Here is a 55,219-nt window from a genome sequence, read left to right on the forward strand (position 1 = left end):
CCCGTCACGATGCCGCCGGCATCGCGATCGGGAGACGTGCCCTCGGACACCCGATCCGGCGTCGGACGACACCGCCCTCACACGACCGGAGTGATCGTGTGAGGCATCGGACCGTCCAGGCCGCACCGGGTGCCCCAGGGCGTGAGGGACCCCGCCCCCGCATTCCCGGACCACGGACACGATCCGTGCCGCCGGACGCGGAGAGAACGCGGGCGACCAGGACGCCCAAAACCGTTCGGGATGTCCGCAGTGCCAAGGTGTGGGTCCAAGACTCACTCCTGCTCACTGCATAGGTACGGTGTCCCCCACGTACGTACGGGGACTTCGAAAGGCGTGCACATGCCGGACCGGGCGGAACTCGACGGAACAGACCGGACCGACGGGCCCCACGCACCGCGGGTGACACCGCCCGCGGTGCGCGTCGAGGGGCTGTGGAAACGATTCGGCGAGCAGACCGCCGTCGCCGGGATCGATCTGGAACTGCCCGCAGGCAAGTTCATCGGCCTGGTCGGGCCCAACGGGGCGGGGAAGACCACCACGCTCTCCATGGTCACCGGGCTGCTCCGCCCGGACATGGGCAGGATCGAGATCGGCGGGCGGGACGTCTGGCGCGACCCGGTCGAGGTGAAGGCCAGGATCGGCGTACTGCCCGAGGGCCTGCGCCTCTTCGAGCGGCTGTCCGGACGCGAACTCCTCGCCTACACCGGGCGGTTGCGCGGGCTCCCGGGCCACGAGGTGGACAGCCGGTCCACCCAGCTGCTGGACGTGCTGGACCTGGCGGGCTCCCAGCACAAGCTGGTCATCGACTACTCGACGGGCATGCGGAAGAAGATCGGGCTCGCGGCAGCCCTGCTGCACAATCCCGAAGTCCTCTTCCTGGACGAGCCGTTCGAGGGCGTCGACCCGGTGTCCGCGCAGACCATCCGCCAGGTCCTTGAGCGCTACACCCGCTCGGGCGCGACCGTCGTCTTCTCCAGCCATGTGATGGAACTGGTCGAGTCGCTGTGCGACTGGGTGGCCGTCATGGCGGCCGGCACCATCCGGGCCCAGGGCACCCTGGCCGAGGTGCGCGGCGCGGCGCCCTCCCTGCAGAACGCCTTCCTGGAGCTCGTCGGCGCGGGCGACCGCGACACCGGCGAAACCCTCGACTGGCTGGGCGGCGACCGATGAGCGTGCTCGACGCCCCGGCCGGCACCGGCCCCCGCCCGGCCGCCGCGGACAGCGATACGGGCCTGATCCCCGTCTTCGCCCGGCTCAAGGTGACCCTGCTGCGCAACGGGCTGCGCCAGTCCGCCGGGCGCCGGGCCGCCTACATCGCCTCGGTCGTCGGCGCCGTGCTGATCGCCCTGGGCCAGCTGCTCGGGCTGCTCCTGCTGCGCGGCAACGCCCACGCGGACTCCGTGGGGGTGCTGCTCATCGCCATCGTGGCCGTGGGCTGGGCCGTGATGCCGCTGTTCTTCTCCGCCGGTGACGAGACCCTGGACCCGACCCGTCTCGTCATGCTGCCGCTACGGACCCGGCCGCTGATCATCGCGCTGCTCGTCTCCTCGCTGATCGGCATCGGGCCGCTGTTCACACTCTGCCTGGCGGCCGGCTCGGTCGCCGCCGTGGCCCACGGGGCGGGCGCGGTGGTCTTCGCCGTCCTCGCCGCCCCGCTGACCCTGCTGGTCTGCGTGGCCCTGGCCCGCGCCGTAGCCGCCGCCAACACCCGGCTCCTCACCTCCCGCAAGGGCCGCGACCTGGCGGTGCTCAGCGGGCTGGTCATCGCGGTGGGCATCCAGGTCGTCAACTTCGGCGTGCAGCGCCTCGGCCGGGCGGGCGGCCTCTCCGCGCTCGAACCGACGGCGGACGTGGTGCGCTGGCTGCCGCCCGCCTCGGCGATCGGGTCCGTGGACGCCGCCTCGCGGGGGGCGTACGGGCAGGCCGTCGTCCAGCTGCTGCTCGCCGCCGCCGCGCTCGTCGCGCTGCTGTGCATGTGGCAGCGCAGCCTGACGAGGCTGATGACCGCTCCGGACGGCTCGACGGCCGCCGCCGCGGACCCGGACCGCAAGAAGTCCGGCCGGGGCGGCGGCGGGCTGTGGGCGCTGCTCCCCGAGGGGCGCACCGGCACGGTGATGCAGCGGTCCCTGCGGTACGTGGCGCGCGACCCGAAGACCAAGGCCGCCTGGGTGACCGCGCTGGCGGTCGGACTGATCGTGCCGGTGCTCAACGCCCTCCAGGGCACGGGCTCGGTGTACTTCGCGTGCTTCTGCGCCGGGATGCTCGGCATCCAGATGTACAACCAGTTCGGGCAGGACACCTCCGCGTTCTGGATGGTGGCCCTGACGGTCTCGTCCGCCCGGGACGCGTACCTCGAACTGCGGGCGCGGGCGCTGGCGCTGCTGCTGATCACCCTCCCGTACACCGTCGTCGTGACGGTGGTGACGGCGGCGCTGCTCAAGGACTGGTCACGGCTGCCGGGTGTCATGGGCCTGTCGTTCGCGCTGCTGGGCGCGATGCTGGCGACGGGCTCGGTGGCCTCGGTGAACTTCCCGTACTCGGTCCCGCAGGACGGCGCGTTCAAGAACGTGGCGCCGGGGCAGGCCGGGCTCGCCTGGATCTCGATCTTCGGCGGCATGGTGTCGGCGGCGCTGCTGAGCTCCCCGGTGATCGCCCTGACGATCGCGCTGCACGTCACGGGGTCCGAGGACCTGCTGTGGCTCGTGCTGCCGGTGGGGGCCGGGTACGGGGCGCTGATCGCGTGGGGCGGGCTGCGGCTGGCCGCCCCGCGCATGGTCATGCGGCTGCCGGAGATCCTGGGGGCGGTCAGCAAGGGGTGAGGGCGCATCCGGGAGCCTTCAGGGCCTGTCCGGCCATGGTCCGCCGGACAGGCCCTACGGGGACACCGGCTCCCGGTCGTCCTGCGCGTCCTCGGCCAGCTGCTGCAGGAAGGGTTCGACCGCGGTGCGCCAGTCCTCGGGCCGGTCGAGGTGGATGAGGTGGCCGGCGTCGGCCACCTCCGCGTACTGTCCGCGCGGCAGGACCCGGACCATCTCCTGCGCCTCCGCCCGGCCCAGCTCGCCGTCCAGGCCGCGCAGCACCAGCGTCGGACACCTGACCTGGGCCAGCTCCTCCCAGTGCGCGTCGGACACCCAGGTGGCGCGGGACTCCAGCATCTGCCGGCGGGAGAAGACCGGCCGCCAGCCGTCCGCGTGCTCGGTCATCACCTGGGCGTAGAACTCGCCGCGCGACGGGTTGGGGCGCTCCACCCAGGGGTCATCCGCGCCGAACCACTGCCGTACGGCGTCGAGCGAGGCGAACGGCAGCGGCCAGGTGTCGAACCAGTCCGCCCACTCGCGCTGCGAGGCCGCGCCGAGCGCGGAGGCGCGCATGTCGCAGATGACCAGCGCGCGGACCAGGTCGGGGCGCTTGGCGGCGAGCTGCCAGGCGGTCAGCGCGCCCATGGAGTGGCCGACGAGGGTGACCGGGGCGAGCCCCAGCTGTTCGATCGCCGCCTCGGCGTCCGCCACGTACGCGTCCCGGGTGTACGGGCCGTCGACGGGCTTCCCGCTGTCGCCGTGGCCCCGCTGGTCGAGGCCGACCGGGCGGTGGCGCTCGGCGAGCCAGGGGGTGACGGACGCCCAGTGCGAGGCCCGGCCCATCAGGCCGTGCAGCAGTAAGACGCCGGGGGCCCGGCCGCCTGCCGCGCTCGCCTCGGGCCGGTCGGCGAACTCCCAGGCCGCGAGGCGTACGCCGTCGGTCCCGGTCACTTCGATGCGCCGCGCCATAGCTCCAGGCACCCCCTTCTCTCCCTCGGTCACCGGGTGGTCGTGTCGGCCAGACTATCGAACTTGCATTCGAAAACCGGGATCTGCCGACCAACACCGCTCGTTCGAGTGACTGCTTCCCAGGATTGACGGCGGCAGCTGCGGGGAGATCTCTTGCGGGAGGCGGGCCACTCGGGGATGAGGGCCCACGGGGCCGACCTCGAGAGCTCGGGGCTCCAGGTCGGACACAGGGGAGGACAGGCCCCGGCGCCTTGCGGCGCCGGGGCCATCCGTTTCCCGGCCCGACCGCTTCCGGGGGCTCCCCACCACAGGCCCGGCCTGCTCGTACGACGGGTGCATTCCGGCTCCCCTCCCCGGCGGCGGCCCGGCAGTCCACACGCTCAGCCACCCCTCCGCCACAGCCTGGCACGCGAGGCGCCGGCGCGCTGCGGTTCCGGACGTAAAAAGAAAAAACGGGCATCGGCGGCCGTGGCCGCCGATGCCCGGTCTCCCGGAACCCTGCCGGGTCCTCCCGCTCGCTACCGCTTGGCCACGAAGACGTGCGAGGCGATCTCGGAGTCCAGCTCCGCCGCCTCGCCGCTGCTGCCGACCAGCACCCCGCCGGGCGACTCGGTCACGCTGACCACCGAACCGGGCTGCACGCCCGCCCGCCGCAGCGTGTACATCAGCTGGGCGTCCGTCTGGATCGGCTCACCGATCCGGCGGACCACCACCGTCTTGCCCTCGCTCCCCGGGTCGAGGTCGGACAGGCTCACCATGCCCTCGTCCAGGAACGGGTCGGCCTCCGCCTTCTCACCCAGCTCCTCCAGGCCCGGGATCGGGTTCCCGTACGGCGACTCCGTCGGGTGGCGCAGCAGTTCCAGCACCCGCCGCTCCACCGCCTCGCTCATCACGTGCTCCCACCTGCACGCCTCGGCGTGGACCTGCTCCCACTCCAGGCCGATCACGTCGACCAGCAGGCACTCGGCCAGCCGGTGCTTGCGCATGACGCGGGTCGCCAGCCGGCGGCCCTCCTCCGTCAGCTCCAGGTGCCGGTCGCCCGCCACCTGCACCAGGCCGTCGCGCTCCATCCGCGCCACGGTCTGGCTGACGGTGGGACCGCTCTGGTCCAGCCGTTCCGCGATCCGGGCGCGCATGGGGACCACGCCTTCCTCTTCGAGTTCGAGGATGGTGCGGAGATACATCTCCGTTGTGTCGATCAGTCCGGACATTCGTGCCCCTCGATGCAGTCGTGCGCTGGCCCTGCACCAATTCTGACGCATCGCGCCGGTAACCGTGCCTCGCCGTCGCCACCGGCACCCTGCGGTATTGACATGTCACTGGTCCAGACCGCAACGTGATCGGCGGTACGGACGCCCCATGGACACCTCACCCCGCCGGAAAGGTCCTCCTCGATGAGCGAAAGCAAGCTCGCCGGTCAGTTCTTCGACGCAGCGATCGGCCTGCTGGGGAGGGTGCGCGACGAGGAGGCCGACAGCATCGCGGCCGCCGGCTCCGCCATCGCCGACACCGTCGCGGCGGGCGGCCGGCTCTTCGCCTTCGGCGCCGGGCACTCCTCGCTCGCCGCGCAGGACGTCGTCTACCGGGCGGGCGGGCTCGCCCTGATGAACCTGATGGCCGTGCCCGGCGCGCTCGGCGTCGACGTCATGCCCGCGACCCTGGGCTCCGCGCTGGAGCGCGTGGACGGCCTCGCGGGCGCGGTCCTCGACTCCAGCCCGGCGAAGGCCGGTGACGTCCTCGTGATCATCTCGCTGTCCGGGCGCAACGCCCTGCCCGTCGAGATGGCGATGAACGCCCGTGCGCTCGGCCTGAAGGTCATCGGCGTCACCTCGGTCGCGTACGCCACCGAGACCCGGTCCCGGCACAGCTCGGGCGGCTTCCTGCGGGACCACTGCGACATCGTCCTCGACAGCAAGATCGCGGTCGGGGACGCGGAGCTGGAGGTGGACGGCATCGAGGCGCCGTTCGCACCGGCGTCCACCGTGGTCACCAGCGCGATCATGCAGGGCATGATGGCCGCCGCGGCGGAGCGGTTGCTGGAGCGGGGGATCGAGCCGCCGTTGCTGCGGTCGGGGAACGTCGACGGCGGGCACGAGTGGAACGGGCGTGTGATGGCCCAGTACGCGGATCGGATCTTCTACCGCCACTGAGCGGGCCCGCGGCCCGGCCGTGGAACCGAGGGGTTGCCGTCCACCCCGGCGACGGTTCCGTCCTCAGACGCCGGACGGGCCGGGGTTGCCGGGCGGGCCGGGTTTCTCGCCGGGCGGGCCGGACAGCTGGTGGAGGTCCACCGAGGCCGCCACCCGGTCCGCCACGCTCTCCGCGTAGACCGCGTCCGGGCGTTCGAAGGCGGCCCGGTGGGTGGAGCGCAGGAAGGTGACCACGCCCAGGGTCCGGCCCCGGCTGCGCAGCACCGCGCACAGGGCGTGCACCGCGTCGGCGGGCCACTGCCGCTGCCTGGCCCACTCCCCGTCCGTACGCGCGGCCCCCGCCGACGCCCGCACCGAGCCCGTGCGGTCCACCGCCTGGAGGGCCGGGTGGCCCGGCGCGTACCGCAGGGGGAAGCCGCCACCGGCCACCGGCAGGCAGGGCCCCGGCGCGTCCGCCGGGGTGGCGGCGGCCCGTACCAGGCGCTCCCCCGCCACCAGGTCGATCAGCGCGTGGTCGGCGAACCCGGCCAGCGCGTAGTCGAGGGAGGACGTGGCCGCCTCCATCGGGTCCTCGCACTCGGCGGCCGACCGCGAGGCGCGGTGCAGCTGGTTGGAGCGGAAACGGACCCGGTCCGCCTCCTGGGCCGCGAGCTTGGCCGCCGTCACGTCCTGGAAGACCCAGCCGGCCCCCAGCGGCACCGGCTCCTCGGTGAGCGGTGAGGCCAGCCGCAGGAAACCGCTGCGCCAGCAGCGCCGGCGCACGCCCTCACCGCCCCGCAGCGTCACCCACAGCTCGGCGGGTGCGGGCGGCGCGCCCTCGGCCAGCACGTGCTGGAGCGCGCCCTCCAGCTCCTCCACGCCCTGGGTGATCAGCTCGCCGAGCGGGCGCCCGAGCAGCGTCGTGCGGCCGCCGCCCAGGGCGCGGGCGGCGTGGGCGTTGACGACGGTCGGGCGCAGGTCCACGTCCACCAGGACGACGCCCCAGGAGGCGTCCTCGAACAGTGCCTCGCTGAGCGCGATGGCCCGCTCCAGGTCGATCTGCGCGTGGACCTCGCTGAAGGCGCAGTACACCCCGGCCGGCCTGCCGTCCGCGCCCCGCACCCCGGCCGACTGGGTGCGGACGAGGACCCGGCCGCCGTCCTTGCGCAGCAGCGCGAACTCGTGCACCTGCCGGCCCGGCGCCCCCATGACGGCCATCAGCCGGCCCTGCACCTCGTCCGCGTCGGCCCGGCGCACGGCCCACCCGGCGAATCCGGGCCGTCCCACGGCCTCCACGGCGGACCAGCCGAGGATGCGCTCCGCCTCGCGGTTCCAGTGGGTGACGGTGCCCTCCGCGTCGAAGGCGCAGAGCGCCGCGTCCATCCCGTCGAGGAGGGCCGCCAGCAGCTCCGCCCCGGGGATCGGCTCGGGGCCGAGCGCGTCGTCGGTCGTCCCCCTGCTCGTGGAAGCACTCATCCCGGACCCCCTTGCAGGACGTGTCCGCCATTGCCGCACGTCAGACCATTGAACTCGAACGTGACCCAGCACACAGGGACTTCACCGAAAATCGATCCTTTCGATAATTCGGTTGTGCGGGCGAGAAGGCGGTCCTTAGGCTGGTACCAGCGAAGAAAGGAGGTGTTCCGGAAGTGATTTCTTCTCGGACTCGTGAGGTGACTGCGGGCTGACGCCCGTCGTCGCGCTCTTTGCAGTGCAGGCCGGTCATCGGCCAATCCCAAGCAGTCACCGACCCGCAGGCTCGCCGGTAAGTCCGGCCGGCTCCTCCGCAAGGAGGGACCAGAGCCTGCGGGTTTCTGCGTTACGGGGTCCGCGTCACGGGGCAGCGCTCACGGGCACAGCCGCTCGACGCGCCAGGTGCCGTCCCCGCCGCCCTCGCGGACGTAGCGCAGCCGGTCGTGGAGCCGGTTCTCGTGGCCCTGCCAGAACTCGATCGTCTCCGGGACGACCCGGAAGCCGCCCCAGTGCGGGGGCGCCGGGACCTTCTCGCCCTCGGGGTAGCGGGCGGACAGCTCCTCGTAGCGGTGCACCAGCTCCTCGCGGGTGGCGATCACCGTGGACTGGTCGCTCGCCCAGGCGCCCAGCTGGGAGCCGTGCGGGCGGGTGCGGAAGTAGGCGACGGTCTCCTCGCGGGCGACGCGGGAGGCGGTGCCGGTGACGATGACCTGGCGGGCCAGCGGGTGCCAGGGGAAGAGCAGCGAGACGTACGGGTTGGCGGCCAGCTCGCGGCCCTTGCGGGACCCGTAGTTGGTGAAGAAGACAAAGCCGCGCGCGTCGTACATCTTCAGCAGCACCGTGCGGGAGGACGGGCGGCCCTCGGGGGTCGCGGTGGAGACGACCATGGCGTTCGGCTCGTGGAGCATCCCGCCGGCGGCGACCTGCCGGAACCAGCGGGCGAACTGGTCCATCGGATCGGGGGCGAGGCCGTCCTCGGTGAAGCTCTCGGAACGGTACTGCTCGCGCATCGCGGCCGGATCGGTGGTGGAATCGGAGGAGGAGTCTGCGGTGGGCACGGAGCCATCCTGCCGCAGCGGACGGGCACGACGGAGGTCCGTCCGCCGTTGTGCGGGAAGGGGCGCACGACGGACGTCCGCCCGCCGTTGTGCGGGAAGGGGCGGCTGTGCCGGATGTCACGCTTCCCGGTCACGCCGCGACCCGCCAGTATCGGGGGTGGGCCTCCGGGCCCGCTCGCAACCGTCGATCCGAGGGAGCCGCCTGATGTCCGACTTCGTACCCGGACTCGAAGGAGTCGTCGCGTTCGAGACGGAAATCGCCGAACCCGACAAGGAAGGCGGTTCGCTCCGGTACCGGGGCGTCGACATCGAGGACCTCGTCGGCCACGTCTCCTTCGGCAACGTGTGGGGGCTGCTGGTCGACGGGGCGTTCAAGCCGGGTCTGCCGCCGGCCGAGCCGTTCCCGATCCCGGTGCACTCCGGTGACATCCGGGTCGACGTGCAGTCCGCGCTCGCGATGCTCGCCCCGGTGTGGGGGCTGAAGCCGCTGCTGGACATCGACGAGGAGACCGCCCGCGAGAACCTGGCGCGGGCCGCCGTCATGGCGCTGTCGTACGTGGCGCAGTCGGCGCGCGGACAGGGCCGGCCGATGGTCCCGCAGCGCGAGATCGACAAGGCCGGGTCCGTCGTGGAGCGGTTCATGATCCGCTGGCGCGGCGAGCCGGACCCCCGGCACGTCAAGGCCGTCGACGCGTACTGGACGTCCGCCGCCGAGCACGGGATGAACGCGTCCACGTTCACCGCCCGGGTGATCGCCTCGACCGGCGCCGACGTGGCCGCCGCGCTGTCCGGCGCGGTGGGCGCCATGTCGGGCCCGCTGCACGGCGGCGCCCCCTCCCGCGTCCTCGGCATGATCGAGGAGATCGAACGGACCGGGGACGCCACGGCGTACGTGAAGAAGGCCCTGGACAAGGGCGAGCGGCTGATGGGCTTCGGCCACCGCGTCTACCGGGCCGAGGACCCGCGCGCCCGGGTGCTGCGCCGGACCGCCGAGGAGCTGGGCGCGCCCAGGTTCGAGGTGGCGCGGGCGCTGGAGAAGGCGGCGCTGGAGGAGCTGCACGCCCGGCGCCCGGACCGGGTGCTCGCGACGAACGTGGAGTTCTGGGCGGCGATCATGCTGGACTTCGCCGAGGTCCCGGCGCACATGTTCACGTCGATGTTCACGTGCGCCCGTACGGCGGGCTGGTCGGCGCACATCCTGGAGCAGAAGCGGACGGGCCGGCTGGTGCGCCCGTCGGCGCGGTACGTGGGCCCGGGGCCGCGCAGCCCCCGCGAGATCGAGGGGTTCGGCGAGCTGGCGGACCTGGGGAACTGAAGGCGCCGGGGCGGAAGCGGAGGGGGATCGCATGAGCGTGCCGACAGGGCCGCGAGGTGAGCTCTGGGTCGTCGGCCGGCTGGCCGTCGGGACCGTGCACACCCGGCTGATCTGCGTACCGCAGGCGGGCGCCAGGGCCGGGGCGTTCGCGGGGTGGCGCAAGCACATCCCGCAGGGGTACGAGCTGGCCCCGGTCGAGCTGCCGGGCCGGGGCACCCGGGACGCCGAGCCGATGCCGGCGCACTTCGACGAGCTGGCCGACCGGCTGCTGACCGGGCTGACCCCCGAATTCGGCATGCCGTACGTGCTGTTCGGGCACAGCTTCGGCGGGGCCCTGGTCTACGAGCTGAGCCGGCGGATCGCGGACCGGGGGCTGCCCGCCCCGGTGGCCACCGTCGTATCGGGCTTCCGGGCCCCGCACATCCCGCCCACGACGGCCATGGGCGGGGCGACCGACGAAGAGCTGCTGGACTGGCTGATCCGCAACGGCGGGATGCCGGAGGAACTGCTCGCGTACAAGACGTTCGTGCGCCAGATCATGCGGTACATACGCACCGACCTGCGGATCGCCGAGAGCTACTCGCTCGGCGAACCGGACCCGCTGCCGGGCCCGTTGCACGTCTTCGGCGGTACGGACGACCAGGTGACGCCGCCCGACCGGCTCCCCGAGTGGCGGGCCTGCGCCGGTTCGGACTTCTCGCTGACGCTGCTGCCCGGCGGCCACAACTACCCGCACACCGACCCGGCGACCATGGTGGCCGCGCTCATGGACGCCCTCGCGGGCACTCCGTCGCACGCCGGGTGACCCCGGGGGGCGCACTCCATCGCGCGCGGGGTGGCCCCCGGGGGGCGCGGGCTGCCGGTCAGGGCCGGTCGAGTCCCCACGTCTGGAGGGCGTACGGACGCCCCTTCTCGACGCCCTCGATGAGCGGCACGCCGAGCAGCCGGAAGCCGGTGGTGGTGGCCACGGCGACGCTGGCGGCGTTCTCCGGCTCCAGCTCAAGGATCACCCGGTCGACGCCCAGCTCCTCGAAGGCGTACGCGGCCATCACCCGCACCGCCCGCCCGGCAAGCCCCTGCCCGCGGTGGGCGGGCCCGACCGCGTAACCCAGCTCCGTGCCCTCGGGGGCGCGGCGCAGCATCACCTCGCCGAGCGGGGCGCCGCCGTCGAACGTGATGGCGAGCAGGACCGCCGTGCCCTCCTGCCGCAGCCGCCGGGCCTTCGCCAGGCGGGCGCGGGCGGCCTCGGCGTCGAAGGGGGAGACGATCGGCGTCCAGTGCGCGATGTCGGGGTGGTCGAACAACTCCGGCATCGCGGCCAGGTCTTCCTCGGTCCAGTCGCGCAGCACCAGTCCTTCACCCGTGAGTTCGACGCGGTCGGGGAAGGGAGGCGTGGTGCTGCTGCTCATGCTGCGGACCATATACGCGCAACCAGCTGACACCAAGGCGTTTCCCGGTCCACGCTCCGCCCCCCGGCCTCGCGCCCGCCCTCGCGGCCTGCTGATCACGGCGGTACGCGCCTGAGCGCACCGCCCCCTCAGCCCAGCGCCTCGTCCAGCAGCGCGGCCCACTGGGCCACGACCCTGCGGCGGCGGGCGGTGTCGTCGGTGAGGACGTTGGCGAGCCCCAGCCCCCGGGCCATGTCGAGCAGCCCCTGCACGGTCTCGCGCACACCGGGCCTCGCCTCGTCGGCGCGCAGGAGGTTGACGGCGATGCGGTGGGTCTCACGCCCCACCCTCGCCTCCAGTTCGGTGACGCGGGGGCGCAGCTGCTCCTCGTTGGAGGCGGCGACCCAGAGCTGGAGGGCGGCGCGGAAGAGGGGGCCGGTGTAGAGGTCGACCAGGGCGGCGACGACGGCGGCGCGGTCCTGGTCGGGTACGGCGCGCAGGGCGGCGGAGCGCTCCTCGGCGACGTACTCGACGGCCGCGGTGAACAGGTCCTCGCGGGTGGGGAAGTGGTGCTGGGCGGCACCGCGCGAGACCCCGGCTCGTTCGGCGACGACGGCGACGGTGGACCCGGCCCAGCCGTGTTCGGCGAGGCAGGCCACCGCGGCCTCCAGCAGGCGCCGGCGGGTGGCGCGGCTGCGGTCCTGTTTGGGGCCCGGGCTGCCGCCGCCCGGTGTCACAACGCCCATGCGGGGTCCCGTCGTTCGAGGAAGGCCGTCATCCCCTCCCGCGCCTCGGCGGAGGCGAAGAGCTGGGCGGAGCGGGCGATGAGGTCTTCGGCGTGCTGGTCGAAGCTGTCCAGCACAGTAGCCGCGACCAGCTCCTTGGACGCGGCCAGCCCCTGCGGGGACGCCTTGCGCAGCCCGTCCAGCAGGGGCCCGAGCGCGTGGTCCACGTCCTCGGCGGCCAGGGTCACCAGCCCGATGCGGGCGGCCTCCGCCGCGTCGAACTTCTCCCCGGTGAGGTAGTACCGGGCGGCGGCCCGCGCATCGACGCGCGGCAGCAACGGCAACGAGATCACGGCGGGCGCGAGCCCGAGCCGCGACTCGGTGAGCGCGAAGGTGGCGTCGGGCCCGGCGACCGAGATGTCGCACGCCCCGAGCAGCCCCAGCCCCCCGGCCCGGACATGCCCGGTGACCCGGGCGACGACCGGCTTGGGCAGGGCCACGATGCGCCGCATGAGGGCGACGAAATCGTGCGGGTCGGCCGGCGCCCGGAGATCGGCGCCCGCACAGAACGTGTTGCCGGTGTGCGTGAGGACGACCCCCCGCACGGCGTCGTCGGCCGCGCAGCCGTCCAGCGCCTCGGCCAGCTCGGCGACGAGTGCGGCGCTCAGGGCGTTCCGGTTGGCGGGCGAGTCGAGCGTGAGGGTGGTGATGCCGCGCGCGTGGGCGGGCGGGGCGAGCTGACTCATGGATCGCTCTCCTTCTCTGCCGGGCCGTCGCGTTCTCTGCCGGGCCGTCGCGTCGAGCGTGGCAGCAGGAACAAGAACAATCAAGCGCGCTTGCATGATTTTGGGGAGTCAGCCTGCCTTGGAGCCGCGGGTCGGCTGTAGGGTCCTGCGGATGACGACGACGCCTGTGACCTCATCGGCTGCGGCCAACGCCGCCGAGGACTTTCTGCGCACGTTCCACAACCACACTCCCGGTCTCCAGTCCGCAGGGGTCGAGGCCAGCCCCACCCCGGAGGGATCGACCAGCTACCAGGTGCTGGCCCGGCACGTTGCGGGCGCCCGCCGTGTCCTGGACCTGGGATGCGCGGACGGCGCCCTCCTCCAGCTTCTCGCCGAACAGGGCGCGGATGTCCTGGCGGGCGTCGACCTGTCGGCCGGCGAACTGGCCCTGGCCCGCAACCGCCCGGCCCTCGCGCACGCCGACCTGCGCGAGGGCCGCGCTCAGCAGCTGCCCTTCACCGACGGTTCCTTCGATGCCGTCGTGTCACACATGGCGCTGATGCTGATGGCCGATGTCGAGCAGGTCGCGAGGGAGGCCGCCCGAGTCCTGGTACCGGGCGGGAAACTGGCCGTCGCGATGGGCGGCGGCCCGGTCGAGGGCGAGGCGATGGAATTGTTCCTGACACTGGCCCGGCCCTACTTCCGGGCCGCCCCCGTCGAGCGCCACATGCCCCGGCTGGGCGACCGCAGATGCCGGACACGGGAGGGCCTGGACGAGATCCTGGCACCGGCCGGCTTCGCCCCGGTCTCCTGGGAACCCATCACCCTCGACATGGGCGGTACGCCTGCCGAGGCATGGCAGTCCATCACCGGCGCCTTCTACGACATGACGGTGCTGGACGCAGACCAGACCGAGGACCTGCGCGAGGCGTTCATCGAACGCTCCGGCGCACTCGTGACCGCTGACGGGCACCTCCCGTGCGGCATGCGGATCAACACTGCCTCGACGGTGCTGACAAGGGCGGCGTGCCCGCAGTGAGGAAGAACGTGGCGGCATAGGCGAAGCGGCCTGCGCGCCCACCGCTCGCCGAACCGGGCCATGAACCGGTCCGCGCCCACGATCGCCAGGCAGCCCCGCGCTGCGACGCAGGCCAGCGGGGCGTTCGCCGTCCCACCCGGTGCAGCAGGCTCTAATCTCAGTGACGTCCAGTAAGTAGTCGCACTCATCGAGGGTGCTGGTTCTCCCGCTCCCGCAGCTCGCGCCGCAAGATCTTGCCTGTCGCGGCGCGCGGCACCGCGTCCGTGAACTCCACGCGCCGCACCTTCTTGTACGGGGCCACCCGCTCCGCGACCCAGGCCATCAGGGCGTCCGCCGTGAGGTCGGTGCCCGGGGTGCGGACCACGTATGCCTTCGGGATCTCGTTGCCGTCCGGGTCGTACACGCCGATCACCGCCGCGTCCGCGACCGACTCGTGGGCGAGGAGGAGCGCTTCGAGTTCGGCGGGGGCGACCTGGTAGCCCTTGTACTTGATGAGCTCCTTGACGCGGTCCACGACGAACAACCAGCCGTTGGCGTCGATGCGGCCGACGTCGCCGGTGTGGACCCAGCCGTCCGGGTCGATCATGGCGGCGGTGGCGTCGGGGCGGCCCAGGTAGCCCTTCATGGTCTGGGGGCCGCGGATCAGGATCTCGCCGTCGGTGTCGATGCCGACGTCCTCGCCGGGGGTGTCGAGGGACGTGATGCGCAGCTCGGTGCCGGGGAGCAGCTTGCCCACGGTTCCGGGCGGGGCGTCCCGCGCGTCGATGGGTACGACGTTGGCGCCGGGGGACAGCTCCGTCATCCCGTACGCCTGGAGCACGGCCGGCACGCCCACGCGGGCGGCGCACGCGGCGGCCAGGTCGGCGTCCAGAGGGGCGGCGGCGCTGACGATGTACTCGACGCTGGACAGGTCGTAGGCGTCGACGGCCGGGTGCTTGGCGAGGGCCAGGACGATCGGCGGGGCCACGTACAGGCCGGTGACGCGGTGTTGCTGGATGACGCCCAAGAACTGGTCGAGGTCGAAGCGCGGCAGCACGACGACCGTGGCGCCGCAGCGCAGCGGGACGTTCATCAGGGCGGTCAGGCCGTAGATGTGGAAGAAGGGGAGGACGGCCAGGATGGTCTGGCCGGGCTCCATGGGGATGAAGGGGCGCAGCTGCTCCAGGTTGCTCCCGATGGAGCGGTGGGTGAGCATGACGCCCTTGGGGGTGCCGGTGGTGCCGGAGGAGTACGGGAGCACGGCGATGTCGTCGGCGTCGAAGCCGGGCTCGGGCTCCGGGGCGGTGGAGCCGAGCATGTCGAGGACGGAGGTGTGGCCCTCCGCCCGGTCGCAGACGAATATCTCCTGGATGCCGCCCGCCAGTTCGGCCGCCCGGCGGGCTGCGTCGAGGAACAGCGATACGGTCACGATCCAGCGGGCGCCGCTGTCCTTGAGCTGTTTGGCGAACTCCTCGGCGGTGGCCAGCGGGTGCACGGTGGTGACCGCCGCTCCGGCCCGCGTGGCCCCGTAGAAGACGGCCGGGTAGGCGATCGTGTTGGGGCTGTGCAGGGCGAGGACGTCGCCCTTGCGCAGGCCGGCCTCGGCGAGGTGGGCGGCGATGCGGCGGTGGAAGGTGTCCAGCTGGGCGTAGGTCACGCTCATGCCGTTGGTGCCGTCGATCAGGGCGACGGTGTCCCCGTGGGCCGCGGCCCCGCCGAGGACCACGTCGTGGATGGGTGCTTCCAGGACCGGAACGTCTTCGTACTCGCTGTGGAACACCATGGCGGTTCCCTTCGAGGCGGGAGGGGGTGAGGGGGCGGCGGCTGGGGGCCGCCGCCCGTACGGCAGTGGCCCCGCTCAGTACGACTTCGGCAGCCCCAGCGTCTGGTGGGAGATGTAGTTCAGGATCATCTCCCTGCTGACCGGTGCTATCCGGGCCACCCGGGCGCCCGTGATCAGGGACGCGAGGCCGTACTCGCGGGTGAGGCCGTTGCCGCCGAGGGTGTGCACGGCCTGGTCCACCGCCTTCACGCACGCCTCACCGGCCGCGTACTTCGCCATGTTCGCGGCCTCGCCCGCGCCGAAGTCGTCGCCCGCGTCGTAGAGCCGGGCGGCCTTCTGCATCATCAGGCGGGCCAGTTCGAGTTCGATGTGGGCCTGGGCCAGCGGGTGGGCGACGGCCTGGTGGGCGCCGATCGGCTCCTTCCACACCTGGCGGGTCTTCGCGTACTCGACGGCCCGGCCGAGCGCGTAACGGCCCATGCCGATGGCGAAGGCGGCGGTCATGATGCGTTCCGGGTTGAGGCCCGCGAACAGCTGGAGCAGGCCCGCGTCCTCATCGCCTACCAGCGCCTCGGCCGGCAACCGCACGTCGTCCAGGACTAGTTCGAACTGCTTCTCCGGGGCCTGGACCTCCATGTCGATCTGCGACCGCTGGAAGCCGGGTGTCTCGCGGGGGACGATGAACAGGCATGCCTTGAGCTTGCCGGTCCCGGCGTCCTCGGTGCGGCCGACGATGAGCGTGGCGTCCGCGATGTCGACGCCGGAGACGAAGACCTTGCGGCCGGTGAGCAGCCAGTTGTCGCCGTCGCGGCGGGCGGTCGTGGTGATGCGGTGCGAGTTGGACCCGGCGTCGGGCTCGGTGATGCCGAACGCCATGGTGAGGGAGCCGTCGGCGAGGCCCGGCAGCCACTGCCGCTTCTGCTCCTCGGTGCCGAAACGGGCTATCACCGTGCTGCAGATGGCGGGCGAGACGATCATCATGAGGAGGGGTGAGCCGGAGGCCCCCAACTCCTCGAGGACGATCGAGAGTTCCGCCATCCCCGCGCCTCCGCCGCCGTACTCCTCCGGGAGGTTCACGCCGAGGAACCCGGCCTTCGCCGCCTCGGCCCACAGCTCGCGCGGGTGGGCGCCCTCGCTGACGAGGGAGGTCATGTACTCCCGCCCGTACCGCTTCCCGAGGGCGGCGACGGCGGCGCGCAGGGCCTGGTGCTCTTCGGTTTCGAGGACGGTGCTCATGCTCATGCGTGCTCCTCAGCAGTGTCTGCGGACTCCGTGACTACGGCGAGCAGGGCGCCGACCTCCACCTGGAGGCCGGGCGCGGCGTGCAGGGCGGTGAGGGTGCCGGATGCGGGGGCGAGGATGCGGTGCTCCATCTTCATCGCCTCCAGCCAGATCAGCGGCTGCCCGGCCTCGACGGCGGCACCGGCCGCCAGGCCCTCGGCGAGGCGGACGACCGTGCCGGGCATGGGGGCGAGCAGGGAGCCGGGTTCGGTGCGGGCGGCGGGGTCGGTGAAGCGGGGCAGGGCGGTGAAGGCGTACGCGCCGGAGGTGGTGTCGACGTACGCCCTGCCGTCCCGGACGGCCACGTGGAAGGTCCTCGTCACGCCGTCGATGTCGAGGGTGGCGCGGATCCGGTCGGCGGAGACCACGCGGACGCCCTCCGTGCCGACGGCCAGGCCGTCGCGGGTGGGGCGGTAGGTGATCTCGTACTCGCGTCCGTCCGGTTCGCTGCGGTAGCGCCGGAGCTGGGGCTGCGAGGGGAGGTTGCGCCAGGCGCCGAAGCGCATGAACCCCCCGATATTGAGCGTGGCGTTGCGGGCCGCCTCGACGACGGCGGCTGCGGTCGCGGCCTGCCGTACGGACGTCTCGTCGAGCGCGGGGGTCAGGGCCGCCAGGTGCCGGTCGTAGAACCCCGTGTCCAGGCGGGCCGCCAGGAAGTCCGGGTGGCGCAGGGAGTGGACGAGCAGCTCGCGGTTGGTGACCGGGCCGTGGATGCGGGCGCGCTCCAGGGCGCGGGCGAGCAGCCGCACGGCCTCGTTGCGGGTGGGGGCGTGGGCGATGACCTTGGCGAGCATCGGGTCGTAGTGCACGCCGATCGTGTCGCCGCCCGTGTAGCCGGTGTCCAGCCGCAGACCCGGCTCGTCCGGCACGTCGAACGAGAGCAGTGCTCCGGTCTGTGGCTGCCAGTCACGGGCCGGGTCCTCCGCGTAGAGCCGGGCCTCGACCGCGTGCCCGCTCGGCTCCGGCGGCGCGGCGGAGGGCAGCGGCTCGCCCTCCGCGATCCGGAGCTGGAGCGCGACGAGGTCGAGGCCGAACACCGCTTCGGTGACGGGGTGTTCGACCTGGAGGCGGGTGTTCATCTCCAGGAAGTACGGGCGCCCGTCGGCTGCGACCAGGAATTCGACGGTCCCGGCCCCCCGGTAGCCGACCGCGCGGGCGGCGGCCACAGCGGCCTCGTGCAGCCGTTCCCGCAGCTCGTCGTCCAGACCGGGCGCGGGGGCCTCCTCGATGACCTTCTGGTGGCGGCGCTGGAGCGAGCAGTCCCGGGTGCCGAGCGCCCAGACGCCGTCGTGCTCGTCGGCCATGACCTGGACCTCGACGTGCCGGCCGCGCTCCACGTACGGCTCGGCGAACACCTCTGCGTCCCCGAACGCGGACAGCGCCTCGGCCGCCGCGGCCGTCAGCTCGCCGGGCAGATCCCCCAGTTCCCGTACGATCCGCATCCCGCGCCCGCCGCCGCCGGCCGCCGCCTTGAGCAGCAGCGGCAGGTCCTCGGCGGTCGCGGCGGCCGGGTCCACGGGGGCGAGGAGCGGCACTCCGGCGGCGGCCATGAGTTCCTTGGCGCGGGTCTTGGACGCCATCAGCTCGATGGCCTTCACCGGCGGCCCGACCCAGCGCAGCCCGGCGTCCCGCACGGCGGCGGCGAAGCCCGCGTTCTCGGAGAGGAAGCCGTACCCGGGGTGCACGGCGTCCGCCCCGGCCGCGAGCGCGGCGGCCACGACGAGGTCGCCGCGCAGATACGTATCGGCGGGGGCAGCGCCCGGCAGCCGTACGGCGGTGTCGGCCTCCCGGACGTGCAGGGCGCCGGCGTCCGCGTCGGAGTACACGGCGACGGTCGCGATGCCGAGTGCGCGGCAGGTGCGGAAGACCCGGCAGGCGATCTCGCCCCGGTTGGCGACGAGCAGAGTGCTGATCATGCGTACCCTCACATCCGGAAGACGCCGAAGCCGCCGCGGGCGCCTTCGACCGGTGCGGTGTGGATGGCGGACAGGCACATCCCGAGGACGGTCCTGGTGTCGCGCGGGTCGATGACCCCGTCGTCGTACAGCCGCCCGGACAGGAACATCGGCAGGGACTCGGACTCGATCTGCTGCTCGACCATGGCGCGCAGCCCGGCGTCGGCATCGTCGTCGTACGGCCGGCCCTTCGCGGCGGCCGAGGCGCGGGCGACGATGGAGAGCACCCCGGCCAGCTGCTGGGGGCCCATCACGGCGGACTTGCTGCCGGGCCAGGCGAAGAGGAAGCGCGGGTCGTAGGCCCTGCCGCACATGCCGTAGTGCCCGGCACCGTAGGAGGCGCCCATCAGGACCGACAGGTGCGGGACCTTGGAGTTGGAGACGGCGTTGATCATCATCGCGCCGTGCTTGATGATGCCGCCCTGCTCGTACTCCTTGCCCACCATGTAGCCCGTGGTGTTGTGCAGGAAGAGGAGCGGGATGTCGCGCTGGTTGGCGAGCTGGATGAACTGGGCGGCCTTCTGCGACTCCTCGCTGAACAGCACGCCCTGCGCGTTGGCGAGGATGCCGACCGGGTAGCCGTGCAACCGCGCCCAGCCGGTGGCCAGGCTCGTCCCGTACAGCGGTTTGAACGCGTCGAAGTCCGAGCCGTCGACCAGCCGGGCGATGACCTCGCGCGGGTCGAACGGCACCTTCAGGTCCCCGGGGACGATGCCGATCAGCTCGCCCTCGTCGTACTTGGGCGGCTCGGCGGGGCCCGGATCGGGGTGCGCCTTGCGCCAGTTGAGGCGGGCGACGATGCGGCGGGCCTGGCGCAGGGCGTCCTGCTCGTCCACGGCGAAGTGGTCGGCGAGCCCGGAGGTGCGGGCGTGCATTCCGGCGCCGCCGAGCGATTCGTCGTCGCTCTCCTCCCCGGTCGCCATCTTCACCAGGGGCGGGCCGCCCAGGAAGACCTTGGACCGCTCCTTGATCATGACGGTGTGGTCGGACATGCCGGGGACGTACGCCCCGCCGGCGGTGGAGTTGCCGAAGACCACGGCCACGGTCGGGATGCCGGCGGCGGAGAGCCGGGTGATGTCGCGGAAGAGCGCGCCGCCGGGGATGAAGATCTCCTTCTGGGAGGGCAGGTCGGCGCCGCCCGACTCGACCAGGCTGATGCACGGCAGCCGGTTGGCGAAGGCGATCTCGTTGGCGCGCAGGGCCTTCTTCAGCGTCCACGGGTTGGACGCGCCGCCGCGTACGGTCGGGTCGTTGGCGGTGATCAGGCACTCCACGCCCTCCACCACCCCGATCCCGGTCACGAGCGAGGCGCCGACCGCGTACTCACTGCCCCAGGCGGCGAGCGGCGACAGCTCCAGGAACGGGGTGTCCCGGTCGACCAGCAGTTCGATGCGCTCGCGGGCCAGCAGCTTGCCGCGCGAACGGTGCCGCTCGACGTACTTCTCGCCGCCGCCCTCCAGCGCCTTGGCGTGCGCGGCGTCGAGTTCGGCGAGCTTGTCGAGCATGGCGGCCCGGTTGGCCGCGTATTCGGGGCTCGCGGTGTCGAGCCCGGTGGGCAGGACGGTCATGCGTGCACCTCCGGTGCGTCGGCGCGATCCAGCAGGGCCACGGGTATCTCCAGGTGGCGCGAGCGCAGCCACTCCCCCACCGCCTTGGCCTGCGGGTCGAAGCGGTGCTGGGCGGCGACGCCTTCGCCGAGCAGCCCGTGGACGGTGAAGTTGAGCGCGCGCAGGTTGGGGAGGACGTGGCGTACGACGGTGAGCTCGGCGGTCTCCGGAAGGAGCTGGCGGAAGCGCTCGACGGTCAGCTCGTGGGCCAGCCACCGCCACGCCTCGTCGCCACCGGCCCACACCCCGACGTTGGCGTCCCCGCCCTTGTCCCCGCTGCGGGCCCCGGCGACCCGGCCGAGGGGTGCGCGTCGGGTCGGCCCCGGCTCCAACGGCGGCGGCAGCGGTGGCTGTTCAACGTCCTCCAGGGCCTGCGTCCGTACGGGCGGATCGACGGTCAGCCGCGTCCCGTCGGGCAGCACGGCGACATGCTCCACATCCCCGGCCGGTACGGACCGCGCCTCGAACACCCCGTAGGGCGCGCCCTTGCCGGGCGGGGCGGTGACATGGAAGCCGGGGTAGCTGCCGAGAGCCAGCTCGATCGCGGCTCCGGAGAGCGCGCGCCCCACGGCATCCGGCTCCCGGTCGCGGACGACGAGCCGGAGCAGGGCGCTCGCGGTCTCCTCGGTGGCGGCGTCGGCCCGGTCCGTACGGGCCAGCTCCCACCGCACTTCTTCCGGCTGCCGCCCGGCGCGCGCGAAGGCGTCCGCGAACTGGTCCCGGACGAGCTGCGCCTTGGCCTCGATGTCGAGCCCGGTGAGCACGAAGACGACCTCGTTGCGCCAGCCCCCGAGCCGGGTCAGCCCGGCCTTGAGGGCGGGCGGGGGTGCCTCGCCGCGTACGCCGGTGATCCGGACCCGGTCGGGCCCGTCCGTGGCCAGCCGTACGGTGTCGAGCCGGGCGGTGACGTCCGGTCCCGCGTACCGGGCGCCGCCGGTCTCGTACAGGAGTTGGGCGGTGACCGTGCCGAGGTCGACGGCGCCGCCGGTGCCGTCGTGCTTGGTGATGACGGAGGTGCCGTCGGCGTGGATCTCGGCGACGGGGAAGCCGGGCCGGCGGACGTCGTGGTCGCGGAAGAAGGAGTAGTTGCCGCCGGTGGCCTGCGTCCCGCACTCCAGGACGTGTCCGGCGACGACGGCTCCGGCGAGCGCGTCGTGCTCGTCCGGGCCCCAGCCGAAGTGGGCGGCGGCGGGCCCGGTGACGAGGGCGGCGTCGGTCACCCGGCCGGTGACGACGACCTCGGCCCCGGCCCGCAGACAGGCGGCGATGCCCGCGCCGCCGAGGTACGCGTTGGCGGTGAGGAACCCGTCCGGCACGGGCAGGCTGTCGCCCTCGACATGGGCGACGCGCACGGGCACGCCCACCTTCCCGGCCAGCTCGCGCACGGCGTCGGCCAGCCCGGCGGGGTTGAGCCCACCGGCGTTGGCGACGATCCTCACGCCCCGCTCCCGGGCGAGCCCGAGCCCGTCCTCCAACTGCCGCAGGAAGGTGGAGGCGTAGCCGCGCGAGGGGTCCTTGAGGCGGCTGCGGCCGAGGATGAGCATGGTCAGCTCGGCGAGGTAGTCGCCGGTGAGGACGTCGAGGGGGCCGCCGGTGAGCATCTCGCGCACGGCGTCGAAGCGGTCGCCGTAGAACCCGGAGGCGTTGCCTATCCGCAGGGGCGGCGGCACCGGGGGCCGGGGCGCCGGGGGCGGGGATGCCGGGGACCGGGGCGCCGGGGGCGGGGATGCCGGGGACCGGGGCGCCGGGGGCGGGGATGCCGGGGGCCGGGGCGCCGGGGGCGGGGTCATCGGTCCGTCTTGCGGGGGCGGCCCGGCCCGGCGGGTCCGGCGAATGCCTGGGCGATGGAGAGCCAGGTGTCGGCGTCGGCCCCCTCCGCCCGGACGGCGAGGTCGTCGCGGTGGGCGCGCTGGGTGACGAGCAGGCAGAAGTCGTGCAGCGGGCCGGTGACGCGCTGGGCGGCGCCCTCAGGCCCGTACGCGATCGACTCACCGCCCGGCGCCTCCAGTTCCACCCGGAACTCCTCGCCGGGCGCCTGCATCCCCCGGACGAGGAAGGCGTAGTCGCGGGCCCGGACCCCGATGCGCGCGACGTGCCGCAGCCGGGCGGTGGGGGTGCGGGTGACCCCGAGGGCGTCGGCCACGTCCTGGCCGTGCGCCCAGGTCTCCATGAGCCGCCCGGTCGCGATGGACGCGACGCTCATCGGCGGCCCGTACCAGGGGAACTTCGCCCCGGCGGGGGCCGCCCGCAGGGCCTCCTGCAACCGCTCGCGCCCCGCACGCCAGCGGACGAGCAGCGCGTCCGGGGCGTACGCGGCGACGACCTCCTCGGCGGCCCGGTCCACGAAGCCCTCGGGGTCCTTCATCGCCTTCGCCACCTCGTCGCCGAACCGCTCGGGGTCGGTGACGGAGATCAGCGCGACGTCGTCGGTCCAGCTCAGGTGGGCGATCTGGTGGGCGACGCTCCACCCCTCGGCGGGGGTCGCCCCCGCCCACTGTCTCGCGCTCGCGCCGGCGACGAGGAGGTCGAGTTCCTCGCTCTCACTGCGCAGATCGTCGAGCACGGCTGAGGCATCGGACACGGTGCGCTCCCCTCGGGGCGTGGCGGTGTGCCCGGGAGCCTGCCAGCGGAACGGAAAACAATCAAGCATGCTTGCATGATTTTTATTGCCGCGACCGGCGTGCACCCGTCCCGTCAGCCCCGGGATCCGGTTCGGGGCGAACGGCATCCAGTCGATGCCACGGCCTCGCAGTCAAGCGCGGACGGCCGCCATGGGCCGGGGGCGGCCCGGCAGGTTCTCGTGGGCGGCGATGGTGATCCACTCTGCTGCGCTCGGTGTGTCCATGGCTCTCATAGCGCCGGGCGGCCGCCCGGCGGCGTAGACCCGGTTCCCGGCCTACTTCCCCTTCGACGCCGCCTCGGCCATCCTCGCCGTCGTGCTCGCGTCCTGCGGCGCGGCTTCGGTGACCGGCTCCTCCTCCGCCGTTCCACGCTTCGTGGCGGCGGCCCTGCGCAGCAGGGTCGCGGCCAGCAGGAGGGCGAGGGCGACGAGGCCGGCGCCGATGCGGAAGGCGAGCCGGTAGCCGGAGGTGAGGGCCGCGGCTGTGCTCGCCCCTTCGCCCAGCAGGGCGTCCGTGTGCGAGGCGGCGAGCGTGCTGAGGGCGGCGAGGCCGAACGCGCTGCCGATCTGCTGCATGGTGTTGAACATGCCGGACGCGGTGCCCGAGTCCTCGGGCGTGGCCCCCGACATCGCGAGCGTGGCGAGCGACGGCATCGCGAGGCCGAAGCCGATGCCGAGCGGCAGCAGGGCGGGCAGGACGTCCACGGCGTAGCTCCCGTCCGCCGGCACGCGGCTGAGCACGGCGAGCCCTGCCGCGATGAGCCCGAGCCCCGGCAGGAGCACCGTGCGGGGGCCGAAGCGGGCGATCAGCGCGGGTGCGAGGCCGAGGGAGAGTGCGCCGATCGCGACCGAGACCGGGAAGATGCCGAGGCCGGTGTGGATCTCGTCGAAGCCGAGCACCTTCTGCAGGTAGAGCACGCACAGGAACTGGAAGCTGAACATCCCGGCCACCATGAGGGCCTGGATGACCATCGCGCCCGAGACGTCGCGGGAGCGGAACACGCGCAGCGGCAGGAGCGGGTGGGCGGCCTTCGCCTGGCGTACGAGGAAGGCCAGGAGCAGGGCGAGGGCGGCGGCGGCGAAGCCCAGGGTGTGCGGTGAGGTCCAGCCGTGCCCGCCGGTCCCGACGATCGTGTAGACGCCGAGCATCAGCGCGGAGGTGACGAGGAGCGCGCCCGCGGCGTCGGTCCCCCGGCCGAGGCCGGCTCCGTGCTCGGGGGCGAGGACGCGCCCGGCCGCCAGCACGGCGGCGAGGCCGATGGGGACGTTGACGAAGAAGATCCAGTGCCAGCTGATGGTCTGCGTCAGGACGCCGCCGGCGAGGAGGCCCAGTGAGCCGCCTGCGGACTGGACGAAGCTGTAGACGCCGATGGCCTTGGCCCGCTCCTTCGGCTGCGGGAACAGGGTCACGACCATGCCGAGCGTCCCGGCCGAGGTGACCGCCCCGCCGACGCCCTGGGCGAACCGGGAGGCGAGCAGCGTCGCCGCGTCCTGGGAGACACCGCACAGCAGCGAGGCCGCCGTGAAGAGGGCCAGGCCGGCGACGAAGACGCGTTTGCGCCCGATGAGGTCGCCGAGCCGCCCGGAGAGCAGCAGCAGGCCGCCGAAGGGGACGAGGTAGATGTTGACCACCCAGGCCAGCCCCGACGGGGAGAAGCCGAGGTCCCGCTGGATGGCGGGCAGGGCCACGTTCACGACGGTCCCGTCGAGGATGACCATCAGCTGCCCGGCGCAGAGGACCGCCAGGGCCGGCCAACGTGAGGTCTGGACTGATGCATCGGTTCTCCGCACGGCGACTACCTCCAAAGGTGCACGACTTGTTACAGGTGTCATCCTCTGTAACCATCGTGCGTGGCGGAAGGAGGCACTTTCATGTCACGCAGTCACACCGATGTGTCCGACCAGGTCAGCAACGAGGCGTGCCCGCTCACCGAGGTCATCGACCACGTCGCGGGCAAGTGGAGCATCGGGATTCTCGTCGCGGCCGCGCACGGCCCGGTCAGGTTCACCGAGCTGGAACGCACCATCACGGGCATCAGCCGGCGCATGCTCACCCTGAACCTGCGCAAGCTGGAGCGCGACGGCCTGCTCGTGCGGACCGTCTACCCGACCGTGCCGCCCAAGGTGGAGTACACCCTCACGCCCATGGCCCGCGAACTGCACGCCAGCCTCACCGGGCTCGTCGGCTGGGCGGAACGCCACCGGGCGGACATCACCGCCGCCCGCGCCACCTACGACGCCGGCGCCGCAGCGGCCTCCTGACGCCCGGCGCGCCCCTTGTCACCGCTTCCCGGCGCCCCGCACCTGGCTGCGTACCGCGCCCATGCTCGCGCCGATGACCAGGGCGATGGCGAGGGCGTCCGTCGTGGAGAGGGCCTGGTCGAGGACGAGGAAGCCGGCCAGGGCGGCGATGGCGGGTTCCAGGCTCATCAGGATGGCGAAGGTGGGCGCGGGCAGGCGGCGCAGGGCGATGAGTTCGAGGGTGTACGGGAGGACCGAACTCAGCAGGGCGACGGCGGCGCCGAGGCCCAGCGTCGTCGGGACGAGGAGCTTGGAGCCCGCGTCCATGATGCCGAGCGGCAGCGAGAGGACGGCCGCGACCACCATGGCCAGGGCGAGGCCGTCCGCCTGCGGGAAGCGGCGGCCGGTGCGGGCGCTGAAGACGATGTACGCCGCCCACATCGCCCCCGCCGCGAGGGCGAAGGCGGCGCCCACCGGGTCGAGCCGGTCGAAGCCCCCGCCGCTGAGCAGGACGACCCCGGCGAGCGCGAGGGCGGCCCAGACCGCATTGACCAGGCGGCGCGAGGCGACCACCGACAGGACGAGCGGGCCCAGCACCTCCAGGGTGACGGCGGCACCGAGCGGGATGCGGTCGACGGCCTGGTAGAACAGCGTGTTCATGCCGCCCATCGCGACGCCGAACGCCACCACCGTGCCCCAGTCGGCGCGCGAGTGGCCGCGCAGCCGGGGCCGGCAGACGAGGAGCAGGACGAGCGCGGCGGCGGCCAGCCGCAGCGTGACGACGCCGAGCGCACCGGCCCGGGGCATCAGCAGCACGGCGATGGCGGCGCCGAACTGGACGGAAAGACCGCCCGCGACCACGAGCGCGACCGGGGCGAACGCGGCCCGCCGCCCGGCGGTGCGGTCCGGGCCGCCGAGCCCGGGGGCGGCGACCGCCTCCGGCACGGCGACGGCGGCTGCGGCCGGTTCCGAGGCGGCTGTGGCGGTGCTCTGGTCGTTCACCCGGGGGCCTGTCTTTCCTGAATCCATGAACGTGACGGTGCAATGCGACGCACTGCCGAATCGAAGGTACTGCGTTGCTGTACCTACATGATGTAGTTACATTGAGCCCATGGAAACGATCGGGCTGCGTGAACTCAACCAGAACCCGTCCAAGGCCGTGGCGCTGGTGCGCTCGGGCGTGCCCGTACTCGTCACCGACCGTGGAGTGCCGGTCCTGCGCATGGTTCCCGAGGCCGAGACGCCCGATCCGCTCCGGCGCATGCTCGAGTCCGGTGACGCCACTCCCCCCGCCGAGCGGGGCATGCCGGACCTGGCGCCCGAGCTCGCACCGGACGTGCCGAGCCTCTCGGACCTCCTCGTGTCGGAGCGTGACGAGGAGCGTCGGCGTTGATCTACCTGGACTCGTGCGCGCTCCTGAAGTTCATCAAGTCCGAATCGGAGACCGAGGCGCTGCGCGCCTGGCGCGCGGGGTTGCCGGAGGGGACCGAACTGCTGACGAGCGACCTGGCCCGGCTGGAGATCACCCGCACGCTGCATCGCGCCGGAGTCGATCCCCAGCGCATCGCCTACTTCGTGGCGCAGGCTGTCCGGGGTGTCTACCTGATCGACCTCACCAGCACCGTGCTGGCGCGAGCCACCGCCTACCAGACCCGCAGACTGGGCACGCTGGACGCCATCCATCTGGCGACGGCCGACCCGTTCCGGGTCGGTCTCACCGCCTTCGTCACCTACGACACCGAGCTGGCGAAAGCCGCCGCCGACTTCGGACTCCCGGTGCACGCCCCCGCTTGACCCGCGTCACCGTTCCAGACCCTCCGCCAGCACCTGGGCCAGGTGCCGGCCGCGCACCCCGCCCAGCTGGGCGAGCTGGGTGCGGCAGGAGAAGCCGTCGGCCAGGATCTGCGTGCCGGGGGCCGCGTCCCGGACCGCCGGGAGGAGCCGGTCCTCCGCGCAGGCCACCGAGACGTCCCAGTGCCCCCGCTCGAAGCCGAAGTTGCCGGCCAGGCCGCAGCAGCCGCCCTGGAGGTCGCCCGTCAGGCCCGCCCGTTCGCGCAGGCGGCGGTCCGCCTCGTCGCCCAGGACCGCGTGCTGGTGGCAGTGGGTCTGGCCGGTGACGGCGGCGTCCAGGCGCGGGGGGTTCCAGTCGGGGGCGTACGCCTCCAGGTACTGGGCCAGGGTGTGGACGGAGGCGGCGAGCCGGGCGGCGCGCGGGTCGTCCGGGAGGAGTTCGGGCAGGTCGGTGCGGAGGGTCGCGGCGCAGCTGGGTTCGAGGACGACCATGGGTTCGCCGGTCGTGTCGCCCAGCCGGTCCAGGGTGCGGCGCATCACCGTGCGGGCCTTGTCCAGCTGACCGGTGGAGACGTACGTGAGGCCGCAGCACAGCCCTCGTCCGGCGGGAAGCACGCGGCGGCCCGTCGCCTCCAGGACCGTCACCGCCGCCCGCCCCACCTCCGGCGCGAGGTGCTCGGTGAAGGTGTCGGGCCAGAGGATGGCCGGCTGGTCGTTGGACAAGATGAACGGCCCCCTTCCCCAGCGCCGGTTCAGCCACCGCGTGAACGTCTCCCGCGCCAGCACCGGAATTCCGCGTTCCGGGGCGATACCCGCCAGCCGCTTGGCGAGGGCGGCGAGCGGGCGGATACGGGCGAGGGCGTTCAGCGGGCCCGCGAAGGGCGCGGCGAGGCGCAGCCACAGCGGCAGCCGGCCCATCGCGTAGTGGGAGGCCGGGCGGAGCCGGTGGCGGTAGTGGTGGTGCAGGAACTCCGCCTTGTACGTGGCCATGTCCACGCCCACCGGACAGTCGCTGCGGCAGCCCTTGCAGGACAGGCACAGGTCGAGCGCGTCCCGTACCTCCGTGGAGCGCCAGCCGTCCGTGATCACGCCGCCCGCGTCCCCGGCCAGCATCTCGTGCAGCAGCCGGGCCCGGCCGCGCGTGGAGTGGGCCTCCTCGCCGGTCGCCCGGAAGGAGGGGCACATCACGGACGGGCCCGATCCCTTCTCCGTACGGCATTTGGCGACGCCGACGCAGCGGCGGACGGCCGCCGGGAAGTCGCCGCCGTCGTGCGGGTAGCCGAAGGCCACGTCGACGGGTTCGCGGGGCAGGACGTCGAAGCGCAGGTTGTCGTCGAGGCGGGCCGGGCGGGCGAGGATGCCCGGGTTCATGCCGCCGTCGGGGTCCCAGAGGTCCTTGAACCGGGCGAAGAGCGCGACGAGCTCGTCCCCGTACATCTTGGGGAGCAGTTCGGCGCGGGCCTGGCCGTCGCCGTGTTCGCCGGAGAGTGATCCGCCGTGCGCGACGACGAGTGCGGCCAGTTCCTCGGAGAAGCGGCGGAAGCGGGCCACGCCCTCGGGGGTCAGCAGGTCGAAGTCGATCCGGACGTGGATGCAGCCCTCGCCGAAGTGCCCGTACGGGGTGCCGCGCAGGCCGTGTCCGGCGAGCAGGGCGCGGAAGTCGCGGAGGTAGCCGCCGAGCCGGGCGGGCGGCACCGCGCAGTCCTCCCAGCCGGGCCACGCCTCACTGCCGTCCGGCATGCGGGTGGCCGTGCCGGACGCGTCCTCGCGGATGCGCCACAGGGCCCGCTGCCCGGCCGGGTCGGTGACGACGGCGGTGTCCACGGCATCGGCGGACGCGGCCCGCGCGAGGCGTTCGGCGTGCGCCCGCGCCTCGGCCGGGGTGGCGCCGCCCGTCTCGGCGAACAGCCAGGCACCGCCGCGCGGCAGCCCGGCCGGTTCGCGTACGAGGTCGGCGGCCATGCCCTCCACGGTCAGCGGGTGGTACGGGAGGAGGCCGGGGGCGGCCTCGGCGGCGGCGGACTCGTCGGAATAGCCGAGGACGGCGAGCGCGCGGGCGGCGGGCGCCTCGACCAGCCGCAGGGTCGCCTCCGTGACGACGCCGAGCGTGCCCTCGCCGCCGCAGAACGCGCGGACGGGGTCGGGTCCCCGCTCGGGGAGCAGGGCGTCCAGCGCGTAGCCGGAGATGCGGCGCGGGAGGTCGGGGAAGCCGGTGCGCAGGAGGGCGAGGTGGTCCGCGACCAGTTCACGGACGCCGGGCGGGCCGGGCGCGCCGCGCTCCAGGCGCAGGGTGTCGCCGCCGTAGCGGGCGACGGTCAGGGCGTGGACGTTGTCGGCGGTGGTGCCCCAGGCGACCGAGTGGGAGCCGCAGGAGTTGTTGCCGATCATGCCGCCGAGGGTGCAGCGGCTGTGCGTGGAGGGGTCGGGGCCGAAGGTCAGGCCGTGCGGGGCGGCGGCGGCCCGCAGGTCGTCCAGGACGAGTCCGGGCTGCACCACCGCCGTACGGGATACGGGGTCCAGCTCGACGACGGACCGCAGGTGGCGGGTGAGGTCGAGGACGACGCCGGTGCCGGTGGCCTGCCCGGCGATGGACGTGCCGCCGCCGCGCGGCACGACGGGCACCTGGTGCGCACGGCAGACGGCGAGCGCGGCGGCGGTGTCGGCGGCGTCGCGCGGAGCCACGACGCCGAGCGGCACCCGCCGGTAGTTGGACGCGTCCATCGTCGTCAGCGCCCGCGCGGTGGCGTCGAACGCGACCTCGCCGCGTACGGCCGCCCGCAGGTCGCGGACCAGCGCGGCGGGGGCGGTGGGGGCGGTGGAGGTGCTGCTGCCGTGCGGTGCGTTACCGGATGCCATCCGACCAGGATGCCGCCCGCGTACGCCAGGCCCGTGCGCAGCGCCCGTGCGGGCACCCCGAAGTCACCGGCATGACGTCAAACAGTCGAAAAGCGGCAGGCATGCAAACACAAACAGAACAGAGAGCACCACAAGTTCTTCCCAAACAGATCGTCAATTCTCATATAGTGACCGAGACTTATCTGGGAATCGCTTGTTCCAGTTGTCACGTTTCGCCCCGAGCGCCACCGATCCGCCCGAACCGCCCCGTCCGTCACCGTCCGCCCCCAAGGACTCCGCTTTGAGCCCCTCAACCCGGCCGACCGCACTGGCCCTTCTGGTCACGGCGGCCCTCACCGGACCGCTGTGCGCGTGGGCGATCGTCGCCGCTCCCGAATCGGCCAGGACCGCGGTGGCCTGGGGCGCCTGCGCCGCCGCCGTGCTGCTCGTCGCCGCCGTCGCCACCGCCGTCCACGCCCGCGCCACGATCCGCCGGCTGCGGGCGGCGCATGCCGCCGAGAGCGAGCGGTTCACCGCCGAGGTCTCCCGCATGGTCTCGACCTCCGCCGCCGAGGCCCAGCGGTTCACCGCCGAGAACGCCCGCGTCAAGGCCGCCGCCGCCACCGAGAAGGCCAAGGTCACCGCCGAGGCCGAGGCCGCCACCGCCCGCCTCACCGCCGAGTCCGAGGCCGTCACCGCCCGCCTCACCGCCGAGAACGCCAAGCTCAAGGCGCTCGCCTCACGCAGCCGGACCGAGCGCTCCGCCGCCCTCTCCTCCTGCGCCAACGCGGCCGGCCGCATGCAGGCCCTGGCCACGAGCATGCTCGCCGACCTGCGCGAGATGGAGCACCGGCACACCTCCGAGGACGTCCTGACCGACCTGCTGCACCTGGACCACCGCACCGCCCAGGCCGGCCGCCTCGCCGACTCCATCGCCGTGCTGACCGGGGCCCGCTCCGGGCGGCGCTGGGCCAAGCCCATCGTCATGGAGTCCGTCCTGCGCGGTGCCATGGGCCGGATCAGCGGCTACCAGCGCGTCCGGCTCCACTCCACCAGCGACGTCGCCGTCGCCGGCCACGCGGCCGAGGGCGTCATGCACGCCCTGGCCGAACTCCTCGACAACGCGGCGAACTTCTCGCCGCCCACCGCCGAGGTCCACGTGTACGTGGAGGAGGTCCCGGCCGGCATCGTGGTGACCGTCGAGGACAGCGGCCTGGTCATGAGCGACGTGCAGCTGCGCCGGGCCGAGCGCGCGGTGTCCGCCGACGACACCGACCTGACCGCCCTGACCGGCACCCGCCTCGGCCTGGCCGTCGTCGGCCGGCTGGCCCGCAAGCACGGGCTCACGGTCTCCTTCCGGCCCTCGGCACGCGGCGGGACGGGCGCCCTGATGATGCTCCCGCAGGAGATCATCACCCGCACCCCGGCCCGAACCGCCCCCGAGGCAGGCCCGGCCGCCGCCCCCGCCGAGCCCGAGCCCGTCCACACCTCAGGGGCCGACCCGGCCGCCCCCGGCGACCGGCACAGCGCCTCCGCCCCCGCCGCCCCGCCCGCCGACGAGCCCATGCGCTCCGACTCGGCCTCGGACACCACCGGCAACCTCCCCAAGTTCGGGGAGAGCGGCCTGCCCAAGCGTTCGCGCGGGCGCACCCTGGCCGCGGCCGAGGCCCGCGCCCGGGCGGCCTCCGGCACCGAGACCGCACCGGACACCGGCGCGGACGGCTCCGTACCCCGGCCCCGTACGCCGGACCACCGGGCCCAGGCGGCCCGCTTCAGCAGCTTCCGCAAGGCCGTACGGCCCAACTCCCCAGACCCGGAAGGCAACACCCGATGACCGCGACCACCGACGAGAAGCTCAGCTGGCTGCTGGAGGGGCTCCTGGAACGGACCCCCGGCACCCGTCACGCCCTCGTGCTGTCCAGGGACGGCCTCAAGCTGTGCCGCACCCCCGAGCTCTCCGTCGACCAGGCGGACCAGCTGGCCGCGATCTCCGCCGGCATCCAGAGCCTGTCGCACGGCGCCTCCGTGGAGTTCGGCAGCGGCAACGGCGGAGTACGGTCGGCCATGGCCGAGTTCTACGGCGGCATCCTGTTCATCGTGGAGGCGGGCGCGGGCGCCCATCTCGCGGTCGTCGCCGCCGAGAGCGCCGACGTGGGCCTCGTCGGGCACAACATGAGCGAGCTCGTCGAACAGCTCGGCGAGCACCTCGTGGCCCCGCCGCGCGAACCCGCCGAGGCCGCGTCCGCCCCGGGCACGGCCGTATGACGCCCCGTCCCCGCCCGGGCAGGGACGACGCCCCGGACCGGCTCTACACCCTCACCGGTGGCCGCACCCGGTCCGACTCCGCCGCCTTCGACCTGGTCACGCTGGTGGTCGCCGAGTGCGAGCCGGCCCCCGGCATGCAGTCGGAACACGTCGCGATCCTGCGGATGTGCGAACGGCCCACCGCCGTGGTCGAGATCTCCGCGACCCTCGACCTGCCCGTCAGCATCGTGCGCATCCTGCTGTGCGACCTGCTCGACACCGGCCGGATCAGCGCCCGCCACCCGCGTACCGCACGCGTATCGGACCGGCTACCCGCCCCCGACATCCTGGAACAGGTGCTCGTTGGACTCCGCAACCTCTGACCGTGCCGCCCTGCAGGCGACGGCCGACAACGGACTGAAGATAGTCGTGGTCGGCGGCTTCGGGGTCGGCAAGACCACCATGGTCCGATCCGTGAGCGAGATCCGTCCGCTCAACACGGAGGAGACCATGACCCGCGCCGGCGAGGCGGTCGACCACCTCGACGGCGTGGACACCAAGACGTCCACCACGGTCGCCTTCGACTTCGGCCGGATCAGCCTGGACGAACGCTCGGTGCTGTACCTGTTCGGCGCGCCCGGCCAGGAGCGCTTCTGGTTCCTGTGGGACCGGCTGTTCTCCGGCACCCTGGGCGCCGTCGTCCTGGTCGACACCCGGCGCCTGGCCGACTCCTGGTACGCCATCGACCGGCTGGAGCACCACGGCACGCCGTTCATCGTCGCCTGCAACGACTTCGGCGGTCCGCTCCACACCGAGCAGCAGATCCGGGAGGCGCTGGACCTCTCCCCGGACGTGCCGCTCGTGGAGTGCGACGCGCGCGACCGGTCCTCCAGCAAGTACGTACTGATCACCCTGGTCGAGCACCTGCACCAGCTGTCCGCCGCCCGCGTCAGGGACGCCGCCGGGCCCGCCGCGCCCGACGACGACCCGGCCCTGGCGGCCGCCCTGACCTCGGAGCCCACCCCGTGACCCAGTGCCCCCACGCGGCGGCGGCCGGTGCCGTACCGCTGTCCGGCCCCCGGTTCCAGGCCGAACCCGCCCAGCTGTACCGGGAGATCCGGCGCGACCACGGCCCGGTCGCCCCGATCGTGCTGCCCGGTGACATCCCCGCCTGGCTCGTCCTCGGCTACCGCGAACTGCACCAGGTCACCGGGGACCCGGCCCTGTTCACCCGCGACTCGCAGCTGTGGAACCAGTGGGACGCGATCCCCGAGGACTGGCCGCTGATGCCGATGATCAGCCGGGACCAGCCCTCGATCCTCTACACGGTCGGCGAACGCCACAGCCGCCGCGCCGCGATGATCGGCGAGGCGCTGGAGGCGGCGAACCCGTTCGAACTCAAGAAGAGCACCGAGGAGTTCGCCGACGAACTGATCGACGCGTTCTGCTCGGCCGGTGAGACCGACCTCATCGCCCAGTACGCGATGCTGCTGCCGGTACGGGTGCTGGCGAAGCTCTACGGGTTCTCCGACGACCAGGGCCCCGCCCTCGTCACCGCGATGAACGACATGATCAACGGCGGGCCCGAGGCGCTGGCCGGCCAGAAGCACATCGCCACGTCCATGTACCAGTTGCTGGCCGAGCGGCGGGCCGAGCCCGGCGACGACGTGGCGACCCGGATGCTCGCCGACACCGGCGGCTTCACGGAGGAGGACGTCGCCCGGGACCTGATGGTCATGATGGCCGCCGGGCACCAGCCGACCTCCGACTGGATCGGCAACTCGCTGCGCCTGATGCTCACCGACGACCGCTTCGCCGCCTCCCTCTCCGGCGGCCGGCACAGCGTCGGCGAGGCCATGAACGAGGTGCTGTGGGAGGACACCCCCTCGCAGAACATCGCCGGTCGCTGGGCGGCCCGCGACGCCCATCTCGGCGGCCGCCACATCAAGGCCGGCGACCTGCTCGTCCTCAGCCTGGCCGGGGCCAACGCCGACCCCCAGGTCCGTACCGACGGATCCACCCTCACCGGCGGCAACAACGCCTTCTTCTCCTTCAGCCACGGCGAACACCGCTGCCCCTTCCCGGCGCAGGAGATCGCCGAGGTCATCGCCCGTACCGCCATCGAGGTCATCCTCGACCGGCTGCCCGACGTCGACCTCGCCGTCCCCGCCGACCGGCTGACCCGGCGCCCCTCCCCCTGGCTGCGTGGCCTGACGGACCTGCCCGTGAGCTTCACGCCCACCCCCGCCCTTGGAGACCCCAGATGACCGCGCCCACGACCGAACCGACCGGCACCGGCAGCGACCAGGACCGCATCGTCCTCGATCCCTTCGTCACCGACCTCGCGGGCGAGAGCGCACGGCTGTACGCGGCGGGCCCGCTCGCCCGCGTCGAACTGCCGGGCGGCGTGCCCGTCTACAGCGTCACCCACTACGCCGAGGCGAAGGCGCTGCTCACCGACAGCCGCCTGGTCAAGGACATCAACGTGTGGGGCGCCTGGCAGCGCGGCGAGATCCCGCTCGACTGGCCGCTGATCGGCCTGGTCAACCCGGGCCGCACCATGCTCACCGCCGACGGCGCCGAGCACCGCAGGCTGCGCGGCCTGGTCGCGCAGGCGCTGACCGTGCGGCGGGTGGAGCGGCTGCGCGAGGGCATCGAGGCCCGCACGAAGGAGCTGCTGGACCGGCTCGAACAGCACGCGGCGGGCGAAACGGTCGACCTGAAGGCCGAGTTCGCCTACCCGCTGCCGATGAACGTGATCAGCGAGCTGATGGGCATCGACTCCGCCGACCTGCCCCGGATGAAGGAACTCTTCGACAAGTTCTTCTCCAACATGACGCCCCGCTCCGAGGTGCCGCAGATGATGGCGGACATCCACACGCTCTTCTCGCGCATCCTGGACGAGAAGAAGCAGTCCCCGGCCGACGACCTGACCGGCGCGCTGCTGGTGGCCTCCGAGGACGGGGACCACCTCACCGACGACGAGATCCTCAACACCCTGAAGCTGATCATCGCGGCCGGTCACGAGACGACGATCAGTCTCATCGTGAACGCCGTCGTGGCGCTCCAGAGCCACCCGGAGCAGCGGCGCGCGGTGCTGGCCGGCGAGGTGGGCTGGGACGGGGTGATCGAGGAGACGCTGCGCTGGTCGGCGCCGACCTCGCACATCCTGATCCGGTTCGCCACCGAGGACATCGCGGTCGGCGACCGGGTGCTGCCGAAGGGCGAGGGGATCATGATCTCGTTCGCGGCCATCGCGCACGACGAGGAGCAGTGGGGGGAGACGGCGACCGAGTTCGACGTCACCCGCTCCCCCAACCGCCACATCTCCTTCGGCCACGGCCCGCACGTCTGCCCGGGCGCCGCGCTGTCCCGCCTGGAGGCGTCGGTCGCACTGCCCGCGCTGTACGCCCGCTTCCCGGACCTGGCGCTGGCCGTCCCGGCGGGCGAGCTGCGCAACAAGCCGATCGTCACGCAGAACGACCTGTACGAACTCCCGGTCACCCTGCGCTGACGGCGGCCCGTACGGGGCAACTGGCGGCGGCCCGTACAGGGCAACTGACAGCGGCCCGTGCGGGGCACTGACGGCGGTCCGTACGAATGTTCCTCCCACGACCACGAGTCGGGACCCCCGTCTCATCCGACGGACAGGGTGCGTAGCCGCCGCACGGAAGGGCTACGCTCCGACTCGTGGCCGACATCCAGATTCCCGCTGACATCAAGCCCGCCGACGGGCGCTTCGGCGCCGGTCCCTCCAAGGTGCGGACGGAGGCGCTCGACGCGCTGGCCGCCACCGGAACGTCTCTGCTCGGTACGTCCCACCGCCAGGCCCCGGTGAAGAACCTGGTCGGCGCGGTGCGCGACGGCGTGCGCGACCTCTTCTCCCTCCCCGAGGGCTACGAGGTGATCCTCGGCAACGGCGGCACCACCGCCTTCTGGGACATCGCGACGCACGGTCTGATCGAGTCGAAGTCCCAGCACCTCAACTTCGGCGAGTTCTCCTCGAAGTTCGCGAAGGCCGCCAAGCTCGCCCCGTGGCTGGCCGACCCGACCGTCATCGCCTCCGACCCGGGCACCCACCCGGACCCGAAGGCCGAAGCGGGCGTCGACGTCTACGCCTTCACGCACAACGAGACCTCGACCGGTGTCGCGGCCCCGGTCAAGCGGGTCGCGGGCGCCGACGAGGGCTCCCTCGTCCTGGTGGACGCCACCTCCGGCGCGGGCGGCCTGCCGGTCGACATCGCGGAGACGGACGTCTACTACTTCGCCCCGCAGAAGTCCTTCGCCTCCGACGGCGGCCTGTGGATCGGCATCTTCTCGCCGGCGGCCCTGGAGCGCGCGGCCCGCGTCCACGCCTCGGGCCGGCACATCCCGGAGTTCTTCTCGCTGCCCACCGCGATCGACAACTCCCTGAAGAACCAGACGTACAACACCCCGGCGCTCGCCACGCTCTTCCTGCTGAACGAGCAGCTGAAGTGGATGAACACCCAGGGCGGCCTGGAGTTCACGACCGGCCGCACGGCCGCCTCCTCGGGCCACCTGTACGGCTGGGCCGAGGACTCCAAGTACGCGACCCCGTTCGTCACCGACCCGGCGAAGCGCTCGCAGGTCATCGGCACGATCGACTTCGCGGACGAGATCGACGCCTCCGCGATCGCCAAGGTCCTGCGCGCCAACGGCATCGTGGACACCGAGCCGTACCGCAAGCTGGGCCGCAACCAGCTGCGCGTCGCGATGTTCCCGGCGATCGACCCGGCGGACGTCCAGGCCCTGACGGCCTGCATCGACTACGTGATCGAGAAGCTGTAGCCCGTACGCCCCGGAACGGCCCTGCGCACCGTCGAGGTGTGCAGGGCCGTTTCTGCTTCACACGGCTTCTGCTTCACTCGACCGAGTGGCATATGCCAGAAACACGGTCGGCGGCCGTTCCGCCCTACGATGGTGGTCTCGACACCAGCCATTCCAGGGGGCCCGCAATGTCTGCAGCAGCGGTCGAGCGCCCCTGTGACGATGGCCCGGAGCCCCTGCTCGTCACGGCCAACAGGCTCGCGGAGCAGCATCCCGGCTATCGCGTCGAGATCATCGCAGGCGTCATCACCGTGGCCCCGCCCCTGGACGGCCCGCACGCGGACGCGCTGACCACGCTCATGATCCCGTTCCTCGCCGCAGGACTTCATGGCACCGAGTCGAGAGTCCTCCAGGGCATCGGCCTGTGGCTGCCGGGCGGTCCGGAGGACTACGCGATCCCCGACCTGGCCCTGGTCGACGCGGATTTCGATGAGCACCTGATCGAGAACAACAGCTACGATCCGGCCGTCTTCCGCCTCGTTCTGGAGGTCACCTCCAGCAACTACAACAGCGACCTGCGGCACAAGGTCTCCGCGTACGCCGAGGCGAAGGTCCCCGTCTACGTGATCCTCGACCGCAAGCACGGCCGCGTCCACGTCCTGACGGAACCGCTGGGCGGCTCGTACGACCGCCACGAGGTCTACGCCCCCGGCCAGCAGGCGCCGCTCCCCGCCTCGATCGGTGCCGAGGTGAACCTCGATGTCGCCGAGCTGATCAAGGCGGGCCGGGTCCAGTCCCGCACGTCCGAAGCCTGAGGCTCACCCCCCGCCCAGCCGCCACCGCTCCTCGCCGTCCTCCCACTCCCCGGTCCGCTCCAGACCGGCCCCTGCGGCCACGGCGGCGGACGCGGCGTGCTCGGGGTGGATGTGGGCGACGACGGTCCGTACGCCGGTTGCGCGCAGGTGGGCGACCAGGGCCCGGGCGGCTTCCCGGGCGTACCCCCGCCCCTGCCACTCCACCCCCACCACCCAGGCGATCTCGGCCCGCCCGCCGCGCACGGTGGCCTGCACATAGCCGATCAGCCGGCCCGTCCCCCGCTCCCGCAGCACCCAGTTCCACCACAGCTCGCCGGGGTCAGGCGAACCGGCGGTCTGCCGTACGTACCGCGCCCGCAGGGTCTCGACGGTCTCCGGGGCGCCTCCCGTGAAGGCGTGCAGGGCGGGGTCGGCCAGCACGGCGGCCATCTCGTCCGCGTGCTCCACCCGCAGGGGCAGGGCGTCGAGGCGGGGCGTGGTGAAGGGGGCGGGGCGGCGGCCGGTCGTCATGGACCGGGGACCTTACGCGAAACGGCGGCCGGGCGGCGGCTCCTCGGATGACACCGGCCCGTACCGGAGCACCATGGAGGTATGGATACGATCCCGCAGCTGAAGCCCTACGTGAAGCAGTACACCGTCCTGCTGAGCACGCGGCGGCAGGACGGGACGCGCGCCTACACCCCGGTGCACATCGCGGTCGAGGGCGACCACGCCTACATCCGTACGTTCTCCTCGGCCTGGAAGGTGGAGCGGATGCGCAACCACCCGGTGGTGCGGATCGGCCCGTGCACCGTACGGGGCCGGCCCACGGGACCGCAGACCGAGGCGCACGCGCGCCTCCTCCCGGCCGGTTCGAAGGAGGACACGCACGCGGCCCGGATGCTGTCCCGGAAGTACCCGGCCACGCAGGGGGTGCTCGTCCCGCTCACGCACCGGATCAAGCGGGACAGGACCCTGCACTACGAGATCCGGCCGCTGGACGCCTGAGCGCTCACTCCTTGCGGCGCCGCCTGCCGAGGAAGAGCAGCAGCCCGATCCCGGCGAGGACGGCGACGCCGGTCAGCGTGGTCCCCTTCACCGGCACCCCGTCGCCGCCGGCCGCGTCCTTCACCCCGCCTGCCCGGTGGGTGGCTCCGCCCCCGCCGCCGTCCCCGGTCTTCGGCAGGTCCACCCGCACGACACGGCTCTCCTCGCCCTCGGAGCCGTACATCAGGGCGGAGCCGTCCGCCGTGTACGTCACCGACTCGGACTGCGGGAGGAGGGGCGATTCGACGGGGTAGTCCTTGCCGAGCCGGCCCTTCGCGAAGGCGTAGCCGCGTGCGCTGAAGTAGGAGCGCAGGACCAGCTCCCTGCCGTCCGGGGAGAACGCCCCGTCCGTCACCCACGGCACCTCGCCGACCCGCCGGAAGACGTTGACGGCGCCCGCCGTCAGCTTCGCGGGCCCTTCGTAGAGGCCCCCTCCCTCCTCGTTCTTCGACGCGATGTAGACGCGGCCGGTTTTGGGGTGGACCATCAGCGCCTCCGCGTTGCGCGGACCGTCGGCGTACTTGACGTCGAACTGCGTGGCCCGGACCGTCGCGTCCCGCAGCACCTTCGGCTCGGGGAAGCGGTAGATCCAGACGTGGTCCCAGCTGCCATTGAGGTTGTCGCCGATGTCGCCGACGTACAGGTTCCCGTCCGGGCCGAGCGAGATGGCCTCGACGTCACGCGGGGCGCCGACGCCCTTCATGGTGATCGTCGCGACGGTCTTCCCGGTGCGGGAGTCGACGGCGAAGACGTACGGGCCGTCGTCGCTGTCGTTGTGCGTCCAGTAGATCCCCGGGTGGGCGCGGCTCGCGGCGAGGCCGCTGGACTCGGTGATCCGGGGGTCCTCGATCGTGAAGGTCCGATCGGCCCCGTCGTCGTCGGCCACGGCGGGCGCCGCCGCGGCGAGGGAGAGCAGCGCGGCGGCGCCTAGGACGGTCAGTCGGTACGAACGCATGGCACAAGTGTCCATCGTCACGTACCGGGCCGTATCCAAGATCCGCCATGATGGCGCCATGCGTTTCATGTGTGTCGGCGATTCCATGACCATCGGGCGCGCCGGCGACTTCACGTGGCGCTACCGCATGTGGCAGCACCTGTCGACGTCCCTCGACGGCCCCTTCGCACTCGTCGGCCCGCGCACGGAGCTGCACGACACCGAAACGGGCACCCCGGCCTCCTCCGCGTACGCCGCCGAGGACTTCCCGCTCCCCGCCCGCCGCCACCTGGCCGGCTGGGGTGAGGGCTGGCTGCACATGGCCCCGGTGATCGCGGACACCGTGGCCGAGCACCGCCCGGACGTCCTGCTCGTCTCGCTCGGCCTGATAGACCTCGGCTTCTACACCGACAGCGAGCAGACCGCGCTGAACGCCCGCGCCTTCCTGACCGCCGCCCGCACGGCGAACCCGCACATCCGGTGCGTCCTGCTCCCCGTCATCCCGAACATCCGCGCCGAGACGGACGCCCCCTTCGCCGCCGAGTGCGCCCGCTTCAACGAACTCCTCGCCAAGGCGGTGGCGGACCTGGACACCCCGACCTCCCCCCTCCTCCTGGCCTCGCACCCACCCGGCTACGACATCCACACCGACACCTACGACGGCACCCACCCGGGCCCCACCGGCGAACACCACCTGGCCGCCGCCTTCGCCGACGCGATGCACCAGGCGTGGGAGGTGGGCGGGGCGTACACGGGGGCGGTAGGGCGGCCGGTTCCGGAGGCGGCTACTTCAGGAAGCCGGTGAGGCCACCGCCCACCCAGAAACCACTTTGACCTGCTGTTTTTCCAGCACTCTGGGCTGCCTGGCCGATGCGCTTCGCTTCATATGGCGGATTCTTAGTGTCGTCGGATTCAGCCTCTGCGTAGTGCATGTGCTGCACCGACCTCCGTACCCCCGTTTCTTAGGTGCAGCGCCGCATGCCAGCGCACTGTGTCTGAAATCGTGGCTCGCGCTGGAACCGTATCGGAAAGGGAAGACAGCATGACCGCCGGCAAGGGGTACCCAAAAGGGTTACTGAAAGTTCCGACAGTCACAACAGATGCTTGGGCCTCCCAGCACGAGGCCGCCCGCATCCTGGGTGTCTCGGTAGGAAAAATTGGCGTACTGATAGCAACGGATCACTTGACGCCCGCCCACAACCCTGCCGGGGAGGCGGGAGTGACCAGGGTCAGCCTGTTCGAAGAAGTCGATTGGCGTACAACGGCGACGATATCCAAAAAGATGCGACGACTTTTCAAGGATTCCATCAAGTTCATGTAGAGCTACCTGAAAGAGCTCCTAGCGCGGTCATGCTGAAACAACCTGATCGGCCGTGACGCAATGCGCCACCAAACTTCGAGAGGGCTTGTGAAATACAAAGACTTCAAGGACGACATCTCGGGAGCTTCGTGGAACTCGCCCGCGAAGACCGAAGCGGTTTACTCGAGAGTGCAAACGCCACTCGGCGAGATCACACTGGTTCGCGGCCCGTCCAGCACTCGTACCCCAGTCGCCCTGGCCGACGGTTGGGAGGATTGGGTCGTCTCCCTGGCAGGGGTTGCCGAGGCAAGGGTCTGGGACCTGGGCGCACCCATCTATGTAGGTCGAAAGCGTCTGGTAGCCGGAGCAGCGGGAGAGTTCAACGGGGCAGGGTTCAACATCCGCACCCATTCACCGTTTCGTCGATCCGCCAGGATTGTTTCGTTTGACGGCCTCGGGATCACATTCACCGTTCGCGGCATAAAGGTCCACGTCCATGAAGGTGGCAACTGTATAGCGACAAGCACTGTGGGCGATTGGGACATCATCGCACCCTCAGTCGCAGGAGTTATCAGCATATGCCTATCCGTATGGGCCGGCATGGCCCACTTCCTGCAGACCCCCGTCTTCAGAATGCTCTGACGGAGGGCGACATTACTAATCCCGAACTTCATGATGGTCCGTCGGGTTTCTTGGGCAAACCGTTTCCGTCGTTCGGGCTGGCGGCGACCAGGCCGATGGCCCGGCTGTCGTGTCGGTGGGAGGCGAACAGCTCGACCTCGCCGCGAACGGCACCGGAGCTAATACTTCCGTTGGACCAGGGGTGGAAGTCTCCGGAGAGTCACGAGTGTCACCTCCTTGTCTGTAGGAGCTGGCATTGGGGCCGAAGTGGGTACGCAAAGCTCGTACAGCACTATGATCAGACGCCTCTTCACCTGGTGAATTCGGCGATCACATGAGGCGCATGGGCGCTTTGTCCCGCACGCCCCCGGAGGCAAAAATGTACGAGATGATCCTTGCGGCTCGAACCTCGCACTCCGTGAACTACGGAGAGCTCATCGGAGGAGTTCTCGTGGCCGTGATCGGCTCGCTCCTTGCGTTCAACGTTCGAGGCTGCGCCGAGGCAGTCGCCGACTTCTTGGGGGAAAGAATATTTTCGGCCTTCTACCGCAATGACATCATCCTGAGGATTCCGGCCGGATTCGCCACGATAATGGGTACCGCATTCGCTTTCATAAACATAAAAATCCTACTCTTTGGGTTCTAGGAGCGATAGCGAAGGGGGGAAATACCGAGTATGCCCGATGGGCACTCAACGGTGGCCATGCACGCATAAACAGCATCGTAACTGGCCCCCGACAAGGTGGGCTTCCGCTGCGGTGGAGATATAGCCGACTGTTCAAGTAAAACGTTGACGGGGTGACGTCGCGAAAACGTCACCCCGCTCAACCTTACAGCGTGAGGAATAGAATTGAACAAAGGGTTTTGTTCAACAAGAAACCATATAGCAGTCGACAGGGAGCGAAGCATCGGCGGGCCTCCACAGAAACTGTCAATCTGGCAAGTCATGGGCGCCTGCCGCGCCAGTCTCGCCTTCTGGTGCATAGCGGCAGCGATCTTGAGCTTGCTTCTGAACTGGAAGGCACCAATTCTTCTGGTCGGCATATTCTTTTCAATTTTTCTATTGGCTTCTACATCCAGGCGCGTAAAAGGACACACCGCTAGATGCAGCTTGCTCGGTGCACTCACCAGCACCCTACGCATCGCCAATCTAGTTACATAAGACTTCTGACTGCCCTTTAGTTCAGCTGATTTACACCTATCGGAATCCCGCAATTCCTGGCGGGAGGCAACTTCGACACTATGGCTCACGTTGGTCGGAGTTGGCGTAATGGCTATTGGATTCGCCACGGCCAGTCGATCTAACGTAAGGATCGTACAGAACTTTTTCCCTGCCTCTCAGAGTTCCACTGATTGCCGCCGCATTCCACGCGCTACCGCATGGCTGCTTGAAGTAAATTTTCCACGAGTCGTGACGGACCGCGCCGACGGAAATCGGAATTAATCGGGCCGAGTTCCATGTAGCGAATCGGACGGATCGTTGGTGTAAGCAGAGCGCTGCTGGACCCTGCCTACGCTCACTCCATGAACCAGCGTGGCCACGCGCCCCCCGCGCCCCCTCACATTCGGCTGGGGAACGCCTCGTCCTGCGTAGGCACCGTCAAGTGGCCCGTCGTCAGGGCGTCCAGGACGTCGTCCAGGCGGAGGTAGCGGCCCTGTTTGATGCTCGGGGTGATGTTGGCGATCCTGCCGGCCTCGCGGAGGTGGAAGATCGTCCAGGGCGTCCCGAAGGTGTCCAGCCGTTCGCCGTCGCGCAGGATGGCGCGGGTTCGGGGGCTCGCGGGGCGGGTTCCGTCGATCTGCTGGTTGACCGTCTCGACCGCGTCGACCCCGAAGACCAGGCCCTCGCCGCCCCGCTGGTACATGACCAGCATCTTGGGGCGCGCGAGCCCCACATGCGCGCCGCTGCCCAGTTGGCACACGTACGCCCCGTGCGCCTTCAGATCCGCCATGGTCCGGGCGTTCGCGGGCACGATCACCGCGTGCTCCTGGAGGGAGCGGAACCAGGCCAGGGCGGGCGCCTCGTGCCACACCAGTTTGCCGCGGTTGCGGTAGGCGGGGGCGGCGAGGAGGCCCCGTGCCGCCATCCGCTCGGCGCCGCGTGGGGGCCGCCCCACCAGGGACCCGAAGTCGGCCCGTGTGATGACCTCGGGCAGCCCCTCGAACCAGGCCGTCGAACCCTCGTTGCCGCTCATGTTCCCCCCGTATCTCGTTTCGGTTTAGCTCGTACGTGCATGCGTTCCCCCTGCGGTCCGAACAGGCTCAGGAACTCCACCGGGTCCGGGCCCGCCGCGCCCCACCAGTGCGGGGTGTGGGTGTCGAACTCGGCCGCCTCCCCCGCCGTGAGGATCAGGTCGTGGTCGCCCAGGACCAGGCGGAGCCGGCCGGAGAGCACGTACAGCCACTCGTAGCCCTCGTGCACCCGTTGCTCGACCGGGCCGGAAGGGGCCGTCGCGCCAGGCATGACCTGCTTGTACGCGTTCACGCCGCTGAGGTGGCGGGTGAGCGGGACGAAGGTCATGCCGTGACGCTTGAAGGGGCGGAAGGTGACCCGGGGGTCGCCCGTGTCCGGGGCGCCGACCAGCTCGTCCAGCTGGACCCCGTACGCCTTGGCCAGCGGGAGCAGCAGTTCGAGGGTGGGTTTGCGGCCCCCGGACTCCAGGCGGGAGAGCGTGCTGAGCGAGATCCCCGTCGTCTCGCTCAGCTGCGTCAGCGTCGTCCCGCGCTCGGTGCGCAGCGCCCGAAGGCGCGGGCCGACGCCCGTCAGGACCGACGCCAGCTCGTCGTCCTTCATGGGCCCGCCGCCATCGTTCCGTTCCTTCGCTGCCATGCCTCCATTTGCCGACCCGGCAAGCGGCCTTGTCAACCGGAGGAGACCCCGGAGGCCCGCTAGGAAGCCCCGGAGGCCGCCCCGGAGGTGCCCACGGACCCGTTCGCCGGGCCGATCATGGCCATGGAGAGCCGGGTCAGCTCACTGGTCAGCAGGTCCGGCGGCATCTGGCGCGGATGGCGGCCGTGGTGGGCGAGCAGTTCGTCCACGGACCGGGTCAGGACCTTCACGACCACCGCCAGGTCACCGTCCACCGCGTGCCCGCGCCCCCGGGCGCGCTCGGCCTCGTGGGCCAGGAACTCCGTCCACACCGAGCGCCACATCGTGAGGTGGTCGTCCATCGCCCGGCTCACGCCCAGCACCTCGACGAACGCCACCCGGGCCGCCTGCGGGTCCGGCGTGACGGCCCGGACGTAGGCGGCGAACAGCCTGCGGACCCGCTCCTCGGTCGGACAGGTGTCCATGCCCTCGGCGGACAGCTCCGCCTGCGACGCCTGCATCCCGGCCATCGCGACCTCGTCGTACAGGTCCACGAGCAGCGCCTCGCGCGACTCGAACTCGCGGTGGAAGTCCCGGACTTCCACCTGCGCCTCCGCGCACAGATGCTCGACCGACGTATGGGCGTAGCCGTACACCGCGAACAACGTCCGCCCGGCCGCCATGAGTTGCGCCCGGCACCGCGCGGGGTCCCGCACCGCCCGTACACCGTCCCAAAGTGCCACCACGGCATCCACCACGGGTCCTCCTCAGTCCGTTCCGGCCCCCGCGCCCACTCTGCTCGCTCCACCGCGTCCACGGCGGAACCGCCACACCGGCGAACGGCCGTACGCCTCACCGTTCTCCGGCATCCTTCTCAAGGACCGCCGCGACCCGCTCCCGCCAGGGCAGCCGGTCCGGCTCCTCGAAGTCCTCGCCCGGCCGCGACCGCGGCCACTTGGCCTCGTGCACCTCCCAGGCCGCCGCCCGCGCGCACGTCCGGCACACCGTTTCGTTCGCCCGGGGCCGGAACACATGCTCCGGCCCTCCGCCCTCGCACGGCACATACGGCCGCACCTCGGGTACGTACGCCGGTTCCTCCGGCAGCTTCTGTACGAGCCGATGGCGCACGAACCCCACCGCCGACCGCACCCCCTCCGCAGGCAGCTCGCTCACCAGCGCGAGGCGCAACTCCGCCGCCTTCACGCCGCGCCGCAGCCAGTCGGCCGCCGCCCCGGAGAGGCTGCGCGCCTCCCGGACGCCGAGGTGCAGTTGCGGGCTGGCGTGACGCAGGGACAGCAACACGCGCTCGGCCTCCACGACTTCGGGAGCCTGCGCCGCAGGCTCCGCCGGTTCGGCCGGTTCGGTCGGTTCGGCCGCAGGCGCTTCGGAGGGTGGGTGGGAGAAGTTCTTCTCACGTTCTTCAACCTCCGGTTGGTAACCACCGGCCGACCGAGGCCCCGGATCACCGACCGCCGGATAGTGATCACCCGGTGCCACCTGGGCGTTTGCGTCTCTCAGCCGCCGCGCCTCGTACTCGGTGAGCGGTACGTTCGAGAACAGCTGGTCCGTCACCCACAGCCCGCCCTCACCCTGCCGCCGCCACTCGTGGACGAACCCGCATTCCTTCAGCTGCTCCTTCGCCTTCTGGTACGCCCGCCCCTTGATCCCCAGCCTCTTCGCGTGGTCGCTCAACGCCAGGCCCGTACGCCTCTCGGGCAGGCCCTGCACGTACGTGATCAAGATCTTCGCGTCGCTGCTGAGTTTCGGATGGCGCACGATGTCGTGCGCCGCCTTCACATAGCCGTAGGAAGGCGAGATAGCATGCCAAAGCATTCTCGGTGGACCTCTAGCTCCATCGTGGGGTGAAGGCCCTCGGTCCGGGTGTTGGTAGCACCCCCGGGGGCCGCCCCATGCGCTGAAGCGCACGGAGCGTAATGACTCCGTCACCGTACAGCAGGAATCTCGTCCGCAACCACCTTCATCAGCAGCTCGAACAGCAGTTCCGTATCCACGAACGGATCTTGCGCGGTCGGCTGCGAACGCCAGTCCAGCGGGTACGTCAGTCCGTGCAGCGCGGGCACTCCGACGAAGTCCGATCCCTTGCGCACGAGCGCGTCGACTCCCGCCGGCCATCGATGCGTACCAGCCGTGCCGGGCGGGACGAGGAAGTACATGCTCCGCGCCCCGATCCGGGACCGGACGATCGGCCCGGCCTGGAAGTCCGTGAACTGCATGATCTCGTACGCCACTTGCTCGCCGAGCAGCCCGGAGATCCGGATGGCGTCGAAGTGGATTCCCGCGTGACGCAGGGCGTGTCCGCTCGCGGGAATCCACGAGGGCACCAGGTCCGGTGAATTTTTCGGTTCCATACGGAAAGCGTCGACGCCCGCACGTACGGTGACCAGGGACACAAGGCGTCTGTGCACTGTTGTGCACTTGGAGGTGGGGCTGTGCACTCCAGTAGTACCGGTGGCGGAACCGCTGAGATGTTCGGTGCGTTGTTGCGGCACTACCGCGAACTGGCCGGGCTTTCGCAGGAGGGCTTGGGTAGCAGGATCGGTTTCTCCAAGTCGCAGGTTGCGATGGTGGAGCGGGGGCAGAGGCCGCCGAAGGGGGATTTCGTCCCGGAGGCGGATGCGGCGGTCGGTGCCCATGGTGCGCTGATCGCTGCTGCGGTGAAGTTGTCATTCGGGCACTTGGCTTCCTGGTTCGAGCCATTCGCCGAGGAGGAAGCCAAGGCAGTGGCGCGCTACCAGTACGAGTCCAGCACCATGCCTGGCCTGCTACAGACCGAGGCGCACGCGCACGCCCTGCATCGGGGAGTGTGCCCACCGCTCGACGACGACGAGATCGAGAGACTGGTAGCCGGTCGCCTTTCGCGGCAGACCCTGCTGACACGCAAGCCACCACCGGACATCAGCTTCATCCTGGAAATCAGCGCGGTCACTCGCCCCATCGGAGGGCGAACCGTGCATCGAGCGCAGCTTCAACACCTGCTCGACGTGAGCGAGTTGCGGAACGTGCACATCCAGGTGATGTCACCTCATCGGGAGACACACGTCGGAATGGCTGGCCCCTTCGTCCTGCTGGAGACCCACGACCGTCGGCGGCTGGCGTACCTGGAGGTGCAGAGCCGGAACTTCGTTGTCAGCGAGCAACCCCAACTGGGAGACTTGTTTGCCACGTATGGCATGCTCCGGACCCAGGCTCACGGACTGGAAGAGTCGCGCGGGCTGATCAAGCAGATAGCAGAAGGACTATGAGCACTGATCTGAAGTGGTTCAAGAGCAGCTACAGCGCCCCGAACGGCGGCGACTGCGTCGAGGTCGCCGCCTGCCCCCACACCATCCACGTGCGCGACTCCAAGGACATCACCGTCCCCGCCCTCGCCCTCTCCCCCGACGCCTGGTCCGCGTTCGTCCGGCACACCGCCGCCTGAGGCGCAACGCGCAGATGGACGCCCCTGCCCCCATCGACCTGAGCACCTGGCCGCGCGCGCAGCACTTCGCGCACTACCGGGACCGCGTGCCGTGCACGTACTCGATGACGGTGGAGGTCGACGTCACCGAGTTCACGGCGGCGCTGCGCCGGTCGCCGCGCAAGTCGTACATCGCGCAGGTGTGGGCGCTCGCCACGGTGGTCAACCGGCACGAAGAGTTCAGGATGTGCCTCACAGCGTCGGGCGGCCCGGCGGTCTGGCCGGTCGTGCACCCGGCGTTCACGGTGTTCAACCCGGAACGCGAGACGTTCGCGTGCGTATGGGCACCGTACGACCCCGACTTCGGGGCGTTCCACGACACCGCCGCTCCGCTGCTCGCGGAGCACGGCCGGGCCACGGAGTTCTTCCCGCAGGGGCCGCCGCCACCCAACACGTTCGACGTGTCGAGCCTGCCGTGGGCCTCCTTCACCGGGTTCAACCTCAACATCGGCGGCGGCTGGGACCACCTCGCACCGATCTTCACCCTCGGCCGCTACACCGAACGCGAAGGCCGCACCCTGCTCCCCCTGGCCGTACAGATCCACCACGCCGCCGCCGACGGGTTCCACACGGCGCGCCTGGTCAACGAGCTGGAGGAGCTGATGGCGGAGCCTTCGGGGTGGCTGACCGCACGCCGAAAGGGCGAGGGCGCGTAAAAGGGCCGGGAACGTGGGGTACTGCGATCATCCCGATGGCGTCATGGCTTCGTAACTGCGGCTCCCGTTGGTCGCCGCATCCGGCAGAGTCATGATCCAGTACGTATGCGAGCCAGCCATGACCAAGCTTCGGCCGCATCACCACGACCCGTTGGGGGAACCCCGCCATGCTTCGCAGTCACCTTCGCAAGACCGTCCTCACCGCCACCGCTCTGCTGGCCACGACGCTGCTGCTCACGTCCTGCCAGGACGGAGACGCGGAAGGCTCCGGCGCGTCGGACGCGCCCTCGGTGTCCGAGTCGGCAGCCAAGGGCGGGGCTGACGGCGGCGGTGCGCAGGACGGCCAGGGTTCGGGCGGCAAGGTGAGCGGCAGCTGGGCCGGCGCCGTCTCCTACATGGCGCCGGGCAAGTACATGGTGACCCGCAAGGGAGAGGCGGGGCAGGCGTTCTTCACCTCGGAGGACACCGACATCGAGGGCGCGGGCAAGATCTGCGGCGACGCGGACGGCCAGGCCGCGACCCCTTGCAGCGAGGACGAGCTCGAAGCGGCGGCCAAGAAGGGCTTCGGCGCGACGGTCAAGCTCCAAGCCGGTGTGGCGGTCAGCATCATCGAGGACCACACCGACAGCGACAGCGGCAGCGGCAGCGGCAGCGGCAGTGACGACGACTCGGGCAAGAGCAAGGCGTCCGGTCTCTTCACCGGGACGCTCGGATACATGGCCCCGGGCAAGTACATCCTGACCAAGACGTTCGAGGGCCCGGACCGTTCGTTCTTCACCGCCACCACCACCAAGATCAACGGTGCCGGGATCATCTGCGGCAACCCGGACGGCCAGTCCACCAAGCAGTGCACCGAGGACGAGCTCGAAGCGGCGGCCAAGAAGGGCGACGTCATCGTCGTCGTCGATGTCAAGAACGGTGTCGCCGTCGCCATTGACGAGAACCACAACTGATTCCCGACTGCTTCCCGAGCACACCTCGCGCGTCGAGGCCGCGGGCCGGATGACGCCAGGGGCGAGGGCCCACGCCCGGCCGGGGCCGTCAGCCCCGCAGCTCGGCCACGTCCTCCTCGCTGAGGACGAGGTCGCCGGCCGCCATGTTCTCCTCCAGGTGGGCGAGGTCGCCCGTGCCGGGGATGGCGAGCATCACGGGCGACGAGGTGAGCAGCAGGGCGAGCTGCACCTGCGCGACCGTCGCGCCGAGCCGGGCCGCCACCTTCTCCAGGCGCCGCGTGTCGAGGGGTTCGCGGCCGCCGCCGAGCGGGAAGAACGGCACGTACGCGATGCCCGCGCTCTCGCACTCCGCGAGCAGCGCCAGGTCGTCGGCGTACGGGTTCTGTACGCACACCACGGGCGCGACGGCCCGCGCCTCGGCGAGCTGGTCGGCGTCGACGTTGCTGACGCCGAGGTGCCGGATCAGGCCCTCCTCCCGTAGCCCCGCCAGCACGGCGAACCGCTCGGCCACCGACTCGCCGCCCGGTGCGTTCATGCCGCCCACCCGGAGGTTGACGAGGTCGAGCCGGTCGACGCCCAGGGCGCGCAGGTCGGCCTCGACCAGGCCGCGCAGCTGGTCGGGCGTGGCCTGCTCGCTCGGCATGCCGTCCGGCCCGGGGAGCGGGCCGACCTTCGTCGCGATGACCAGGCCGTCGCGGTAGGGGGCCAGGGCCTCGCGGATCAGCTCGTTGGCGCGTACGTCGCCCCGGGCGTAGAAGGCGGCCGTGTCGATGTGGTTCACGCCCAGCTCGACCGCTCGCCGGAGCACCGCGATGCCGTTCTCCGGGGTGCGGGCGGGGCCGTCGAACGTGCTCATCGGGAGGCGCATCGCGCCGAAGCCGAGGCGGTTGACGGGGAGGTCCCCGCCGAGGTCGAAGGTGCTGGGGTTCGAAGAGGTCGTCGTCATGGGTCCATGGTGTCCGGCGATTTCCGCGCGGCCCAGCCCGTGGCAGTTTGCTGCCAGACTGACGGAATGCGGAACGAACAGATCTTCTCGGTCCACGGGGACGCGGAGCTCCTGGCGCGCGCCGGTCACTTCTTCGAGTCCGCCCGCACCGACTTCCTGTGCGTCGCCCGGGACCTGAGCACCTGGGCGCAGCCGGAGGCCAGGGCCGCGATCCAGAGCCGGATGCGCCCCGCGGCCTCCCCCGGCTTCACCACGCGCAAGCTGCTCAGCCCGGTCGCGCTCACCGAGGAGGAGTCCCGCGCGCACCTGCGTCAGGTGCGGAGCAACGGGGCGCAGGTGCGGATCACCGACTCCGCGGTGCCGCACGAGACGATCATCATCGACCGGCGCGTGATGATCCTGGCCGGCCGGGACTCGCCGGCCGGCCGCGAGTACTCCGTGACGACGTCCAAGAACATGATCGACGGCGTCCACTCGCTGTTCTCCGCGATGTGGGACCAGTCGACGGACCTGGACGCGTACTTGCGCGAAGACACCCCGCACCTGGACCCCGACGCCCGGACGATCCTCGAAGCACTGGGTTCCGGGCTAACCGACGCCTCGGCGGCCGGCCGACTCGGCCTCTCCCTGCGCACGTACCGGCGCCGCGTGGCCGATCTGATGATCACCCTGGAAGCCGGCTCCCGCTTCCAGGCGGGGCTGCGGGCCGGTGAGCTGGGGCTGCCGGGGCGGGCGGGGCGCTGAGGAAGTACGACCGTACCGATCCGCGTGAGGCGGCGGATGGTCATCTTGCGTTTCCGGATAGTGAAGCGCTCTTAGGACGAGGGTGGCCCAATATGGGTCCGCCGCGACGAGGTGCGAGAAGGTCAGCCGCGCAGCAGAAGGCGGAGGCGCCCTTGACGCCAGTCGCGCGGTGGGCTCCACGGCTCCACGTCCCAGGCGGAGACCGATGTTGCGCGGCAGGCGGTGGGGGTGGGCCGGGGCCCGTGGCTATGCCTTGCGACGGCATCCGGCGAGGAGGGTGGCGACCATGTGCTTGGCGTCGGCCTGGTCGTAGTCGGGGCCGGTGATGCAGAGGTTTCCGATGGCGCGCATGAGCGTGTAGGCGGTGATGCCGGGGCTGAGTTCGTCGGCGGCGGCGCAGGCGTCGAGCAATGTCGCGCAGGCCGGGACCAGGGTGTCGAGCATGAGGGCGTGGAGGTTCTCCAGCCCCGGGTCACCGGACCCCAGGGCGGCACCGAGGCCGTGCTTGGTCACCAGGAACTCCACGAACGCGTCCGCCCAGCGGGCCAGGGCGGTGAACGGGGAGGCGGATTCTTCCAGGAGGTGGGGCGCGAGTGCCGTGCACGTGTCGATCTGGTGCCGGTAGACGGCGGTGACGAGGTCCGCCCGGGTCGGGAAGTTTCGGTAGATCGTGCCGACGCCGACGCCGGCGCGTTCGGCGATGTCGCGGATGGGGGCCTGGACGCCCTGGTCCACGAAGACCGCCGCCGCGGCCGCCAGCACGCCGCTGCGGGTGCGCTGTGCCTGTGCTCGGCGTACTCCGACCGGTTCCGGCACGGGATCCTCCTTTGCTCGCGGAACAATGTTCCGCTAGATTGGCGGAACGGCGCTCCGCCAAAGTATGGCAGAGCAATCCCGTGGAGAAAGCGCAGGTCCCCCATGTCTTCCCGCCACCTCGACCAGCGGATCGTCTCGGTCAAGCCCATCACCGTTCCCGCGCCCGGCCGCAGCGTCGACCTGCTGGTGAGGGTCACCGCCCCGCTGTCGGGCCAGAACCTGCCCGTCATCGTGTTCTCCCACGGCAACGCATGGTCCATGGACGGATACGCGCCCCTCGTTGACCGGTGGGCCGCAGCGGGATTCGTCGTGGTACAGCCCACCCACCTGGACTCCCGCCGCAACGGCATCGGGTGGGACGACCCGCGCTTTCCCACCATCTGGCGCGTCCGGATCGCCGACCTCCACGCGGTCCTCGACGGCCTCGGCGACATCCTTCTCCAAGCCGGCGGCCTGGAGACCCGCGTCGACCGTGAGCGCATAGCGATCGTCGGCCACTCCTGGGGCGCCCAGACGGCCGGCGCGATCCTCGGCGCGCGCGTGCTGGACGCCGACGGCATTCCCGGGGAGGATTTCTCCCACCCCGCGGTCTCGGCCGGCGCGCTGATCGCCGCGACCGGAACCGGTGACACGCTCACCCCGTTCGCCGCCGAGCACCTTCCGTTCATGAGGCCGGACTACTCCACCATGGCGACCCCGGCCCTGGTCGTCGCGGGCGGCAAGGACCAGTCGCAGCTCTCCACCCGGGGGCCGGAGTGGTTCACCGACGCCTACCGCCTCAGCCCGTCCCCGAAGAGCCTGCTCGCCATCGCCGAGGGCGAGCACACCCTGGGCGGCATCGCCGGCGAGATGGCCGCCGAGACCACCGACGAGGACCCCGCCCGCGTCGCCCTCGTCGCCGACGCGATCTCCGCCTACCTCCTCGACGCCTTCAAGCTCGACGACGCCGGGTGGGCCGCCCTCAACGACGCCGCTGCGGCCGGGGACGGTATGTGGAGCATCTCCAGCAGGTGAACCCAGCCAGACCGCGCTGCCGGCCGAGTCGGGGGCGGGCGGAGCGGGCCCGTACCTCCTCCACCATCGGCACCCAGCAGCCGATCCCGACCTCGTCCTCACCCCGGTCGATCACCGTGAAGTCCAGGACCTCGCACCAGAAGGGGGGGCGAGGCGTTCCGGGTCGTGGCAGTCGACGGCGAGCCCGGTGAACCCGGTGAACCCGCCGGTCAGGCCGTCGCCCGCCGCACCGCGAACCCGCCGGTCAGGCCGTCGCCCGCCGCACCGCGAACCCGCCGGTCAGGCCGTCGCCCGCCGCACCGCGAACCCGCCGGTCAGGCCGTCGCCCGCCGCACCGTGAACCCGGTGGTCAGGTCGTCGCCCGCCGGACCGTGAACTCGTTGCCGTCCGGGTCGAGCATCACGACCCCGTCCGGTCCGCGCCGGGCGCCCAGTTCGGTCAGGCGGGCGATCTCCGCGGTCTCGTCCGCGTCCGGCGGGAGCGTCAGCTCGAAGTACAGGCGGTTCGTGTCCGTCTTCGGGGGCACGGGCGGGCCGCCCCAGGTGAGCTTCGTGCCGCCCTGCGGGGACTGGATGGCGGTCTCCTCGTCCTGGTCCCAGACCAGCGGCCAGCCCAGCGCCTCGCTCCAGAAGTAGCCGACCGCCTGGGTGCCGTCGCAGGCGACCGCGCCGATGAATCCGGTGTCGGCGAGGAACTTGTTGCCGGCCTCGATCACGCAGAACTCGTTGCCGTCCGGGTCGGCGAGGACGATATGGCCGTCCTCCGGGGTCTGGCCGACGTCGATGTGCCGGGCGCCCAGTGCCAGCGCGCGTGCCACGGTCTCCCGCTGGGCCTCCGGGGTGGCGCTGGTCAGGTCGAAGTGGGCCTGGTTCTGCCGGGCCTTGGGCTCCTGGCTCGCGGTGAAGCGGAGGCCGTAGCCCTTGCCGTCCGGGGGAGGACCGTGACCTCGTCCGCCGTCGCGGAGTCCGCCTGCTCCCAGTTCAGAAGGGTGGACCAGAACCGGGCGAGGTCCGCCGGGTGGGTCGCGTGGAAGCCGATCGCTGACAGGTGGGGCGTCATGTTCCGTACGTCTCCGAATCGTTGGCGGGGCGCCCGCGCAGCCTAGGGACGGGGGGCGGGGCGCGCATCCCGATTTCGGGGCCGGGTAGGTCGTCAGTCCAGCGACACCCGTGCCGTCACCGGCAGGTGGTCGCTGCCCGTGGCCGGGAGGGTGCGGATGCGGCCGACCTCCGCCCCGCGGGCCATCACCTGGTCGATGCGGGCCAGCGGGAAGGACGCGGGGAAGCTGAACGCGAACCCGCGCTTCGACACGTTGAGCCGGGAGGTCAGGGGGGTCAGGCCGCGGTCGTCCACCGTGGCGTTGAGGTCGCCCAGCACGATCACCGCGTCCGTCTCCTCGGCGGCCAGGGCGTTGCCCAGCAGGCGGGCGCTCTCGTCCCGCCGGGCGGAGGCGAGACCTCCGGGGCCGATCCGGATGGACGGCAGGTGGGCGACGTACGCGGCGACCTCGCCGTGCGGGGTGTGGGCGAGCGTGCGCAGGCCCCGGCTCCAGCCCTCCGTGAGGTCCGCCGGCTTGATGTCCACCGTCCGGGTGCCGGAGAGCGGGTGTCTGGACCAGATGCCGACCGTGCCCCGGACCTCGTGGAACGGATACGTCGCGGCGAGGGCCCTCTCGTACGTCGGCAGCGCGTCCGGGACCAGTTCCTCCAGTGCGATGAGGTCGGCGCCCGCGGCGTCCAGCGCTCGGGCCGTGCCCGCCGGGTCGGCGTTCACATCGCTGACGTTGTGCTGGACGACGACCAGGTCGCGCGGGCCCGGGTCCGCCGCCGGGAGGAGCAGTCCGCCGAACGCGTACGCCCAGGCCGTCACCGGCAGGAGCACCGCCGGCAGGGCGAGCAGCGAGTGGCGGAGTACGGCCAGGGTGAGCAGGGGGACGGCTGCCAGGCCGAGCCAGGGCAGGAACGCCTCAAGGAGGCTGCCCAGGTGGCCGGGGGTGTTGGGGACCGCGCGGTGGGCGACGAGCAGGAGCGCCGTCAGGGCCGCGAGCGTGGCCGGGACCTCCCCCCGCCGCCACCGGCCCGGACGGTCCCACGCCCGCCACCGCACGGCGGCCCTCGCCGCCGCAGCCGCACCACTGACCGCCCGCTTCACCATGTGTCCCGTCCGCCCCTGTCGTTGCCCCCGAGGACGGGGCTACGGATGCGAGCGGTTCCCCCCGGCCCTGCGCAGCCTGGAGCGGACCGCGCGCTGGGCGACCGGGCCCAGGCCCTCCAGCGCGGCGGCGAGCGCGGCGAGCTGGTCCAGCGCGGCCAGCGCCTGCCCGGCGCCCTCCGGGTCGACGCCCTCGTACAGTTCCAGGCCGAC

The 55,219-nt window shown here is 71.8% G+C and carries 54 protein-coding genes and 3 pseudogenes (1 of these 57 cut by a window edge); 28 read left to right on the forward strand and 29 right to left on the reverse strand.

Annotation, left to right across the window (positions count from 1 at the left end; translation table 11 throughout):
* From E6R18_RS34855 to E6R18_RS14350, 3 genes and pseudogenes are all read left to right on the forward strand, one after another.
* Positions 1 to 293 (forward strand): annotated as a pseudogene (locus E6R18_RS34855) (IS200/IS605 family accessory protein TnpB-related protein); the annotation flags it as partial.
* 46 nt (positions 294 to 339) lie between these two features.
* Entirely contained in the window at positions 340 to 1,170 is an 831-nt protein-coding gene (locus E6R18_RS14345; protein WP_136317273.1) for an ABC transporter ATP-binding protein, read from the forward strand.
* Positions 1,167 to 2,819: a transporter gene (locus E6R18_RS14350; protein WP_136317274.1), complete on the forward strand. Its 1,653-nt coding sequence runs from the start codon at positions 1,167 to 1,169 to the stop codon at positions 2,817 to 2,819. The genes E6R18_RS14345 and E6R18_RS14350 overlap by 4 nt, the downstream gene beginning before the upstream one ends.
* Before the next feature lie 54 nt (positions 2,820 to 2,873).
* On the opposite strand, the gene E6R18_RS14355 is transcribed toward E6R18_RS14350, so the two are convergent.
* Complete coding sequence (locus tag E6R18_RS14355) at positions 2,874 to 3,767, reverse strand: alpha/beta hydrolase (protein WP_136317375.1); 894 nt, start codon at positions 3,765 to 3,767, stop codon at positions 2,874 to 2,876.
* Positions 3,768 to 4,285: 518 nt separating this feature from the next.
* A complete protein-coding gene (locus E6R18_RS14360; RefSeq protein WP_136317275.1) occupies positions 4,286 to 4,978 on the reverse strand; it encodes a metal-dependent transcriptional regulator in 693 nt (230 codons plus the stop codon).
* Between the two features lie 183 nt (positions 4,979 to 5,161).
* Between E6R18_RS14360 and E6R18_RS14365 the strand changes: the two genes are divergently transcribed.
* Entirely contained in the window at positions 5,162 to 5,917 is a 756-nt protein-coding gene (locus tag E6R18_RS14365) for an SIS domain-containing protein (protein WP_136317276.1), read from the forward strand.
* A 63-nt stretch (positions 5,918 to 5,980) separates the two neighbouring features.
* Here E6R18_RS14365 and E6R18_RS14370 read toward each other — a convergent pair whose 3' ends face one another.
* Positions 5,981 to 7,372 (reverse strand): PAS domain-containing protein, encoded by a 1,392-nt coding sequence (locus E6R18_RS14370; RefSeq protein ID WP_136317277.1) that lies wholly within the window; start codon positions 7,370 to 7,372, stop codon positions 5,981 to 5,983.
* 371 nt (positions 7,373 to 7,743) lie between these two features.
* Positions 7,744 to 8,379: a pyridoxamine 5'-phosphate oxidase gene (pdxH, locus tag E6R18_RS14375; protein ID WP_136317376.1), complete on the reverse strand. Its 636-nt coding sequence runs from the start codon at positions 8,377 to 8,379 to the stop codon at positions 7,744 to 7,746.
* 253 nt (positions 8,380 to 8,632) lie between these two features.
* Here pdxH and E6R18_RS14380 point away from each other — a divergent pair, with 253 nt between their 5' ends.
* Both E6R18_RS14380 and E6R18_RS14385 read left to right on the forward strand, forming a co-directional pair.
* Positions 8,633 to 9,742, forward strand: coding sequence for a citrate synthase 2 (locus E6R18_RS14380; protein ID WP_136317278.1), 1,110 nt, complete (start codon positions 8,633 to 8,635; stop codon positions 9,740 to 9,742).
* Between the two features lie 31 nt (positions 9,743 to 9,773).
* Positions 9,774 to 10,547 carry an alpha/beta fold hydrolase gene (locus E6R18_RS14385; RefSeq protein WP_136317279.1) on the forward strand — a complete coding sequence of 258 codons (774 nt, stop codon included), beginning with the start codon at positions 9,774 to 9,776 and terminating at the stop codon, positions 10,545 to 10,547.
* Positions 10,548 to 10,605: 58 nt separating this feature from the next.
* Here the strand turns inward: E6R18_RS14385 and E6R18_RS14390 are convergent, their stop codons facing one another.
* The 3 genes from E6R18_RS14390 to E6R18_RS14400 all read right to left on the reverse strand — a co-directional run bounded on the left by E6R18_RS14390 (position 10,606) and on the right by E6R18_RS14400 (position 12,601).
* The gene (locus tag E6R18_RS14390) at positions 10,606 to 11,151 is read right to left on the reverse strand and encodes a GNAT family N-acetyltransferase (RefSeq protein WP_136317280.1); all 546 of its coding nucleotides are present in this window, start codon (positions 11,149 to 11,151) and stop codon (positions 10,606 to 10,608) included.
* Between the two features lie 128 nt (positions 11,152 to 11,279).
* Positions 11,280 to 11,876, reverse strand: coding sequence for a TetR/AcrR family transcriptional regulator (locus E6R18_RS14395; RefSeq protein WP_136317281.1), 597 nt, complete (start codon positions 11,874 to 11,876; stop codon positions 11,280 to 11,282).
* Positions 11,864 to 12,601 carry an enoyl-CoA hydratase family protein gene (locus E6R18_RS14400; protein ID WP_136317282.1) on the reverse strand — a complete coding sequence of 246 codons (738 nt, stop codon included), beginning with the start codon at positions 12,599 to 12,601 and terminating at the stop codon, positions 11,864 to 11,866. Before E6R18_RS14400 ends, E6R18_RS14395 begins: the two co-directional genes overlap by 13 nt.
* 151 nt (positions 12,602 to 12,752) lie before the next feature.
* Between E6R18_RS14400 and E6R18_RS14405 the strand changes: the two genes are divergently transcribed.
* Positions 12,753 to 13,619, forward strand: a complete 867-nt coding sequence (locus tag E6R18_RS14405; RefSeq protein WP_136317283.1) for a class I SAM-dependent methyltransferase — start codon at positions 12,753 to 12,755, stop codon at positions 13,617 to 13,619.
* Positions 13,620 to 13,803: 184 nt separating this feature from the next.
* Here E6R18_RS14405 and E6R18_RS14410 read toward each other — a convergent pair whose 3' ends face one another.
* The 7 genes from E6R18_RS14410 to E6R18_RS14445 all read right to left on the reverse strand — a co-directional run bounded on the left by E6R18_RS14410 (position 13,804) and on the right by E6R18_RS14445 (position 24,677).
* A complete protein-coding gene (locus E6R18_RS14410; RefSeq protein ID WP_136317284.1) occupies positions 13,804 to 15,381 on the reverse strand; it encodes a 4-coumarate--CoA ligase family protein in 1,578 nt (525 codons plus the stop codon).
* 75 nt (positions 15,382 to 15,456) lie between these two features.
* On the reverse strand, positions 15,457 to 16,617 hold the full coding sequence (locus tag E6R18_RS14415) for an acyl-CoA dehydrogenase family protein (RefSeq protein WP_136317377.1): 1,161 nt from the start codon (positions 16,615 to 16,617) through the stop codon (positions 15,457 to 15,459).
* 2 nt (positions 16,618 to 16,619) lie between these two features.
* Complete coding sequence (locus E6R18_RS14420; protein ID WP_136317285.1) at positions 16,620 to 18,578, reverse strand: biotin carboxylase N-terminal domain-containing protein; 1,959 nt, start codon at positions 18,576 to 18,578, stop codon at positions 16,620 to 16,622.
* A gap of 8 nt (positions 18,579 to 18,586) precedes the next feature.
* Positions 18,587 to 20,185 (reverse strand): carboxyl transferase domain-containing protein, encoded by a 1,599-nt coding sequence (locus E6R18_RS14425; protein ID WP_136317286.1) that lies wholly within the window; start codon positions 20,183 to 20,185, stop codon positions 18,587 to 18,589.
* On the reverse strand, positions 20,182 to 21,894 hold the full coding sequence (locus tag E6R18_RS14430) for an acyclic terpene utilization AtuA family protein (protein WP_136317287.1): 1,713 nt from the start codon (positions 21,892 to 21,894) through the stop codon (positions 20,182 to 20,184). The genes E6R18_RS14425 and E6R18_RS14430 overlap by 4 nt, the downstream gene beginning before the upstream one ends.
* Before the next feature lie 116 nt (positions 21,895 to 22,010).
* Positions 22,011 to 22,805 (reverse strand): TIGR03084 family metal-binding protein, encoded by a 795-nt coding sequence (locus E6R18_RS14440; RefSeq protein ID WP_136317288.1) that lies wholly within the window; start codon positions 22,803 to 22,805, stop codon positions 22,011 to 22,013.
* Between the two features lie 315 nt (positions 22,806 to 23,120).
* Positions 23,121 to 24,677 carry an MFS transporter gene (locus E6R18_RS14445; RefSeq protein ID WP_136317289.1) on the reverse strand — a complete coding sequence of 519 codons (1,557 nt, stop codon included), beginning with the start codon at positions 24,675 to 24,677 and terminating at the stop codon, positions 23,121 to 23,123.
* A 39-nt stretch (positions 24,678 to 24,716) separates the two neighbouring features.
* On the opposite strand from E6R18_RS14445, the gene E6R18_RS14450 reads away from it, so the two are divergent.
* Entirely contained in the window at positions 24,717 to 25,106 is a 390-nt protein-coding gene (locus tag E6R18_RS14450) for a helix-turn-helix domain-containing protein (protein WP_206308283.1), read from the forward strand.
* A gap of 18 nt (positions 25,107 to 25,124) precedes the next feature.
* On the opposite strand, the gene E6R18_RS14455 is transcribed toward E6R18_RS14450, so the two are convergent.
* A complete protein-coding gene (locus E6R18_RS14455) occupies positions 25,125 to 26,087 on the reverse strand; it encodes an EamA family transporter (RefSeq protein ID WP_136317378.1) in 963 nt (320 codons plus the stop codon).
* Positions 26,088 to 26,196: 109 nt separating this feature from the next.
* On the opposite strand from E6R18_RS14455, the gene E6R18_RS14460 reads away from it, so the two are divergent.
* Positions 26,197 to 26,478 (forward strand): type II toxin-antitoxin system prevent-host-death family antitoxin, encoded by a 282-nt coding sequence (locus E6R18_RS14460; RefSeq protein WP_136317290.1) that lies wholly within the window; start codon positions 26,197 to 26,199, stop codon positions 26,476 to 26,478.
* Positions 26,475 to 26,879 (forward strand): type II toxin-antitoxin system VapC family toxin, encoded by a 405-nt coding sequence (locus E6R18_RS14465; protein WP_136317291.1) that lies wholly within the window; start codon positions 26,475 to 26,477, stop codon positions 26,877 to 26,879. Before E6R18_RS14460 ends, E6R18_RS14465 begins: the two co-directional genes overlap by 4 nt.
* A 6-nt stretch (positions 26,880 to 26,885) precedes the next feature.
* Here E6R18_RS14465 and E6R18_RS14470 read toward each other — a convergent pair whose 3' ends face one another.
* Complete coding sequence (locus E6R18_RS14470) at positions 26,886 to 29,732, reverse strand: FAD-binding and (Fe-S)-binding domain-containing protein (RefSeq protein ID WP_136317292.1); 2,847 nt, start codon at positions 29,730 to 29,732, stop codon at positions 26,886 to 26,888.
* 280 nt (positions 29,733 to 30,012) lie between these two features.
* On the opposite strand from E6R18_RS14470, the gene E6R18_RS14475 reads away from it, so the two are divergent.
* The 8 genes from E6R18_RS14475 (at position 30,013) to E6R18_RS14510 (ending at position 37,558) form a co-directional block, all read left to right on the forward strand.
* The gene (locus tag E6R18_RS14475) at positions 30,013 to 31,545 is read left to right on the forward strand and encodes an ATP-binding protein (RefSeq protein WP_136317293.1); all 1,533 of its coding nucleotides are present in this window, start codon (positions 30,013 to 30,015) and stop codon (positions 31,543 to 31,545) included.
* Complete coding sequence (locus tag E6R18_RS14480) at positions 31,542 to 31,976, forward strand: roadblock/LC7 domain-containing protein (RefSeq protein ID WP_136317294.1); 435 nt, start codon at positions 31,542 to 31,544, stop codon at positions 31,974 to 31,976. Before E6R18_RS14475 ends, E6R18_RS14480 begins: the two co-directional genes overlap by 4 nt.
* The gene (locus tag E6R18_RS14485) at positions 31,973 to 32,338 is read left to right on the forward strand and encodes a DUF742 domain-containing protein (protein WP_136317295.1); all 366 of its coding nucleotides are present in this window, start codon (positions 31,973 to 31,975) and stop codon (positions 32,336 to 32,338) included. The genes E6R18_RS14480 and E6R18_RS14485 overlap by 4 nt, the downstream gene beginning before the upstream one ends.
* Entirely contained in the window at positions 32,319 to 32,984 is a 666-nt protein-coding gene (locus tag E6R18_RS14490) for an ATP/GTP-binding protein (protein WP_136317296.1), read from the forward strand. The genes E6R18_RS14485 and E6R18_RS14490 overlap by 20 nt, the downstream gene beginning before the upstream one ends.
* The gene (locus E6R18_RS14495; protein WP_136317297.1) at positions 32,981 to 34,222 is read left to right on the forward strand and encodes a cytochrome P450; all 1,242 of its coding nucleotides are present in this window, start codon (positions 32,981 to 32,983) and stop codon (positions 34,220 to 34,222) included. Before E6R18_RS14490 ends, E6R18_RS14495 begins: the two co-directional genes overlap by 4 nt.
* Positions 34,219 to 35,469: a cytochrome P450 gene (locus E6R18_RS14500; RefSeq protein WP_136317298.1), complete on the forward strand. Its 1,251-nt coding sequence runs from the start codon at positions 34,219 to 34,221 to the stop codon at positions 35,467 to 35,469. Before E6R18_RS14495 ends, E6R18_RS14500 begins: the two co-directional genes overlap by 4 nt.
* A 176-nt stretch (positions 35,470 to 35,645) precedes the next feature.
* Positions 35,646 to 36,764: a phosphoserine transaminase gene (serC, locus tag E6R18_RS14505; protein ID WP_136317299.1), complete on the forward strand. Its 1,119-nt coding sequence runs from the start codon at positions 35,646 to 35,648 to the stop codon at positions 36,762 to 36,764.
* Between the two features lie 167 nt (positions 36,765 to 36,931).
* A complete protein-coding gene (locus E6R18_RS14510) occupies positions 36,932 to 37,558 on the forward strand; it encodes a Uma2 family endonuclease (protein ID WP_136317300.1) in 627 nt (208 codons plus the stop codon).
* 3 nt (positions 37,559 to 37,561) lie between these two features.
* Here E6R18_RS14510 and E6R18_RS14515 read toward each other — a convergent pair whose 3' ends face one another.
* A complete protein-coding gene (locus E6R18_RS14515) occupies positions 37,562 to 38,068 on the reverse strand; it encodes a GNAT family N-acetyltransferase (protein ID WP_136317301.1) in 507 nt (168 codons plus the stop codon).
* A gap of 81 nt (positions 38,069 to 38,149) precedes the next feature.
* On the opposite strand from E6R18_RS14515, the gene E6R18_RS14520 reads away from it, so the two are divergent.
* Entirely contained in the window at positions 38,150 to 38,545 is a 396-nt protein-coding gene (locus tag E6R18_RS14520; protein WP_136317302.1) for a PPOX class F420-dependent oxidoreductase, read from the forward strand.
* Positions 38,546 to 38,549: 4 nt separating this feature from the next.
* Here the strand turns inward: E6R18_RS14520 and E6R18_RS14525 are convergent, their stop codons facing one another.
* Positions 38,550 to 39,539, reverse strand: a complete 990-nt coding sequence (locus E6R18_RS14525; protein WP_136317303.1) for an esterase-like activity of phytase family protein — start codon at positions 39,537 to 39,539, stop codon at positions 38,550 to 38,552.
* 58 nt (positions 39,540 to 39,597) lie between these two features.
* Here E6R18_RS14525 and E6R18_RS14530 point away from each other — a divergent pair, with 58 nt between their 5' ends.
* The 3 genes from E6R18_RS14530 to E6R18_RS14540 all read left to right on the forward strand — a co-directional run bounded on the left by E6R18_RS14530 (position 39,598) and on the right by E6R18_RS14540 (position 42,085).
* Entirely contained in the window at positions 39,598 to 40,323 is a 726-nt protein-coding gene (locus tag E6R18_RS14530) for a GDSL-type esterase/lipase family protein (protein ID WP_136317304.1), read from the forward strand.
* A gap of 237 nt (positions 40,324 to 40,560) precedes the next feature.
* On the forward strand, positions 40,561 to 40,839 hold the full coding sequence (locus E6R18_RS14535; protein WP_136317305.1) for a DNA-binding protein: 279 nt from the start codon (positions 40,561 to 40,563) through the stop codon (positions 40,837 to 40,839).
* Between the two features lie 979 nt (positions 40,840 to 41,818).
* Positions 41,819 to 42,085, forward strand: a complete 267-nt coding sequence (locus E6R18_RS14540; RefSeq protein ID WP_136317306.1) for a hypothetical protein — start codon at positions 41,819 to 41,821, stop codon at positions 42,083 to 42,085.
* A gap of 913 nt (positions 42,086 to 42,998) precedes the next feature.
* Here the strand turns inward: E6R18_RS14540 and E6R18_RS14545 are convergent.
* The 5 genes from E6R18_RS14545 to E6R18_RS14565 form a co-directional block, all read right to left on the reverse strand.
* Positions 42,999 to 43,634: a hypothetical protein gene (locus E6R18_RS14545; RefSeq protein ID WP_136317307.1), complete on the reverse strand. Its 636-nt coding sequence runs from the start codon at positions 43,632 to 43,634 to the stop codon at positions 42,999 to 43,001.
* Positions 43,631 to 44,233 carry a helix-turn-helix transcriptional regulator gene (locus E6R18_RS14550; protein ID WP_136317380.1) on the reverse strand — a complete coding sequence of 201 codons (603 nt, stop codon included), beginning with the start codon at positions 44,231 to 44,233 and terminating at the stop codon, positions 43,631 to 43,633. The genes E6R18_RS14545 and E6R18_RS14550 overlap by 4 nt, the downstream gene beginning before the upstream one ends.
* A gap of 95 nt (positions 44,234 to 44,328) precedes the next feature.
* Positions 44,329 to 45,006: a TetR/AcrR family transcriptional regulator gene (locus E6R18_RS14555; RefSeq protein WP_136317308.1), complete on the reverse strand. Its 678-nt coding sequence runs from the start codon at positions 45,004 to 45,006 to the stop codon at positions 44,329 to 44,331.
* A gap of 94 nt (positions 45,007 to 45,100) precedes the next feature.
* Positions 45,101 to 46,081, reverse strand: coding sequence for a hypothetical protein (locus tag E6R18_RS14560; protein ID WP_136317309.1), 981 nt, complete (start codon positions 46,079 to 46,081; stop codon positions 45,101 to 45,103).
* Positions 46,082 to 46,191: 110 nt separating this feature from the next.
* Entirely contained in the window at positions 46,192 to 46,617 is a 426-nt protein-coding gene (locus E6R18_RS14565) for a hypothetical protein (protein WP_240799729.1), read from the reverse strand.
* A 117-nt stretch (positions 46,618 to 46,734) separates the two neighbouring features.
* Between E6R18_RS14565 and E6R18_RS14570 the strand changes: the two genes are divergently transcribed.
* The 4 genes from E6R18_RS14570 to E6R18_RS14585 all read left to right on the forward strand — a co-directional run bounded on the left by E6R18_RS14570 (position 46,735) and on the right by E6R18_RS14585 (position 49,335).
* Entirely contained in the window at positions 46,735 to 47,511 is a 777-nt protein-coding gene (locus E6R18_RS14570) for a helix-turn-helix transcriptional regulator (RefSeq protein WP_168712350.1), read from the forward strand.
* Positions 47,508 to 47,687, forward strand: a complete 180-nt coding sequence (locus tag E6R18_RS14575) for a DUF397 domain-containing protein (RefSeq protein WP_136317310.1) — start codon at positions 47,508 to 47,510, stop codon at positions 47,685 to 47,687. The genes E6R18_RS14570 and E6R18_RS14575 overlap by 4 nt, the downstream gene beginning before the upstream one ends.
* Before the next feature lie 14 nt (positions 47,688 to 47,701).
* Positions 47,702 to 48,382, forward strand: a complete 681-nt coding sequence (catA, locus tag E6R18_RS14580; RefSeq protein WP_136317311.1) for a type A chloramphenicol O-acetyltransferase — start codon at positions 47,702 to 47,704, stop codon at positions 48,380 to 48,382.
* Positions 48,383 to 48,549: 167 nt separating this feature from the next.
* Positions 48,550 to 49,335, forward strand: a complete 786-nt coding sequence (locus E6R18_RS14585) for a hypothetical protein (RefSeq protein WP_136317312.1) — start codon at positions 48,550 to 48,552, stop codon at positions 49,333 to 49,335.
* 88 nt (positions 49,336 to 49,423) lie between these two features.
* Here E6R18_RS14585 and E6R18_RS14590 read toward each other — a convergent pair whose 3' ends face one another.
* On the reverse strand, positions 49,424 to 50,281 hold the full coding sequence (locus tag E6R18_RS14590; RefSeq protein ID WP_136317313.1) for an oxidoreductase: 858 nt from the start codon (positions 50,279 to 50,281) through the stop codon (positions 49,424 to 49,426).
* Positions 50,282 to 50,347: 66 nt separating this feature from the next.
* On the opposite strand from E6R18_RS14590, the gene E6R18_RS14595 reads away from it, so the two are divergent.
* Entirely contained in the window at positions 50,348 to 51,025 is a 678-nt protein-coding gene (locus tag E6R18_RS14595; protein ID WP_136317314.1) for a DNA-binding response regulator, read from the forward strand.
* Positions 51,026 to 51,271: 246 nt separating this feature from the next.
* Here E6R18_RS14595 and E6R18_RS14600 read toward each other — a convergent pair whose 3' ends face one another.
* Positions 51,272 to 51,841, reverse strand: a complete 570-nt coding sequence (locus tag E6R18_RS14600; protein WP_136317315.1) for a TetR/AcrR family transcriptional regulator — start codon at positions 51,839 to 51,841, stop codon at positions 51,272 to 51,274.
* Positions 51,842 to 51,943: 102 nt separating this feature from the next.
* Here E6R18_RS14600 and E6R18_RS14605 point away from each other — a divergent pair, with 102 nt between their 5' ends.
* Positions 51,944 to 52,855: an alpha/beta fold hydrolase gene (locus tag E6R18_RS14605; protein WP_136317316.1), complete on the forward strand. Its 912-nt coding sequence runs from the start codon at positions 51,944 to 51,946 to the stop codon at positions 52,853 to 52,855.
* 43 nt (positions 52,856 to 52,898) lie between these two features.
* Here the strand turns inward: E6R18_RS14605 and E6R18_RS35370 are convergent.
* The 4 genes and pseudogenes from E6R18_RS35370 to E6R18_RS14620 all read right to left on the reverse strand — a co-directional run.
* A pseudogene (locus E6R18_RS35370) lies at positions 52,899 to 53,068 on the reverse strand (VOC family protein); the annotation flags it as partial.
* 136 nt (positions 53,069 to 53,204) lie between these two features.
* A pseudogene (locus E6R18_RS14610) lies at positions 53,205 to 53,914 on the reverse strand (VOC family protein).
* Positions 53,915 to 54,007: 93 nt separating this feature from the next.
* A complete protein-coding gene (locus tag E6R18_RS14615) occupies positions 54,008 to 55,009 on the reverse strand; it encodes an endonuclease/exonuclease/phosphatase family protein (RefSeq protein ID WP_136317317.1) in 1,002 nt (333 codons plus the stop codon).
* Between the two features lie 39 nt (positions 55,010 to 55,048).
* Positions 55,049 to 55,219 carry the final stretch of a TetR/AcrR family transcriptional regulator gene (locus E6R18_RS14620; protein ID WP_240799730.1) on the reverse strand. 609 nt of this gene lie beyond the right edge of the window, so 171 of the gene's 780 nt are visible here — the last part of the coding sequence; the start codon falls outside the window, past its right edge — the gene reads right to left on this strand; its stop codon occupies positions 55,049 to 55,051.

Source organism: Streptomyces sp. A1277, assembly GCF_004795015.1.
In the GTDB taxonomy this organism is placed as follows: domain Bacteria; phylum Actinomycetota; class Actinomycetes; order Streptomycetales; family Streptomycetaceae; genus Streptomyces.

Coding starts and splice junctions, on each gene's coding strand:
- E6R18_RS14345 (WP_136317273.1), top strand. CDS start 340: ATGCCGGACCGGGCGGAACTCGACGGAACAGACCGGACCGACGGGCCC.
- E6R18_RS14350 (WP_136317274.1), top strand. CDS start 1,167: ATGAGCGTGCTCGACGCCCCGGCCGGCACCGGCCCCCGCCCGGCCGCC.
- E6R18_RS14355 (WP_136317375.1), bottom strand. CDS start 3,767: ATGGCGCGGCGCATCGAAGTGACCGGGACCGACGGCGTACGCCTCGCG.
- E6R18_RS14360 (WP_136317275.1), bottom strand. CDS start 4,978: ATGTCCGGACTGATCGACACAACGGAGATGTATCTCCGCACCATCCTC.
- E6R18_RS14365 (WP_136317276.1), top strand. CDS start 5,162: ATGAGCGAAAGCAAGCTCGCCGGTCAGTTCTTCGACGCAGCGATCGGC.
- E6R18_RS14370 (WP_136317277.1), bottom strand. CDS start 7,372: ATGAGTGCTTCCACGAGCAGGGGGACGACCGACGACGCGCTCGGCCCC.
- pdxH (WP_136317376.1), bottom strand. CDS start 8,379: ATGCGCGAGCAGTACCGTTCCGAGAGCTTCACCGAGGACGGCCTCGCC.
- E6R18_RS14380 (WP_136317278.1), top strand. CDS start 8,633: ATGTCCGACTTCGTACCCGGACTCGAAGGAGTCGTCGCGTTCGAGACG.
- E6R18_RS14385 (WP_136317279.1), top strand. CDS start 9,774: ATGAGCGTGCCGACAGGGCCGCGAGGTGAGCTCTGGGTCGTCGGCCGG.
- E6R18_RS14390 (WP_136317280.1), bottom strand. CDS start 11,151: ATGAGCAGCAGCACCACGCCTCCCTTCCCCGACCGCGTCGAACTCACG.
- E6R18_RS14395 (WP_136317281.1), bottom strand. CDS start 11,876: ATGGGCGTTGTGACACCGGGCGGCGGCAGCCCGGGCCCCAAACAGGAC.
- E6R18_RS14400 (WP_136317282.1), bottom strand. CDS start 12,601: ATGAGTCAGCTCGCCCCGCCCGCCCACGCGCGCGGCATCACCACCCTC.
- E6R18_RS14405 (WP_136317283.1), top strand. CDS start 12,753: ATGACGACGACGCCTGTGACCTCATCGGCTGCGGCCAACGCCGCCGAG.
- E6R18_RS14410 (WP_136317284.1), bottom strand. CDS start 15,381: ATGGTGTTCCACAGCGAGTACGAAGACGTTCCGGTCCTGGAAGCACCC.
- E6R18_RS14415 (WP_136317377.1), bottom strand. CDS start 16,617: ATGAGCACCGTCCTCGAAACCGAAGAGCACCAGGCCCTGCGCGCCGCC.
- E6R18_RS14420 (WP_136317285.1), bottom strand. CDS start 18,578: ATGATCAGCACTCTGCTCGTCGCCAACCGGGGCGAGATCGCCTGCCGG.
- E6R18_RS14425 (WP_136317286.1), bottom strand. CDS start 20,185: ATGACCGTCCTGCCCACCGGGCTCGACACCGCGAGCCCCGAATACGCG.
- E6R18_RS14445 (WP_136317289.1), bottom strand. CDS start 24,677: ATGACACCTGTAACAAGTCGTGCACCTTTGGAGGTAGTCGCCGTGCGG.
- E6R18_RS14450 (WP_206308283.1), top strand. CDS start 24,717: ATGTCACGCAGTCACACCGATGTGTCCGACCAGGTCAGCAACGAGGCG.
- E6R18_RS14460 (WP_136317290.1), top strand. CDS start 26,197: ATGGAAACGATCGGGCTGCGTGAACTCAACCAGAACCCGTCCAAGGCC.
- E6R18_RS14470 (WP_136317292.1), bottom strand. CDS start 29,732: ATGGCATCCGGTAACGCACCGCACGGCAGCAGCACCTCCACCGCCCCC.
- E6R18_RS14480 (WP_136317294.1), top strand. CDS start 31,542: ATGACCGCGACCACCGACGAGAAGCTCAGCTGGCTGCTGGAGGGGCTC.
- E6R18_RS14485 (WP_136317295.1), top strand. CDS start 31,973: ATGACGCCCCGTCCCCGCCCGGGCAGGGACGACGCCCCGGACCGGCTC.
- E6R18_RS14500 (WP_136317298.1), top strand. CDS start 34,219: ATGACCGCGCCCACGACCGAACCGACCGGCACCGGCAGCGACCAGGAC.
- E6R18_RS14510 (WP_136317300.1), top strand. CDS start 36,932: ATGTCTGCAGCAGCGGTCGAGCGCCCCTGTGACGATGGCCCGGAGCCC.
- E6R18_RS14515 (WP_136317301.1), bottom strand. CDS start 38,068: ATGACGACCGGCCGCCGCCCCGCCCCCTTCACCACGCCCCGCCTCGAC.
- E6R18_RS14520 (WP_136317302.1), top strand. CDS start 38,150: ATGGATACGATCCCGCAGCTGAAGCCCTACGTGAAGCAGTACACCGTC.
- E6R18_RS14525 (WP_136317303.1), bottom strand. CDS start 39,539: ATGCGTTCGTACCGACTGACCGTCCTAGGCGCCGCCGCGCTGCTCTCC.
- E6R18_RS14530 (WP_136317304.1), top strand. CDS start 39,598: ATGCGTTTCATGTGTGTCGGCGATTCCATGACCATCGGGCGCGCCGGC.
- E6R18_RS14535 (WP_136317305.1), top strand. CDS start 40,561: ATGACCGCCGGCAAGGGGTACCCAAAAGGGTTACTGAAAGTTCCGACA.
- E6R18_RS14540 (WP_136317306.1), top strand. CDS start 41,819: ATGTACGAGATGATCCTTGCGGCTCGAACCTCGCACTCCGTGAACTAC.
- E6R18_RS14545 (WP_136317307.1), bottom strand. CDS start 43,634: ATGAGCGGCAACGAGGGTTCGACGGCCTGGTTCGAGGGGCTGCCCGAG.
- E6R18_RS14550 (WP_136317380.1), bottom strand. CDS start 44,233: ATGAAGGACGACGAGCTGGCGTCGGTCCTGACGGGCGTCGGCCCGCGC.
- E6R18_RS14560 (WP_136317309.1), bottom strand. CDS start 46,081: ATGCTTTGGCATGCTATCTCGCCTTCCTACGGCTATGTGAAGGCGGCG.
- E6R18_RS14565 (WP_240799729.1), bottom strand. CDS start 46,617: ATGGAACCGAAAAATTCACCGGACCTGGTGCCCTCGTGGATTCCCGCG.
- E6R18_RS14570 (WP_168712350.1), top strand. CDS start 46,735: ATGTTCGGTGCGTTGTTGCGGCACTACCGCGAACTGGCCGGGCTTTCG.
- E6R18_RS14575 (WP_136317310.1), top strand. CDS start 47,508: ATGAGCACTGATCTGAAGTGGTTCAAGAGCAGCTACAGCGCCCCGAAC.
- catA (WP_136317311.1), top strand. CDS start 47,702: ATGGACGCCCCTGCCCCCATCGACCTGAGCACCTGGCCGCGCGCGCAG.
- E6R18_RS14585 (WP_136317312.1), top strand. CDS start 48,550: ATGCTTCGCAGTCACCTTCGCAAGACCGTCCTCACCGCCACCGCTCTG.
- E6R18_RS14590 (WP_136317313.1), bottom strand. CDS start 50,281: ATGACGACGACCTCTTCGAACCCCAGCACCTTCGACCTCGGCGGGGAC.
- E6R18_RS14595 (WP_136317314.1), top strand. CDS start 50,348: ATGCGGAACGAACAGATCTTCTCGGTCCACGGGGACGCGGAGCTCCTG.
- E6R18_RS14605 (WP_136317316.1), top strand. CDS start 51,944: ATGTCTTCCCGCCACCTCGACCAGCGGATCGTCTCGGTCAAGCCCATC.
- E6R18_RS14615 (WP_136317317.1), bottom strand. CDS start 55,009: ATGGTGAAGCGGGCGGTCAGTGGTGCGGCTGCGGCGGCGAGGGCCGCC.